At 62.0% G+C, this 55,389-nt stretch carries 59 protein-coding genes (2 of these 59 only partly in view); 26 read left to right on the top strand and 33 right to left on the bottom strand.

All coding sequences use genetic code 11. The features are described from left to right. The 3 genes from IEV82_RS04605 to IEV82_RS04595 all read right to left on the bottom strand — a co-directional run. Positions 1 to 334, bottom strand: partial view of an ABC transporter ATP-binding protein gene (locus IEV82_RS04605; RefSeq protein ID WP_188480753.1) — the beginning only. The gene continues 461 nt to the left of window position 1, outside the view; only the first 334 of its 795 coding nucleotides appear in the window; its start codon is at positions 332 to 334; its stop codon lies beyond the left edge, outside the window. Continuing rightward, entirely contained in the window at positions 334 to 1,788 is a 1,455-nt protein-coding gene (gene hydA, locus IEV82_RS04600) for a dihydropyrimidinase (protein ID WP_188480752.1), read from the bottom strand. The genes IEV82_RS04605 and hydA overlap by 1 nt, the downstream gene beginning before the upstream one ends. Positions 1,789 to 1,872: 84 nt before the next feature. Further along, positions 1,873 to 3,123, bottom strand: a complete 1,251-nt coding sequence (locus IEV82_RS04595; RefSeq protein WP_188480751.1) for a Zn-dependent hydrolase — start codon at positions 3,121 to 3,123, stop codon at positions 1,873 to 1,875. Between the two features lie 187 nt (positions 3,124 to 3,310). Between IEV82_RS04595 and IEV82_RS04590 the strand changes: the two genes are divergently transcribed. Both IEV82_RS04590 and IEV82_RS04585 read left to right on the top strand, forming a co-directional pair. Continuing rightward, on the top strand, positions 3,311 to 3,925 hold the full coding sequence (locus tag IEV82_RS04590; RefSeq protein ID WP_188480750.1) for a TetR family transcriptional regulator C-terminal domain-containing protein: 615 nt from the start codon (positions 3,311 to 3,313) through the stop codon (positions 3,923 to 3,925). Positions 3,926 to 3,968: 43 nt separating this feature from the next. Further along, entirely contained in the window at positions 3,969 to 4,211 is a 243-nt protein-coding gene (locus IEV82_RS04585; RefSeq protein ID WP_188480749.1) for a hypothetical protein, read from the top strand. Positions 4,212 to 4,403: 192 nt separating this feature from the next. Here the strand turns inward: IEV82_RS04585 and preA are convergent, their stop codons facing one another. Both preA and IEV82_RS04575 read right to left on the bottom strand, forming a co-directional pair. Continuing rightward, complete coding sequence (gene preA / locus IEV82_RS04580) at positions 4,404 to 5,711, bottom strand: NAD-dependent dihydropyrimidine dehydrogenase subunit PreA (RefSeq protein WP_188480748.1); 1,308 nt, start codon at positions 5,709 to 5,711, stop codon at positions 4,404 to 4,406. Between the two features lie 16 nt (positions 5,712 to 5,727). Beyond that, a complete protein-coding gene (locus IEV82_RS04575) occupies positions 5,728 to 7,053 on the bottom strand; it encodes an NAD(P)-dependent oxidoreductase (protein WP_188480747.1) in 1,326 nt (441 codons plus the stop codon). A 217-nt stretch (positions 7,054 to 7,270) separates the two neighbouring features. On the opposite strand from IEV82_RS04575, the gene IEV82_RS04570 reads away from it, so the two are divergent. Further along, positions 7,271 to 7,486: a DUF1127 domain-containing protein gene (locus IEV82_RS04570; protein WP_188480746.1), complete on the top strand. Its 216-nt coding sequence runs from the start codon at positions 7,271 to 7,273 to the stop codon at positions 7,484 to 7,486. Positions 7,487 to 7,651: 165 nt separating this feature from the next. On the opposite strand, the gene rpsD is transcribed toward IEV82_RS04570, so the two are convergent. Continuing rightward, positions 7,652 to 8,272, bottom strand: a complete 621-nt coding sequence (rpsD, locus tag IEV82_RS04565) for a 30S ribosomal protein S4 (protein ID WP_188480745.1) — start codon at positions 8,270 to 8,272, stop codon at positions 7,652 to 7,654. A 241-nt stretch (positions 8,273 to 8,513) separates the two neighbouring features. Here rpsD and IEV82_RS04560 point away from each other — a divergent pair, with 241 nt between their 5' ends. The 6 genes from IEV82_RS04560 to IEV82_RS04535 all read left to right on the top strand — a co-directional run bounded on the left by IEV82_RS04560 (position 8,514) and on the right by IEV82_RS04535 (position 14,157). Next, positions 8,514 to 9,341, top strand: coding sequence for an EAL domain-containing protein (locus IEV82_RS04560; protein ID WP_188480744.1), 828 nt, complete (start codon positions 8,514 to 8,516; stop codon positions 9,339 to 9,341). 189 nt (positions 9,342 to 9,530) lie between these two features. Then, positions 9,531 to 10,706, top strand: a complete 1,176-nt coding sequence (locus tag IEV82_RS04555) for an acetyl-CoA C-acetyltransferase (protein WP_188480743.1) — start codon at positions 9,531 to 9,533, stop codon at positions 10,704 to 10,706. Between the two features lie 160 nt (positions 10,707 to 10,866). After that, entirely contained in the window at positions 10,867 to 11,589 is a 723-nt protein-coding gene (gene phbB, locus IEV82_RS04550) for an acetoacetyl-CoA reductase (protein WP_188480742.1), read from the top strand. A 78-nt stretch (positions 11,590 to 11,667) separates the two neighbouring features. Continuing rightward, positions 11,668 to 12,531 (top strand): aromatic amino acid exporter YddG, encoded by an 864-nt coding sequence (yddG, locus tag IEV82_RS04545; protein WP_188480741.1) that lies wholly within the window; start codon positions 11,668 to 11,670, stop codon positions 12,529 to 12,531. Positions 12,532 to 12,635: 104 nt separating this feature from the next. Then, a complete protein-coding gene (locus tag IEV82_RS04540) occupies positions 12,636 to 13,568 on the top strand; it encodes a VOC family protein (protein WP_188480740.1) in 933 nt (310 codons plus the stop codon). Next, the gene (locus tag IEV82_RS04535; RefSeq protein WP_229747663.1) at positions 13,561 to 14,157 is read left to right on the top strand and encodes an alpha/beta hydrolase; all 597 of its coding nucleotides are present in this window, start codon (positions 13,561 to 13,563) and stop codon (positions 14,155 to 14,157) included. Before IEV82_RS04540 ends, IEV82_RS04535 begins: the two co-directional genes overlap by 8 nt. Positions 14,158 to 14,190: 33 nt before the next feature. Here IEV82_RS04535 and IEV82_RS04530 read toward each other — a convergent pair whose 3' ends face one another. The 3 genes from IEV82_RS04530 to IEV82_RS04520 form a co-directional block, all read right to left on the bottom strand. Continuing rightward, positions 14,191 to 14,352: a YdcH family protein gene (locus tag IEV82_RS04530; protein ID WP_188480738.1), complete on the bottom strand. Its 162-nt coding sequence runs from the start codon at positions 14,350 to 14,352 to the stop codon at positions 14,191 to 14,193. Positions 14,353 to 14,433: 81 nt separating this feature from the next. Further along, on the bottom strand, positions 14,434 to 15,249 hold the full coding sequence (locus IEV82_RS04525; RefSeq protein ID WP_373285172.1) for a tRNA1(Val) (adenine(37)-N6)-methyltransferase: 816 nt from the start codon (positions 15,247 to 15,249) through the stop codon (positions 14,434 to 14,436). Continuing rightward, complete coding sequence (locus IEV82_RS04520; RefSeq protein ID WP_188480737.1) at positions 15,230 to 15,445, bottom strand: putative signal transducing protein; 216 nt, start codon at positions 15,443 to 15,445, stop codon at positions 15,230 to 15,232. The genes IEV82_RS04525 and IEV82_RS04520 overlap by 20 nt, the downstream gene beginning before the upstream one ends. 56 nt (positions 15,446 to 15,501) lie before the next feature. Between IEV82_RS04520 and IEV82_RS04515 the strand changes: the two genes are divergently transcribed. Further along, a complete protein-coding gene (locus IEV82_RS04515; protein WP_373285169.1) occupies positions 15,502 to 16,500 on the top strand; it encodes a polyprenyl synthetase family protein in 999 nt (332 codons plus the stop codon). Here IEV82_RS04515 and IEV82_RS04510 read toward each other — a convergent pair. The 3 genes from IEV82_RS04510 to IEV82_RS04500 form a co-directional block, all read right to left on the bottom strand. Then, complete coding sequence (locus tag IEV82_RS04510; protein ID WP_188480735.1) at positions 16,493 to 17,296, bottom strand: 4-(cytidine 5'-diphospho)-2-C-methyl-D-erythritol kinase; 804 nt, start codon at positions 17,294 to 17,296, stop codon at positions 16,493 to 16,495. The genes IEV82_RS04515 and IEV82_RS04510 overlap by 8 nt on opposite strands. After that, complete coding sequence (locus IEV82_RS04505; protein ID WP_188480734.1) at positions 17,280 to 19,007, bottom strand: tetratricopeptide repeat protein; 1,728 nt, start codon at positions 19,005 to 19,007, stop codon at positions 17,280 to 17,282. The genes IEV82_RS04510 and IEV82_RS04505 overlap by 17 nt, the downstream gene beginning before the upstream one ends. 99 nt (positions 19,008 to 19,106) lie before the next feature. Then, complete coding sequence (locus tag IEV82_RS04500; protein WP_188480733.1) at positions 19,107 to 20,756, bottom strand: electron transfer flavoprotein-ubiquinone oxidoreductase; 1,650 nt, start codon at positions 20,754 to 20,756, stop codon at positions 19,107 to 19,109. 274 nt (positions 20,757 to 21,030) lie between these two features. Between IEV82_RS04500 and greA the strand changes: the two genes are divergently transcribed. Both greA and IEV82_RS04490 read left to right on the top strand, forming a co-directional pair. Continuing rightward, entirely contained in the window at positions 21,031 to 21,501 is a 471-nt protein-coding gene (gene greA / locus IEV82_RS04495; RefSeq protein ID WP_188480732.1) for a transcription elongation factor GreA, read from the top strand. Between the two features lie 16 nt (positions 21,502 to 21,517). After that, complete coding sequence (locus tag IEV82_RS04490) at positions 21,518 to 22,525, top strand: hypothetical protein (RefSeq protein ID WP_188480731.1); 1,008 nt, start codon at positions 21,518 to 21,520, stop codon at positions 22,523 to 22,525. An 80-nt stretch (positions 22,526 to 22,605) separates the two neighbouring features. On the opposite strand, the gene IEV82_RS04485 is transcribed toward IEV82_RS04490, so the two are convergent. From IEV82_RS04485 to IEV82_RS04470, 4 genes are read right to left on the bottom strand one after another with little or no spacing between them, the layout of a single operon-like run. Further along, entirely contained in the window at positions 22,606 to 24,720 is a 2,115-nt protein-coding gene (locus IEV82_RS04485; protein WP_188480730.1) for a molybdopterin-binding protein, read from the bottom strand. Continuing rightward, positions 24,717 to 25,208, bottom strand: coding sequence for a molybdopterin-guanine dinucleotide biosynthesis protein B (gene mobB, locus IEV82_RS04480; protein ID WP_188480729.1), 492 nt, complete (start codon positions 25,206 to 25,208; stop codon positions 24,717 to 24,719). Before mobB ends, IEV82_RS04485 begins: the two co-directional genes overlap by 4 nt. Continuing rightward, positions 25,205 to 25,837, bottom strand: coding sequence for a molybdenum cofactor guanylyltransferase MobA (gene mobA / locus IEV82_RS04475; protein WP_188480728.1), 633 nt, complete (start codon positions 25,835 to 25,837; stop codon positions 25,205 to 25,207). Before mobA ends, mobB begins: the two co-directional genes overlap by 4 nt. Continuing rightward, on the bottom strand, positions 25,834 to 26,712 hold the full coding sequence (locus IEV82_RS04470) for a formate dehydrogenase accessory sulfurtransferase FdhD (RefSeq protein WP_373285167.1): 879 nt from the start codon (positions 26,710 to 26,712) through the stop codon (positions 25,834 to 25,836). Before IEV82_RS04470 ends, mobA begins: the two co-directional genes overlap by 4 nt. Before the next feature lie 62 nt (positions 26,713 to 26,774). Between IEV82_RS04470 and IEV82_RS04465 the strand changes: the two genes are divergently transcribed. Continuing rightward, complete coding sequence (locus IEV82_RS04465; protein ID WP_188480726.1) at positions 26,775 to 27,482, top strand: AzlC family ABC transporter permease; 708 nt, start codon at positions 26,775 to 26,777, stop codon at positions 27,480 to 27,482. Next, positions 27,479 to 27,802 carry an AzlD domain-containing protein gene (locus IEV82_RS04460; RefSeq protein WP_188480725.1) on the top strand — a complete coding sequence of 108 codons (324 nt, stop codon included), beginning with the start codon at positions 27,479 to 27,481 and terminating at the stop codon, positions 27,800 to 27,802. Before IEV82_RS04465 ends, IEV82_RS04460 begins: the two co-directional genes overlap by 4 nt. Positions 27,803 to 27,808: 6 nt before the next feature. Here the strand turns inward: IEV82_RS04460 and IEV82_RS04455 are convergent, their stop codons facing one another. The 6 genes from IEV82_RS04455 to IEV82_RS04430 all read right to left on the bottom strand — a co-directional run bounded on the left by IEV82_RS04455 (position 27,809) and on the right by IEV82_RS04430 (position 32,751). Further along, positions 27,809 to 28,435: a hypothetical protein gene (locus IEV82_RS04455; RefSeq protein ID WP_229747661.1), complete on the bottom strand. Its 627-nt coding sequence runs from the start codon at positions 28,433 to 28,435 to the stop codon at positions 27,809 to 27,811. A 30-nt stretch (positions 28,436 to 28,465) separates the two neighbouring features. Beyond that, positions 28,466 to 28,600 carry an aa3-type cytochrome c oxidase subunit IV gene (locus IEV82_RS04450; protein ID WP_188480724.1) on the bottom strand — a complete coding sequence of 45 codons (135 nt, stop codon included), beginning with the start codon at positions 28,598 to 28,600 and terminating at the stop codon, positions 28,466 to 28,468. Positions 28,601 to 28,832: 232 nt separating this feature from the next. Then, positions 28,833 to 29,297 (bottom strand): Lrp/AsnC family transcriptional regulator, encoded by a 465-nt coding sequence (locus IEV82_RS04445; protein ID WP_229747660.1) that lies wholly within the window; start codon positions 29,295 to 29,297, stop codon positions 28,833 to 28,835. A 225-nt stretch (positions 29,298 to 29,522) separates the two neighbouring features. Then, positions 29,523 to 30,689, bottom strand: a complete 1,167-nt coding sequence (locus IEV82_RS04440) for a DNA recombination protein RmuC (RefSeq protein ID WP_188480722.1) — start codon at positions 30,687 to 30,689, stop codon at positions 29,523 to 29,525. After that, complete coding sequence (gene mutL, locus IEV82_RS04435) at positions 30,686 to 32,530, bottom strand: DNA mismatch repair endonuclease MutL (protein WP_188480721.1); 1,845 nt, start codon at positions 32,528 to 32,530, stop codon at positions 30,686 to 30,688. Before mutL ends, IEV82_RS04440 begins: the two co-directional genes overlap by 4 nt. A 59-nt stretch (positions 32,531 to 32,589) precedes the next feature. Next, positions 32,590 to 32,751: a hypothetical protein gene (locus tag IEV82_RS04430; RefSeq protein WP_188480819.1), complete on the bottom strand. Its 162-nt coding sequence runs from the start codon at positions 32,749 to 32,751 to the stop codon at positions 32,590 to 32,592. Positions 32,752 to 32,852: 101 nt separating this feature from the next. On the opposite strand from IEV82_RS04430, the gene IEV82_RS04425 reads away from it, so the two are divergent. Genes IEV82_RS04425 through IEV82_RS04410 form a run of 4 tightly spaced genes read left to right on the top strand, consistent with a single transcriptional unit; the run spans position 32,853 to position 36,021 of the window. Then, entirely contained in the window at positions 32,853 to 33,779 is a 927-nt protein-coding gene (locus tag IEV82_RS04425) for an AEC family transporter (protein WP_188480720.1), read from the top strand. 13 nt (positions 33,780 to 33,792) lie between these two features. Next, complete coding sequence (fghA, locus tag IEV82_RS04420) at positions 33,793 to 34,623, top strand: S-formylglutathione hydrolase (protein WP_188480719.1); 831 nt, start codon at positions 33,793 to 33,795, stop codon at positions 34,621 to 34,623. Next, entirely contained in the window at positions 34,620 to 35,081 is a 462-nt protein-coding gene (locus IEV82_RS04415; RefSeq protein WP_188480718.1) for a YaiI/YqxD family protein, read from the top strand. The genes fghA and IEV82_RS04415 overlap by 4 nt, the downstream gene beginning before the upstream one ends. 22 nt (positions 35,082 to 35,103) lie before the next feature. Next, entirely contained in the window at positions 35,104 to 36,021 is a 918-nt protein-coding gene (locus IEV82_RS04410; protein WP_188480717.1) for an ornithine cyclodeaminase family protein, read from the top strand. A 59-nt stretch (positions 36,022 to 36,080) separates the two neighbouring features. Here IEV82_RS04410 and IEV82_RS04405 read toward each other — a convergent pair whose 3' ends face one another. Genes IEV82_RS04405 through IEV82_RS04390 form a run of 4 tightly spaced genes read right to left on the bottom strand, consistent with a single transcriptional unit; the run spans position 36,081 to position 40,039 of the window. Then, positions 36,081 to 37,325, bottom strand: a complete 1,245-nt coding sequence (locus tag IEV82_RS04405) for an MFS transporter (protein ID WP_188480716.1) — start codon at positions 37,323 to 37,325, stop codon at positions 36,081 to 36,083. A gap of 25 nt (positions 37,326 to 37,350) precedes the next feature. Further along, positions 37,351 to 38,217, bottom strand: a complete 867-nt coding sequence (locus IEV82_RS04400) for a C40 family peptidase (RefSeq protein ID WP_229747659.1) — start codon at positions 38,215 to 38,217, stop codon at positions 37,351 to 37,353. Beyond that, positions 38,214 to 39,599 (bottom strand): leucyl aminopeptidase family protein, encoded by a 1,386-nt coding sequence (locus tag IEV82_RS04395; RefSeq protein ID WP_188480715.1) that lies wholly within the window; start codon positions 39,597 to 39,599, stop codon positions 38,214 to 38,216. Before IEV82_RS04395 ends, IEV82_RS04400 begins: the two co-directional genes overlap by 4 nt. A gap of 59 nt (positions 39,600 to 39,658) precedes the next feature. After that, positions 39,659 to 40,039, bottom strand: coding sequence for a hypothetical protein (locus tag IEV82_RS04390; protein ID WP_188480714.1), 381 nt, complete (start codon positions 40,037 to 40,039; stop codon positions 39,659 to 39,661). A gap of 149 nt (positions 40,040 to 40,188) precedes the next feature. Between IEV82_RS04390 and IEV82_RS04385 the strand changes: the two genes are divergently transcribed. After that, positions 40,189 to 40,839, top strand: coding sequence for a carbonic anhydrase (locus IEV82_RS04385; protein ID WP_188480713.1), 651 nt, complete (start codon positions 40,189 to 40,191; stop codon positions 40,837 to 40,839). Here IEV82_RS04385 and IEV82_RS04380 read toward each other — a convergent pair whose 3' ends face one another. The 4 genes from IEV82_RS04380 to IEV82_RS04365 form a co-directional block, all read right to left on the bottom strand. Then, the gene (locus tag IEV82_RS04380) at positions 40,840 to 41,166 is read right to left on the bottom strand and encodes a hypothetical protein (protein ID WP_188480712.1); all 327 of its coding nucleotides are present in this window, start codon (positions 41,164 to 41,166) and stop codon (positions 40,840 to 40,842) included. A 199-nt stretch (positions 41,167 to 41,365) separates the two neighbouring features. Then, positions 41,366 to 42,130 (bottom strand): alpha/beta fold hydrolase, encoded by a 765-nt coding sequence (locus tag IEV82_RS04375; RefSeq protein WP_188480711.1) that lies wholly within the window; start codon positions 42,128 to 42,130, stop codon positions 41,366 to 41,368. 206 nt (positions 42,131 to 42,336) lie between these two features. Further along, positions 42,337 to 43,359 (bottom strand): aspartate-semialdehyde dehydrogenase, encoded by a 1,023-nt coding sequence (locus IEV82_RS04370; RefSeq protein WP_188480710.1) that lies wholly within the window; start codon positions 43,357 to 43,359, stop codon positions 42,337 to 42,339. Positions 43,360 to 43,479: 120 nt separating this feature from the next. Beyond that, a complete protein-coding gene (locus tag IEV82_RS04365; RefSeq protein WP_188480709.1) occupies positions 43,480 to 44,322 on the bottom strand; it encodes an LOG family protein in 843 nt (280 codons plus the stop codon). A 72-nt stretch (positions 44,323 to 44,394) separates the two neighbouring features. Between IEV82_RS04365 and IEV82_RS04360 the strand changes: the two genes are divergently transcribed. Further along, positions 44,395 to 45,312 carry a threonine/serine dehydratase gene (locus IEV82_RS04360; protein ID WP_188480708.1) on the top strand — a complete coding sequence of 306 codons (918 nt, stop codon included), beginning with the start codon at positions 44,395 to 44,397 and terminating at the stop codon, positions 45,310 to 45,312. Between the two features lie 135 nt (positions 45,313 to 45,447). Continuing rightward, positions 45,448 to 46,275, top strand: a complete 828-nt coding sequence (gene dapD, locus IEV82_RS04355) for a 2,3,4,5-tetrahydropyridine-2,6-dicarboxylate N-succinyltransferase (RefSeq protein ID WP_188480707.1) — start codon at positions 45,448 to 45,450, stop codon at positions 46,273 to 46,275. Between the two features lie 26 nt (positions 46,276 to 46,301). On the opposite strand, the gene IEV82_RS04350 is transcribed toward dapD, so the two are convergent. After that, positions 46,302 to 46,697, bottom strand: coding sequence for a rhodanese-like domain-containing protein (locus IEV82_RS04350; RefSeq protein WP_188480706.1), 396 nt, complete (start codon positions 46,695 to 46,697; stop codon positions 46,302 to 46,304). Between the two features lie 113 nt (positions 46,698 to 46,810). Between IEV82_RS04350 and IEV82_RS04345 the strand changes: the two genes are divergently transcribed. Further along, complete coding sequence (locus tag IEV82_RS04345; RefSeq protein WP_188480705.1) at positions 46,811 to 47,161, top strand: DUF8846 family protein; 351 nt, start codon at positions 46,811 to 46,813, stop codon at positions 47,159 to 47,161. Here the strand turns inward: IEV82_RS04345 and IEV82_RS04340 are convergent. After that, positions 47,158 to 48,237, bottom strand: a complete 1,080-nt coding sequence (locus IEV82_RS04340; protein ID WP_188480704.1) for a Hint domain-containing protein — start codon at positions 48,235 to 48,237, stop codon at positions 47,158 to 47,160. The two genes, IEV82_RS04345 and IEV82_RS04340, sit on opposite strands and share 4 nt — an antisense overlap. Continuing rightward, positions 48,234 to 49,805 (bottom strand): Hint domain-containing protein, encoded by a 1,572-nt coding sequence (locus IEV82_RS04335; protein ID WP_188480814.1) that lies wholly within the window; start codon positions 49,803 to 49,805, stop codon positions 48,234 to 48,236. The genes IEV82_RS04340 and IEV82_RS04335 overlap by 4 nt, the downstream gene beginning before the upstream one ends. 271 nt (positions 49,806 to 50,076) lie before the next feature. Between IEV82_RS04335 and dapE the strand changes: the two genes are divergently transcribed. From dapE to IEV82_RS04315, 4 genes are all read left to right on the top strand, one after another. After that, a complete protein-coding gene (dapE, locus tag IEV82_RS04330; RefSeq protein WP_188480703.1) occupies positions 50,077 to 51,225 on the top strand; it encodes a succinyl-diaminopimelate desuccinylase in 1,149 nt (382 codons plus the stop codon). Beyond that, positions 51,222 to 51,650 carry a GNAT family N-acetyltransferase gene (locus IEV82_RS04325; RefSeq protein ID WP_188480702.1) on the top strand — a complete coding sequence of 143 codons (429 nt, stop codon included), beginning with the start codon at positions 51,222 to 51,224 and terminating at the stop codon, positions 51,648 to 51,650. The genes dapE and IEV82_RS04325 overlap by 4 nt, the downstream gene beginning before the upstream one ends. 48 nt (positions 51,651 to 51,698) lie before the next feature. After that, positions 51,699 to 53,987 carry a ribonuclease R gene (rnr, locus tag IEV82_RS04320; RefSeq protein ID WP_188480701.1) on the top strand — a complete coding sequence of 763 codons (2,289 nt, stop codon included), beginning with the start codon at positions 51,699 to 51,701 and terminating at the stop codon, positions 53,985 to 53,987. Between the two features lie 111 nt (positions 53,988 to 54,098). Then, positions 54,099 to 55,389, top strand: partial view of a lytic murein transglycosylase gene (locus tag IEV82_RS04315; RefSeq protein WP_188480700.1) — the 5' portion only. The gene runs 53 nt beyond the window's last position; the window shows 1,291 of its 1,344 coding nt (coding positions 1-1,291); the start codon lies at positions 54,099 to 54,101; its stop codon lies off the right edge, out of view.

Raw genomic sequence — 55,389 nt, 5'->3', positions numbered from 1 at the left:
TGATTTCAAGCGGCAGCGCGATGTTTTTCTCGATGCTGCGCCAAGGATACAGCCCCGCCGCCTGAAACACATACCCATAGGCCCGCGCCCGCCGCGCATCGTCGGCGCTCATGCCGTTGACCGTCAGCGTTCCGCCCGTCGGCATCTCCAGCGCCGCGATACAGCGCAGGAACGTGGTCTTGCCACAGCCCGATGGCCCGATGAAGCTGACGAACTCGCCCTTGGCGATGTTCAGATCGACGCCGGACAGGGCATGCACTGGCCCGTCATTGGTCTGAAAGGTCAGGTCCAGCGATGTGGCGGAAATGACCGGAGCCTCTGCCGTGTCTTGCATCAAACACCCGTCGCAGGGATACCGGTCCGCTCCACCGGGCGCGGCGCGGTCAGCTCTTTCCACGTCGACAGCGCCCGGTTCACCGTACCGTTGCCGGGGCGTTTCACGAACTTGCCATGGCCTTCCTGCGTCCGCACCTCGCCATCATGAATCGCCACATGCCCCCGGGTCAGCGTGAATCGCGGCAGGCCCTTGACGTGCTTGCCCTCGAACACGTTGTAGTCGATGGCCGATTGCTGCGTGCTGGCGGAAATGGTCTTTTCCTTCTCCGGATCCCACACCACCAGATCGGCATCCGCCCCCACCAGGACCGCGCCTTTCTTCGGATAGCAGTTCAGGATCTTGGCGATATTGGTCGAGGTGACGGCCACAAACTCGTTCAAGGTCAGCCGCCCGGTCGTCACACCATGTGTCCAGAGCATCGGCATCCGATCCTCGAGCCCGCCAGTCCCATTGGGAATCTTCGAGAAATCACCGACACCGAACCGCTTCTGCTCGGTCGTGAAGGCACAATGGTCCGTCGCCACAACAGAAAGAGATCCCGATTGCAGACCCGCCCAAAGGCTGTCCTGATGCTGCTTGTTGCGGAACGGAGGTGACATCACACGGCGCGCGGCATGGTCCCAATCCTGGTTGAAATACTCGCTTTCATCCAATGTCAGATGCTGGATCAACGGCTCGCCCCAGACGCGCTTGCCCTGCATCTTGGCCCGCCGGATCGCCTCGTGTGCCTCTTCGCAAGACGTATGCACGACGTACAATGGCACACCCGCCATGTCCGCGATCATGATGGCACGGTTGGTCGCTTCACCTTCCACCTGTGTCGGGCGCGAATAGGCGTGTCCCTCCGGCCCGGTGTTGCCCTCGGCCAGCAGCTTCGCGGTCAGTTCGGCAACCACATCGCCGTTCTCGGCATGAACCATCGCGATCCCGCCCAGTTCGGCCAGCCGGTTGAACGACGCGTAAAGCTCATCGTCATTGACCATGAGCGCGCCCTTGTAGGCCATGAAATGCTTGAACGTGTTGATGCCGCGATCCTTGATCACGCTCTCCATCTCGTTGAACACCTGCTCACCCCACCAGGTGACCGCCATGTGAAACGAGTAGTCGCAATTGGCGCGGGTCGACTTGTTGTCCCACATCTGCAACGCGTCATGCAGCCCCTGCCCCGGCGAGGGCAGGGCGAAATCCACCACCATCGTGGTCCCCCCCGACAGCGCCGCACGTGTGCCAGACTCAAAGTCATCAGACGAATAGGTGCCCATGAACGGCATTTCGAGATGGGTATGCGGGTCGATTCCGCCGGGCATGACGTAACACCCGGTCGCGTCCAGTTCGGTGTCGCCCTTCAGGTTCGGACCAATTGCGGTGATGACCCCGTTCTCGATCGCGACATCCGCCTCATAGGTCAGGTCCGCTGTGACAACCGTTCCGTTCTTGATCACTGTGGTCATGGTGTGCTCCGTGGTCCTGAGTTCTCTGGTTCAAAAATATCTCGGGGGAGTCGCGCTTTGCGCGACGGGGGCAGAGCCCCCAAATCAGCTGACGATTTCCGCCGTCTCGACAACCGCATGGAACAGAACATCCGTTCCTGCCGCCGCCCAGTCCTTGGAAATCTCCTCGGCCTCATTATGCGACAGCCCGCCAACGCAGGGGCACATCACCATCGCGGTCGGGGCCACGTCGTTGATCCAGCAGGCGTCATGCCCCGCGCCCGAGACGATATTCATATGGCTGTAACCCAGCCGTTCGGCCGCATCGCGGATCGCGGTCACGCAGGTCTCGTCAAACGCAGGCGGGTCGAACTGGCCAACGATATGCGCGTCGAAAGTGACGCCGATCTCTTCGCAAAGCTTGGGCGCACGGTCCATGAATTCGTCGACCATCGCATTCAGTTTGTCCAGAAGATGCGTCCGCAGATCGACGGTACAGACAACCTTGCCCGGAATGATGTTTCGGCTGTTGGGGTAGACGTCGATATGCCCGATGGCCCCCACCGCGTTGGGCTGGTTCTTCATCGCGATCTCGTGCACCAGTTCGGTGATCAAAGCGAGGCCCCGGCCCGCGTTCTTGCGCATATGCATCGGTGTCGATCCGGTATGGCTTTCCTTGCCGGTCACCGTACACTCGATCCAGCGCAGCCCCTGCCCGTGGGTAACCACACCGATATCCTTGCCCTCGGCTTCGAGGATCGGACCCTGTTCGATGTGCAGCTCGAAAAAGGCATGCATCTTGCGATCCCCGACCGGTTCACTGCCTTTCCAGCCAATTCTCTCCAGCTCGTCGCCAAAGCGTTTGCCCTTGGAATCCTCGCGGTCGTAAGCCCATTGCAGATCGTGCTTGCCCGCGAACACGCCGGAGGCCAACATCGCAGGCGCAAATCGCGTACCTTCTTCGTTGGTCCAGTTGGTCACGACAATCGGATGTTTTGTCTTGATCCCCAGATCATTCAACGACCGCAAAATTTCCAAACCGCCCAGCACGCCGAGAACGCCGTCGAATTTGCCGCCCGTCGGCTGTGTGTCGAGATGCGAGCCCACATAGACCGGCAGCGCGTCCGGGTCGGTGCCCTCGCGCCGCGCGAACATGTTGCCGATCTCGTCGACACCCATGGTGCAGCCCGCGTCCTCGCACCATTTCTGGAACAGCGCACGGCCTTCGGCATCTTCGTCGGTCAGGGTCTGACGATTGTTGCCGCCCGCGATGCCCGGTCCGATCTGCGCCATCTCCATGAGACTGTCCCAAAGGCGGTCGCCGTCGATCCTCAGGTTTTCTCCGGCTGCTGCCATGTCTTTCCCCTCGCCGCTGGTGCCTCCCGCGTGATGCCTGTGCGACACCCGCAAGTTTTTTACCATTTGGTAAAGTTACGATTGCAACGTGCCCCCAAGCTGTCAAGGTATGTTCTCGAATGAAGAGTTCCGTTGCGCCCCGTCAGCGCCGGTCGTGCCTGAAAATAAAGCATGAGAGACATCGCCAGTGACCAGTCCTGCCCGTAAGCTCAGCCGTATCCAGACCGAAAATCGCCAGCGAATCCGGGATGCCGCACTCGGGTTGTTTGCCACACACGGGTTCCGCGGCACCACGCTCGACCAGATCGCCGAAGCCTGCGGCATGCACAAGCCAAATCTGATCTACTACTTCGAAAGCAAGGAAGCGATCCATATCGACCTTCTGAACATGCTGATGGAGGAGTGGCTGAGCCCTCTGGACGCGATGAACCCCGACGGCGACCCGCTTGAGGAAATACTGGGCTATATCCGCCGAAAGATGGAAATGAGCCGTCTTTACCCACGCGAATCCCGTCTTTTCGCCAATGAGATTGTTCAGGGTGCCCCGCGTATGCTGCCACATCTGGAAAGCACGCTGAAACCGCTTTTCAACAGGCAGATCGGGATCATCACCCGCTGGATGGACGCGGGCAAACTGGCGCAGATGCACCCGGCGCATCTCATCTTTTCGATCTGGGCGGTCACCCAGCACTACGCCGATTTCGAGGCGCAGATCGCGGTCCTGTTGCCCGGCGACGACAAGCGCGCACGGGGCGCCGACGAATTCGTCGAGATGATGTTCCGGAAACTCCTGACGCCGTAGCGCTGTTTACGCGGACTTAACCATCTTCGTCAAAACTGTCGGCATGTTGATGTATCATCCCTTCGAGTCCCCAACTGCCTACAATCCGGGCTGGCGAGATCAGTTGTTCAGCGCGGATGCCGTGCGCCGTCAGGGCGTTGTCCGTCGCAAGAAAGGGGCGATCCACCGCGAGGTCGGGCTAACCCTTTTGCGGGCAGAGGTACAGGCGCGGGGTTTCCAGCTTTTTGATGTTGGCACGGACTACCTGATCGTGTGTCATTCCAGGCCAATCACCCGGATCGGTTGACCACGCCAAATGCGCTACGACTCTCCATATTCCTTAAATTGAGTCCACACGATGCTCTTGGCCTTTCGATGTCGAGTGGGCAGTTCCAATCAATCCCAGAATTTTATGGGCACAGCCGAGAATCTTCGTACGAAGATTCTCATGGCTCCCCATAAAATTTTGTTAAGCGCGTGCGGAAAAGTCGCCCCTTCCTTACTCCGCCGCCTGCGCCACCGCCGGGTTGTTCGGATGGGTCGTCCAATCCCCATGCTCCGCTGCAACAGGCCGACCTGTCCGCTCATCGACCACACCGGTATCCAGCTCTTCCATCGTGATGCAGGCCTCGACCGGGCACACGTTCACGCACAGGTTGCACGCCACACATTCGTCGTCCTTGACGGTAAACACACGATCCTCGGACATCGCGATCGCCTGGTGCGAGGTATCCTCGCAGGCTGCGAAACACCGTCCGCAGGAAATGCACAAATCCTGATTGATCCGCGCTTTTGTGACATAGTTCAGGTTCAGGTTCTGCCAGTCGCTGATATTTGGCACCGCCCGCCCAACCAGATCGGCGGTCGTCTCCATGCCCTTTTCGTCAAGATATTGCGACAGGCCCGAGATCATCTCCTGCACGATCTTGAACCCATAGGTCATGGCCGCCGTACAAACCTGCACATTGCCCGCGCCCAGCGCCATGAACTCTGCCGCATCTTTCCAAGTGGTCACACCACCGATGCCGGAAATCGGCAATCCCCGCATCTCGGGCGAACGCGCGATCTCGGCAACCATGTTGAGCGCGATCGGCTTGACCGCGGGCCCACAATAGCCGCCATGCGCCCCCTTGCCGTCGATAGTCGGCTCGGGAGCGAACAGATCCAGATTGACAGACGTGATCGAATTGATCGTGTTGATCAGGCTCACCGCATCGGCCCCACCGGCATGGGCTGCCATCGCAGGTTTGCGGATGTCGGTGATATTGGGCGTCAGCTTGACGATGCAGGGCATGCGCGTGTTCTGCTTCACCCAGCGTGTGACCATTTCGATATACTCGGGCACCTGCCCCACGGCCGATCCCATACCACGCTCGGACATGCCGTGCGGGCAGCCGAAATTGAGCTCGATGCCGTCCGCGCCTGTCTCTTCGACCAATGGCAGGATCGCCTTCCACGCCGCCTCCTCGCAGGGCACCATCAGGGACACCACCATCGCCCGGTCGGGGTAGTCGCGCTTGACCGCCTTGATCTCGCGCAGGTTCACCTCCAGCGGACGGTCGGTGATCAGCTCGATATTGTTCAGCCCCAAGAGCCGCCGATCCGCGCCCCAGATCGCGCCATAACGCGGACCATTGACGTTCACGATGGGCGGGCCGGCTTCACCAAGCGTTTTCCAGACAACACCGCCCCACCCGGCCTCAAAGGCGCGGCGGACGTTGTATTCCTTGTCCGTCGGCGGCGCAGAGGCAAGCCAGAACGGGTTTGGGCTCTTGATGCCCACGAAATCAGTCGTCAGATCAGCCATTCTCAATCCTCCCGGATCAGGCGCGCATCAGCGCGGCATGAATATCTTCGGCGGCATCGCGCCCCTCGGCCACTGCCGTCACTGTCAGGTCATCCCCGCCGGAAGCGCAATCCCCCCCGGCCCAGACACCCGCGACCGAGGTGCGTCCAGGACCGGTAACGGCAATCTTGCGTCCGTCCAGATCAGGTAGATCCTCGCCGCTCAGCGTCTGGCCGATGGCCTTGAACACCTGATCGGCAGCAAGCCGAAAGGTCTGGCCCGTCGGGTTCAGATCGTCATCTGTGAACTCGAACTCGATCTCACGCACGCTGCCATTGCCATGCACCGCGACAGGTGCGGCATTCGTGATGATCCGCACGCCTTTGGCTGAGGCCAGATCCTGTTCCCAGACCGAGGCATTCATCCGGTCACGTCCCCGCCGGTATACCATCGTGACGTTCAGCGCACCGAGCAGCTTCGACTGCACCGCCGCATCCACGGCTGTCATGCCGCCACCGATCACGACCACGTCGCGTCCCACGGGCAAGGTGCTCAGGTCGGTGGCCTGCCGCAGGTCGGCAATGAAGTCCACCGCGTCCAGAACACCATCCTTGTCGGCCCCCGGCGCGGTCAGGGCGTTCACACCTCCCAGACCCATCCCGAGGAACAGGGCGTCATACGCGCCTTGCAAGTCATCCATCGTCACATCGCGGCCCAGCGCCATGTCCGTGCGGATCTCGATCCCACCGATCTGCAACAACCACTCGACCTCGCGCGCGGCGAAATCCTCGGTGCTCTTGTAGGCGGCGATGCCATATTCGTTCAGGCCCCCCGGCTTGGGTCGCGCATCGAACACCACGACATCATGCCCGTACATCGCCAACCGGTGCGCACAGGCCAAGCCTGCCGGACCGGCCCCGACAACGGCAATGCGCTTGCCGGTCGGAGCCGCCCGGGAGAAAGGGTGCACCCCCTGCGCCATCAGCGTGTCAGTCGCATAGCGCTGCAGGCGCCCGATCCGCACCGGCTCACCTTCGGCAGCCTCGCGCACGCAGGCTTCCTCGCAGAGGGTTTCGGTCGGGCAGACGCGGGCGCACATGCCGCCCAGGATGTTCTGCGTCAGGATCGTCTTGGCCGCCGCTTCGGGTGTGCCGGTGGCGATCTGACGGATGAAAAGCGGAATGTCGATATCGGTGGGACAGGCGGTGATGCAGGGTGCGTCATGGCAGAAATAGCAACGATCCGTCGCCACCAACGCCTCGTGATCACCGAGTGGCGCGTGCAGGTCCGCGAAGCTCGCGTTCAGCGCGTCGGCATCCAATCGGCCCGAAACGATGCCTTCTTTCAACGTTCTGGCGTCCATCTTCATACTCCGAGGTCAGCTTGAACAGATGTCAAACGGTCTCACGGGTCCAAAATTTTATCAACTGGTAAAATTTTTGCAGGATGCTTTTTGTCCGATGCTGCACTGCGGCGTCATGCATTCAGAGCGTGGCGGGTATTCCAAACCAGAGCTACTCAGCGCGTTTTCAACGACTTAGATGATGATGTACAATTTTTGAGCAATGCAGAGGCATATCATGGCACTCACACAATCATACCACGACCATAAGCCCGGGATCCTGTCCAGTCTGTTCTCCGGCCTGGTTCGCAGCCTGGAGCAAGTCACGGAAGCAAATTCGCGGATCAGCGAAGTCGAGCGGTTTCAGGCGATGTCCGACGAGGCGCTTGCAGCCCGTGGCATCAAGCGCGAAGATATCGTGCGGCACGTCTTTCGGGATGTGTTCTGGTTGTGATCAGTCGTTTCACATACCTGATCGGGAAAAAAGGCTGCGCGGATCGCGCGGCCTTTTTCTTTTGACGGCATCCCAACACGAAAAAGCCGCCCCGATGGGACGGCTTTGAACCAGACGGATCGTACGGTCGCGGCGTACGGGTGACCCCACACGCCGAGGCCCGGATCAGTTCTGAGCGTAGTATTCGATAACCAGGTTCGGTTCCATCAGCACCGGGTAGGGCACATCGCTGAGCCCCGGAGTGCGCACGAAGGTCGCGGTCATCTTGGAGTGGTCGGCATCGATGTAATCGGGGACGTCGCGCTCGGACAGTTGCACCGCTTCGAGAACGACGGCGATCTGACGCGACTTTTCGCGGACCTCGATGATGTCGCCTTCCTTGACCCGGTAGGACGGGATGTTGACGCGCTGACCGTTGACCAGAACGTGGCCGTGGTTGACGAACTGGCGGGCGGCAAAGATCGTCGCCACGAACTTGGCGCGGTAGACGACCGCGTCCAGACGGCGCTCGAGCAGACCGATCAGCTGTTCGCCAGTGTCGCCGCGCAGACGCTCTGCCTCGGCATAGATGCGGCGGAACTGCTTTTCCGTCAGGTCGCCGTAATAACCCTTGAGCTTCTGCTTGGCGCGCAGCTGCAGACCGAAGTCGGACATCTTGCCCTTGCGGCGCTGACCGTGTTGACCAGGGCCGTATTCGCGACGGTTGACGGGGGATTTCGGACGTCCCCAGATGTTTTCACCCATCCGGCGGTCGAGTTTGTACTTGGCAGACGTGCGTTTTGTCACGGCTGATCTCCTTCTTGGAACAACGTCCTGACGGACGACTATGAAGGGCGTTGTCCTCTTGGGCTTGAGACCCATGACAGGCATCCCCTTGCGGGGGCCACCAACACCAACGAAGCCGCGCTTATACGGCGGTGTCCGACAGAGTCAACAAACGAAATGCGGCAAGGCGAGGCCCCAAGCGCCTTAAGCCTTGCTTAATGGCTTTGACGGACACTGCCCCCAGAGAGCAAGAGGGGATTCCATGCCGTACCGGGCCTTACGCAAGACACTTGGACCATCACCGCTGGATACGGCTGCGCAGAAACGCGATCAGGACATCCTGCGGATCGTCGAAGACGCCGTGAATCACCGGGAGGTCCGGCTGGCCTTTCAACCCGTGGTGCAGGCGCAACACCAAACACAGGTCGCCTTCTACGAAGGTCTGATCCGCGTCACCGATCCCACCGGGCGCATCATTCCCGCCGGGCAGTTCATCGAAAGCATCGAAGAACGGGAAAGCGGACGGATTCTGGACTGCCTTGCGCTGGAACACGGATTGCGGGTTCTGGCGCAGAATCCGGGAATCCGTCTTGCGATCAACCTGTCGGCGCGGTCCATCGGCTATCCGAAATGGCGCAAGGTGCTTGAACGCGGCACCTCGCGCGATCCGTCCGTCGCGCAACGGCTGATCCTCGAAATCACCGAAGCGTCGGCAATGCTGGTGCCGGAATTGGTGGTGCAGGCGATGCGCGACCTGCAACGGCAAGGCATCAGCTTTGCGCTGGATGATTTCGGCGCAGGCTATACGGCGCTCAGATATTTGCGGGAATTCCAGTTCGATATCCTCAAGATCGACGGGCAGTTCATTCGGGGCATCGCGACAGACCCCGACAACCAGGTCCTGACCCGCGCGATCCTCGCTATTGCGCAGCAATTCGACATGTTCACCGTGGCCGAATTTGTCGAATCCGCACCCGACGCGCATATGCTGGGTGATCTTGGGGTCGATTTCCTTCAGGGCTACTATTTCGGCGCGCCCAGCGTCGATCCACCTTGGCGGCCAATCACCCCGACACGCGTGGTCCATTGACCCAATGGCCCCGCCGCCATGCCGTAACGTCAATCCCGCCATGCGCAAAGACCCTGAGACACCCTGTCCGGTATGCGAATGTCTACCATTACGTTACGACACCGCCGGAATGGGTCTGGGGCCGCAAGCGCTTTTGCGCGATAATCCCTGCGGAATCACACTTGGACCATGACTTTGGTGGAGGGACATATGACCAACGTCGTTATCGCATCCGCCGCACGGACGGCCGTTGGCTCGTTCGGCGGCTCTTTCGCAAACACGCCCGCACATGATCTGGGCACAGCCGTTCTGAACGCGCTGGTCGAACGCGCGGGCATCGAAAAGGAAGCCGTTTCGGAAACGATCCTCGGACAGGTCCTGACCGCGGCTCAGGGCCAGAACCCGGCGCGCCAGGCGCATATCAATGCCGGTCTGCCGCAGGAAAGCGCGGCATGGGGCATCAACCAGGTCTGTGGCTCGGGCCTCCGCGCCGTCGCCCTTGGCGCACAGCACATCATGCTGGGCGATGCCGAGATCATCTGCGCCGGTGGTCAGGAAAACATGTCGATGTCGCCCCATGCCGCAAACCTGCGGCAGGGTCACAAGATGGGTGACATGCAATATATCGACACGATGATCCGTGACGGTTTGTGGGATGCGTTCAACGGCTACCACATGGGTCAGACCGCCGAGAACGTTGCGGAAAAGTGGCAGATCAGCCGCGAAATGCAGGACGCCTTTGCACTGGCCAGCCAGAACAAGGCCGAAGCGGCGCAAAAGGCGGGCAAGTTCGATGACGAAGTGATCGCCTTTACCATCAAGACCCGCAAGGGCGACATCGTGGTCGACAAGGACGAATACATCCGTCACGGCGCGACGCTTGAAAGCATGCAGAAACTGCGCCCCGCCTTCGCCAAGGACGGGTCAGTCACGGCCGCCAACGCCTCCGGTCTGAATGACGGGGCGGCGGGTGTTCTGCTGATGAGCGAAGAAAACGCATCCAAGCGCGGCATCACGCCGATGGCCCGCATCGCGTCCTACGCGACCGCTGGTCTGGACCCCGCGATCATGGGCGTCGGTCCGATCCACGCGTCACGCAAGGCGCTTGAGAAGGCGGGCTGGTCGGTCGGTGATCTCGACCTTGTCGAAGCCAACGAAGCCTTCGCCGCACAGGCCTGTGCCGTGAACAAGGACATGGGCTGGGATCCGGAGATCGTGAACGTGAACGGCGGCGCAATTGCCATCGGCCACCCGATCGGTGCTTCGGGCGCACGCGTTCTGAATACGCTGCTGTTCGAAATGCAGCGCCGCGATGCCAAGAAGGGCCTTGCCACGCTCTGCATCGGCGGCGGCATGGGTGTCGCGCTCTGCGTGGAGCGGGGCTGATTCCGATCGGATCGCAGGCATATCGGGGGCGCCTGAGTGCGCCCCTTTTCATATCCGGCCCAAAAAGATTTTCGCTCTTTTGTCACGCAACAATATTGCGCACGGAAAAGCAAAAATATAACAACCTTACTTGAACAGACCACCCGAGAGGAGAATCCCCATGGCACGTGTAGCACTCGTCACCGGCGGCAGCCGCGGCATCGGCGAAGCCATTTCCAAAGCGCTCAAGGCCGAAGGCTATGAAGTGGCCGCAACCTATGCCGGCAACGATGAGAAGGCGGCTGCCTTCACCGAAGCGACCGGCATCAAGACCTACAAGTGGAACGTGGCCGATTACGACGCGTCCAAGGCCGGGATCGAACAGGTCGAGGCCGATCTGGGCCCGATCGACGTGGTGGTCGCCAACGCGGGAATCACCCGCGACGCACCGTTCCACAAGATGACCCCCGAGGCCTGGAAAGAGGTGATCGACACCAACCTCACCGGCGTGTTCAACACCGTGCACCCTGTCTGGCCCGGCATGCGCGAGCGCAAGTTCGGCCGCGTGATCGTGATTTCGTCGATCAACGGTCAGAAAGGCCAGTTCGGCCAGGTGAACTATGCCGCGACCAAGGCGGGCGATCTTGGCATCGTCAAGTCACTGGCGCAGGAAGGCGCGCGCGCGGGCATCACCGCAAACGCGATCTGCCCCGGCTACATTGCGACGGAAATGGTCATGGCGATCCCCGAAGAGGTGCGCGGCAAGATCGTCGCCGGTATTCCGGCGGGCCGCTTGGGCGAACCCGAAGAGATCGCGCGCTGCGTGGTGTTTCTGGCGTCCGAGCAATCGGGCTTTATCAATGGCTCGACCATCTCGGCCAACGGGGCGCAGTTCTTCGTCTGAGCCGCAATTCCTTGCACATCGAAGGCCCGCCCGTTCGGCGGGTCTTTTCTTTTGCGGTGACCCGGATTAGCGGGGGATATGACCCGCAACACCGCCACCAGCATCGGATTTGTCGCCGTCCTGCTTTGGGCGCTGCTCGCGCTGTTCACGGCGGGGTCGGAGCCTGTCCCGCCATTCCTGCTCAACGCGATGACCTTTACCATCGCCAGCATCATCGGCGTGATCTGGGTGCTGGCGCGCGGGCGCGTTTCGGTGCTGCGCCCGGTGCCGTGGACGATCTACGCCTTCGGGACGGCGGGGCTGTTTGGCTATCACGCGCTTTACTATTCGGCGCTGCGGTTGGCCCCTCCGGCCGAGGCGGGGCTGATCGCTTATCTCTGGCCACTGCTCATCGTGCTGTTTTCCGGACTGTTGCCCGGCGAACGCCTGCGGACGGGCCATATCGTGGGCGCACTGGTGTCCTTTGGCGGTGCGGCTTTGATCGTGTCGCGCGGCGGATTGAGCCTCGAATCGGCAGCCACACCCGGCCTGATCCTTGCCGCGTTCTGCGCGCTGACCTGGAGCAGCTATTCGGTACTGTCGCGCCGAATGGACGACACACCGACCGAAGTGGTGACCGTGTATTGCATCGCAACGGCGATCCTGTCGGTGCCAGCGCATCTGGCGTTCGAAACCACGGTCTGGCCGGACAGCAACATCGCGTGGCTGTCGGTTCTTGCATTGGGGCTCGGGCCGGTCGGGCTTGCCTTTTACGTCTGGGACATCGGCGTGAAACGCGGCGATATCCAACTGCTGGGCGTGGCAAGCTATGCCGCGCCGCTCTTGTCGACGCTGGTTCTGATCGCGGCAGGCATTGCGCAGGTCTCGTGGCAATTACTCGTGGCGGCGGTGCTGATCAGTTTCGGCGCGGGGATCGCAGCGATGGCCTCTCGCGACAGTTAAGTGCGGATTTGCACAAAAACGGCGCGCTGACGGGGATTTATGTGCGCTGATTTGCAGCTAAATGAATTGTCGAAACGGACAATATGTATTTTGGGAGACCCGACATGATCAACCAGATCAACGGACTGCACCATGTAACCTCGATCGCCAGCGGTGCACAATCGAACAACGATTTCTTCACCAAGACGCTTGGGCTGCGCCGCATCAAGAAGACCGTCAATTTCGACGCTCCCGAAGTGTATCACCTTTATTATGGCGACGAGGCGGGCACGCCCGGCACTGTCATGACCTATTTCCCCTTTCCGAACGCGCGTCGGGGTCGGCCCGGCACGGGTGAGGTCGGGATCACCGGGTTTGCCGTGCCCAAGGGCAGCCTGCCCTACTGGCAGGACCGGCTTGCGACGTTCGACGTGAAGAATCTCAAGGCCGAGACCACATTCGGCGAAAACCGCCTGCGCTTTGACGGGCCGGATGGCGACGGCTTTGTCCTTGTGGAAACCGACGGTGATACCCGCGCGCCCTGGACCGAAAACGGCGTTCCCGCCGACGCCGCGATCAGGGGCTTTCACAGCGCCGACATGCGCCTGCGCGATGTTGCTGCCAGTGCGGAACTGCTGCGCTTCATGGGCTATGAAAAACTGGACCAGCAGGACAATGTCACCCGCTTTCAAGTACCCGGCGGCAATGAGGCGAACGTGATCGACATCACCGAGGTCAGTGGAACTGGCGCGGATCAAGGCGCGGGGTCGGTGCACCACATCGCCTTTTCCGTGGACAACCGCGAAAAACAGCTCGAGGTGCGCCGCGCGCTGATGGACACGGGGTATCAGGTCACGCCTGTGATCGACCGCGATTACTTCTACGCGATCTATTTCCGCACGCCGGGTGGCGTTCTGTTCGAAGTGGCGACCAACGAGCCCGGCTTTGACCGGGACGAGGACACGGCGCATCTTGGCGAAGCGCTCAAGCTGCCGTCGCAGCATGAACACCTCCGCAAGGTGCTTGAGGAAAAATACCTGGAGCCGATCGTTGACTGACTACATCCTGCGCGAAACCAAGGGCGTGCCGGGCGCGCCCTTGGTGTTTACATTTCACGGCACTGGCGGTGACGAACATCAGTTTCACGGACTGGCCGAACAGCTTTGGCCGGGCGCACATGTCGTGTCGCCGCGCGGGGACGTGTCGGAACATGGCATGGCACGCTATTTCCGGCGCACCGGCGAAGGCGTGTATGACATGGAAGATCTGGCCAAGCGTCGTGACGCAATGGCCGGTTTAATCCGGTCACGAATCACCGCCACCGGCGCGACGCGCGTGTTCGCCCTTGGCTATTCCAACGGCGCGAACATCGCGGCGGCGATAGCCTTTGACCAGCCGGACCTCTTCACCGATGTGATCGCAATGCATCCGTTGATTCCGTGGACACCAGCACCGCAACCGGGATTGGCGCAGACACGCTGGCTTATCACGGCCGGAGAACGCGATCCGATCTGCCCGGCGCCCTTGACGCAATCGCTGTTGGATTATCTGCGCGCGCAAAATGCCGAAGTGACCGAGCACTGGCATCCGGGCGGGCATGAATTGGTGCAATCCGAAGTGACTGCTGTTCAGGATTTCCGGACATGAAAAAGCCCGGGGGGAGACCCGGGCCAATGTTGATCAGGAGAGGCGTTCAATCTCTTCCTTGAGACGGAGTTTCTGCTTTTTCATCGAAGCAACGGTCAGGTCATCGATACCTGGCGCGCGTTGGGCCTGTTCGACCTCTTCAGACAGGGTTTTGTGCTTTCGCTTCAGTTCCTGTAGATGTGAAGTCAAGCTCATGAAGTCCTCCTGTGACTGCTTGGATCTTCAGTCGACCACAGTTTTACAATTCTGTCACGCTGCAGCCGCACGGTTGGTAAATTATCGCCGGGCAGGCCGGTTAACCTGAGGCATTCGCTCGGGAAACGGCAACGGCTTGGGCGTCCTGAGGACCTTTGACACCGTTTCGGTGTACGAATCACCATCCTTTTCGTGGGTTTCGCCGCAGTGCAGCACAAGTGGCGGATGAGCGATGAACGCCGCGCGCCGTTCCTTTCGCCCCCGCAACAGGACAAGGCGCGCCGGTCGCGCACTGCGCGGGTGGATCGGCCACAATTCCAGCGCGCCCAGACAAGCGAAAAATGCGCTCATCAATTCAGGTAACCGATCGGCGCGCTGAATGAAGGTGGCCACGCCTCCGGGCTTGAGCCGCCTGGACGCAACGCTGACCCATGTCTCCAACGGCAGTGCCCCGGAACGCGACACTGCGCGATCCTGCGACCGGGGGGCTACGGCTCGGAAGTCCTCGAAATATGGGGGATTCGCGATCACATGGTCAAAGCGCTGCGATTTGACGGCCTCGGGCAAGGCCGCAAGATCAGCGCAATGCACCACACCCGTCAGGCCGTTGTCATCAAGGTTGCGCTGCGCGAGATCGGCATAGGCGGGCTGTTTCTCGACCCCGGCGCAGGTGACGCCGCGCACCCGCGTTGCCAGACAGGCCAGCGCGGCCCCACCTCCACAACCCAGTTCGAGCACGGTTTGTCCGGGCTGTGCGGGGATCGAAGCGGCCAGCAGAACGGGATCGACCCCGGCGCGGTAGCCGTCTTTCGGTTGCCACAACCGCACTGCCCCGCCCAGGAAATCATTGCGGGTCAGGTCCTCTGCTGCAAACGGCTCAGCCCTCAAACTTGACACCGTATTCGCGCAGAACACGTCTTGCATCGTCAAGTTCATCGCTGCGCACCATCAGACGGCGCGGCAGAATTCCGATCGAGCCTTCGAGGACGCTCATGTTTACGTCCAATTCAAAGCTGTCTATACCCTCGTCCTCAAGCACGGCTCGGGCGAGCGGTATCAATGTGATGTCATTGGTGCGCAAAAGCTCTTCCATGACGATGATGTAGGAACACCCGGCCCGATTTGTCGAGCCTTCCTGAAGGAATGGTGATGATGTTGGATAAACCAAGTCAAAAACCGCATGACCGGCTGGCAGAAATCCTGTCGGAAGACATGGTAGAGGTGAACGCGCTGATCCACACGCGGATGGCGTCGAAACACGCACCGCGCATCCCCGAGGTGACCGCGCATCTGGTCGAAGCGGGAGGCAAGCGGTTGCGCCCGATGCTGACGCTGGCGGCAGCGCGGATGTGTGGCTACGAGGGTGACAACCACGTCAAGCTGGCCGCGACGGTCGAATTCATCCACACCGCGACGCTGCTGCATGACGATGTGGTCGATGAAAGCGAAAAGCGGCGCGGGCGGCCGACGGCGAACCTGCTCTGGGACAACAAGTCGAGCGTGCTGGTCGGCGATTATCTGTTCGCGCGGTCGTTCCAGTTGATGACCGAGACCAACAACATTCGCGTGCTGCGCATCCTGTCCGACGCGGCGGCGACGATTGCCGAGGGCGAAGTGTTGCAGATGACAGCCGCGCAGGATCTGCGCACGACCGAAGACATCTACCTGCAAGTGGTGCGCGGCAAGACAGCAGCTCTGTTTTCGGCGGCGACCGAGGTGGGCGGCGTGATTGCCGACATGGACGAGGCCAAGATCAAGGCGCTTTTCGACTATGGAGATGCTCTGGGGATCGCGTTCCAGATCGTTGATGACCTGCTGGATTACTGGGGTTCGGACGCCACGGGCAAGAACGTGGGCGACGATTTCCGCGAGCGCAAGCTGACCCTGCCGGTGATCAAGGCGGTGGCCAAGGGTGACGACGAGGAACGCGCGTTCTGGAAGCGCACGATCGAGAAGGGCCGTCAGGAAGACGGCGATCTCGAGCACGCGATCGGGCTTTTGAACAAGCACGGCACGCTCGAGGCGACACGGGCCGAGGCGAACGACTGGATCGCCAAGGCACGCGCCGCATTGGCCACCCTCCCCGAACATCCGATCCGCGGCATGCTGGACGATCTGGCCGATTACGTGGTGGCACGGGTCAACTAGGGTCTGCGCCACGTGTTCGGGTTGCAACGATCCACCAATCGGTGTGTGCGTTCGCTATGCGCGCCTCGGCAGCATGAGCGGCGTCGCGATCCGGATAAATCCCGAAACAGGTCGATCCTGACCCGGACATCCGCGTCAGCAGTGCATCGTCCAGCGCGCCAAGCGCCTCGGCGATCACCGGGGCATAGTGCATCGCAGCGCGCTGCAGATCGTTGCGCTGCGCGGCCAGCCAAGCCAGCCAGTCACCCTCCGACGGAAACGGCTCCATCGCGGGATTGACCTTGGTCGCCAGCGCCTTGAACACATCCACCGTCGGCACATGCGCCTTGGGGTTGACCAGCACCATCCAGAAGGACGGGCAGTCCGGCACATCGCTCAGGACATCGCCGATCCCCTGCATCCGCTGCGGACGGGAGTTCAGGCACACAGGCACATCAGCCCCGAGGCCCAAAGCCAGATCGGGGCGGGTGACCGCGCGCAAGGCAGCTGCGGCATCGGACGATCCACCGCCGATCCCCGCCCCATGGGGCAGGTTCTTGGTCAAGGTGATCCGCGCCGTGGTGCCAGACTGCTCGACCGCTTTCCAGACAAGGTTTCGCGCGTCCTCTGGAACACCCTTGGCGAAGGGGCCATCGACCGTCAGGGACATGCTGTCTGCCGCAGTGATCGACAGAGAATCCCCCACATCCGCAAAAACCACGAGCGAATCCAGCAGGTGATAGCCGTCTGCCTGCTGGCCGATGACATGCAGGGCCAGGTTGATCTTGGCCGGTGCGAATTCAGTCGCTGCTGTCATTTGCCACTTGCAACGGCGGTGCGCCTTCCTCGGCCAGCACCTGATCCAGACCAACCTCCAGCTTGGCGCGGATGCGGTCGGCATTCACATCTTCGGCGGTCGTGCCATAGACCGCAAAGGACAGCGCCCGACGCCATTGGAACCGCGCCTCGGTCTTGCGGCCGACTGCCCAATAGACGTCACCCAGATGGTCATTCACGATGGGATCGACCGGCATGAGTTCGGCGGCGCGTTCCATGTGACCCACCGCCTCGTCATAGCGGCCAAGCCGGTACAGAACCCAGCCAAGGCTGTCGATGATGTAGCCACTGTCGGGGCGGGCCGCGGCGGCGCGTTCGATCATGTCGAGCGCCTCGTCCAGCTTCATCTGCTTTTCGACCAGCGAGTAGCCTAGGTAGTTCAACACCTGCGGCTGCTCCGGGTTCAGCTCCAAAGCCGCGCGGAAATCAGCCTCCGCCTCGTCCCAGCGGTCAAGCCGTTCATAGCTGATGGCGCGCGCATAATGCAGGAACCACTGGCGCTGCGTCTCTACCTCGAACAGGCCGAGCGCCTGCGTGTAAGCGTCGATCGCCTCTTGGTAGCGTTCCAGCTGGCGCATCGTGTCGCCCAGCGTCGAATGCACGATGGGCTGGTCGCCATGGGTCGTGGCCAGACGTTGCAGCACCTCGACGGCGGCATCCACCTTGTCGCTGTCGCGCAACGCGGCGGCACGGCCAAGTTCGGCGGCGTGGAAGGCCGGATCGTCCTGCGGCACTTGGGCATAGGCTTTGACCGCCAGATCGGACTGGCCCATCTCGTCCAGAAGGCTGGCCGTCAGCAGAATCGCGTCGATGTGACCGGGGCGCAAATGTTCCGCGATGCGGGTGTAGAGCAGCGTGAACTCGTCGTTGGCCTCGCTCGCCAGCGCTGCGGCAAGTGTGTAGAACACCTCGGCCAGACCATCGCGCGGGCCGCGGATATGGGTAAAGGGGATCGCCTCGCCCGCCGTGAGCGCATCGCGCATCTGGGTCAGGCCGGGATCGAGATCGCTGCCGAAAGCGGTCTCGATCAGGGTCAGCGCATCGGCATTACGGTTCAGCTGGCTCAGGACCACGGCATGGGCCATCACGCCCCGTCGGGTCAGTTGCATCCCGCCTGTTCCCGCATCTTCGAGAATTCCGGCAGCGCCTTCGAAATCGCCCACCGACGCCAGCGCGAGTGCCTTGTGATAGAGCGCAAAGTTGCGCAGACCCTGCTCCGTGGCCAGTTCATCGAACTGCACAAGCGCCGCCGACATGTCACCCACGCCAAGTTGCGACCATGCGGTCAGCAGGCCGTCGACCAGCGGGCCAACGCCACGGTCATCGTCGATCCGGGCAATCAGGTCATCGTATTCCTCGGCTGCCGCCAGCTGTGCGACAATCGCCATATGCGCAACCTGACTGCGATGCCCGTCATTCACCAGCTTGGTCGCAAGGGCAGCAGCGCGGTCCACGTCGCCCAGCGAAATCTCGGCAAGAGCCGCGCGTTCGAGGATCGACGGGTTCTGCGGATCACGCATGACCGCCTGCCCGTAATAGGTCGCTGCAGCCTGAATGTCGCCGTCAAAGCTGGCTTGCCGCCCGGCAAGGTAATTGCCCGACAGGCTGCTCGCGATCGCACCGCCCGGTGACAGGAGGCAAAGCGCCAGCGCTGCCGATCCCAAAAGCCGCTTCATGCTCGACTGCGCCATTTTCTTCTCCTTGAAAAGGTGAATTTCGCAAAGCGTAGCGCGCCGCTTGACCGCACGCAACCAACGCAAAAGGCCGGGCACTGGCCCGGCCTTGACGCTTTACATATTGGGGTAGTTCGGACCGTCCCCGCCCTGCGGCACCGTCCAGTTGATATTCTGGCTCGGGTCCTTGATATCGCAGGTTTTGCAATGAACGCAGTTCTGGAAATTGATCACGAACTGGTCATCGCCGTTTTCATCCTTGATGAATTCATAGACACCCGCCGGGCAATACCGCGCCGATGGCCCGCCATATTTCGGCAGGTTGATCGCCACGGGAATCGACGGATCCTTCAACTTGAGATGCGGCGGCTGGCTTTCCTCGTGGTTGGTCGCGGAAAATGACACGTTGGTCAGACGGTCAAATGACAGCTTGCCATCAGGCCTGGGGTAGTCGATCGGCTTGAAGTTCTTCGCTTCGCCGGTTGCGGCCGCATCCGTCTTGCCATGTCCGATGGTGCCGAAGAGCGAGAATCCGATGCTGTTGGTCCACATGTCGAACCCGCCCAGCGTCAGCGACGCGGTCAGACCGTATTTCGACCAGAGCGGTTTGACGTTGCGCACCTTCTTGAGGTCAGCCCCGATTGCGCCCTCGCGCACATCGGTTTCATACGCAGACAGCTCGTCCGATGCGCGCCCGTCCTGAATGGCGGCATAGGCGGCTTCGGCCGCAGCCTTGCCCGACAGCATCGCGTTGTGGTTGCCCTTGATGCGCGGCACGTTGACCATGCCGACCGAACAGCCCAGCAGCGCCACTCCGGGTGCGACCATCTTGGGCATCGACTGGTATCCGCCTTCGGAAATCGCCCGCGCGCCATAGGCCACGCGCTTGCCGCCCTTGAGCAGCTCGGCCACCATCGGATGGTGCTTGAAGCGCTGGAATTCCATGTAGGGATACAGGTGCGGGTTCTCGTAGTTCAGGTGCACAACGAAGCCGACATAGACCTGGTTGTTGTCGAGGTGGTAAATGAACGACCCACCGCCCGCGTTGCTGCCAAGCGGCCAGCCCATCGTGTGGGTGACAGACCCGGCCTTGTGCTTCTCGGGGTCGATCTCCCAGATTTCCTTCATGCCAAGGCCGAATTTCTGCGGCTCCTTGCCTTTCGAGAGGTCAAATTTCTCGATGACTTCCTTGGCGAGATTTCCGCGCACGCCTTCACTCAGGAACACGTATTTTCCTAAAAGTTCCATCCCCGGCTCATAACCCGGGCCGGGCGTGCCATCGGATTGGCGGCCGAATTCGCCCGCGACCACGCCTTTGACCTCGCCGTTGTCGCCATAGACGATCTCGGAGCAGGACATGCCCGGAAAAACCTCGACGCCCAGTTCCTCGGCCTGTTCGGCCATCCAGCGGCAGACATTGCCCATCGACACGATATAATTGCCGTGGTTGTTCATCAGCGGCGGCATCGGCCAGTTGGGAATGCGGATCTTGCCCGCCTCGCCCAGCAGGTAGAACCGGTCCTCGGTCACCGGCACGTTGAGGGGCGCACCCTTTTGCTTCCAGTCGGGGATCAGCGCATCGAGACCGGAGGGATCAAGCACCGCGCCCGACAGGATATGCGCGCCGACTTCGGAGCCCTTTTCAAGAACCACGACGTTCAGGTCTGCGTCCAACTGTTTCAACCGGATCGCGGCGGACAGGCCTGCAGGGCCTGCGCCGACGATGACAACGTCGTATTCCATCGCTTCGCGCGTGTGTTCGCTCATGTCGGGCTCTTTCCTGAAAGTCACCTGTCGAAAATCTGCAGGGTGACGTAACCCGCCGCCCTGCCCCGGTCAATTGCGACACCGCGTTACACCCCGAGTGACACCGGAATTGCCGCCTTTTCATGCGCCAGCCCCTGCCGAGAAGATGCAAGGCCTCTTGCGTTTCTCCAACGGGTCGGGGCACTGTTGCACCAACGCTAGTGACATGTTTAGACCGCGCCAAAGTGAACAGGCGCCAGAGTTTTCACTCTGCCGACCAAGAGGGAACCGTCCCATGGAAAAGCTACCGATGACCCGCGCGGGACACGCCGCGCTGGAAGCCGAATTGAAAACGCTCAAATCCTCCGAGCGTCCCGCCGTGATCCAGGCAATCGCCGAGGCGCGCGAACTGGGCGACCTGAAGGAAAACGCGGAATATCACTCCGCGCGAGAAAAGCAGGGCTTTATCGAGGGTCGGATCAAGGAACTCGAAGGTGTCCTGAGCCTTGTCGAGGTGATCGACCCCACCAGGCTGTCCGGCCCGATCAAGTTCGGTGCCACGGTCACGCTGGTGGACGAAGACACTGACGAGGAAAAGACCTGGCAGATCGTGGGCGAACATGAGGCCAATATTGAAAAAGGCTTGCTTAACATAAAGTCACCCATCGCCCGCGCCCTGATCGGCAAGGACGAGGGCGACAGCGTCGAAGTACGCACGCCGGGCGGTGACAAATCCTATGAAGTGCTGAAAATCGCATACATCTGATGGGTCGGACCCCGCCATGACACAGCAAAAAGACGCCCGCCCGATCCCCAGCGCGATCCAGTCCCGGCCCGGCGACGCCTCGCGCGGGCTGAGCGGGATCGAACTGACCGCCGCAGGGCTCAGCGTGATCTGGCTGGTCATTTCGGCCGCGTTTTTCCTGTTTTCCGGCAATGATGGAGCGGATGGCCTGCGCTTCCTGCTGACGATGATGGTGATTTTCTTTCCCGTCGGCATGATCTGGGTCGCCGCCGTCGGCGCTCGGTCGTCCCGCATCATGCGCGAGGAAAGCGCCCGCCTGCAGACCGCCATCGACGCGATCCGTCACGCCTACATTGCCCAGAGCCAGGCGGGCGGACGCGATCAGCCGCCGCACCCGTCAATCGTCAAGAAGCTCGAGGAAATCGCCGACCTGCAGAAAAAGGCCGAGACCACGCTGGCGATGTTCACCTCGACCCGTGCCGCACAGATTGCCGTGCAGGCCGGTGCGCCGGATCTCGAAACCGGGGATCAACCCACGCTGGCCCTTGGCACTCCGGCCGAGGCGCTGCATCCGCCCCTGTCCAATCCCGATTTCATCCGCGCTCTGCATTTTCCTGAAACCGCCGACGATCAGGAAGGCTTCGCCGCCCTGCGCCGCGCGCTGAAGGATCGCCCTTCGGCGCAATTGGTGCAGGCAGCTCAGGACGTGCTGACCCTGCTGAGCCAGGACGGCATCTACATGGATGACCTGCGACCCGACATGGCACGGCCAGAGATGTGGCGGCGTTTTGCCAAGGGCGAACGCGGTCGCACCATTGCGGCGCTCGGCGGGGTGCGGGACCGCTCGTCGCTGGCGCTGACTGCGGGACGGATGAAGCAGGACCCGATCTTTCGCGATGCGGCGCACCATTTCCTGCGCCTGTTCGACAAGGGCTTTGCCCGGTTCGAAAACACGGCGACTGACGCCGAGATTTCCGATCTGGCCAGCACGCGCACGGCGCGGGCGTTCATGCTGCTCGGTCGCGTGACGGGAACGTTCGATTAAGAAGATTTGTTAACGATTTCCCAGTATTTACTGGGAAGGACCTTAGATTTTTCGTACGAAAAATCTCAACGCGGCATCTATCAGAAAGACGAAAACGGGATGTAGCGCACCGGGTCGCCCGGTTGGACATGCGCAGCACCGTCGGGCAATTCGACCAGACCTTCGGCCCAGCTCAGCCCGCTGATCCGGCCAGACCCTTCGGATTTGAACACCTCCGCCTGACCATTGCGGATGCGGGCGCGCAGATATTCGCGCCGCCCCGGTTTCTTGCGTTTCTCGAACGCGGCGGGCAGCGTAAATCCCTGCGGCTCGAACCACCCCGCACCCGACAGAGCGCCCATCGCGGGTCGTGCAAAGATCAGCGTGCAGACCAGCGCCGCCACCGGGTTGCCCGGCAGGCCAAAGACCGGCACGCCCTGCCACAGTGCCAGGGCCAATGGGCGTCCCGGTTTCAGCGCGATCCGCCATTCCTGCATCGCGCCGGTCTCGCGCAAAAGTGCCGAAATATGATCTTCGTCGCCCGCAGACGCGCCGCCCGAGGTCAGAATCACATCGGCCCGCGCCGCCGCGTCGTCGAGTGCACCGCGCACGGCATCCCGGTCATCTCGCGCACGGCCCATATCGACAATTTCGAAGCCAAAACCTGCGCAGAGGCTCAGCAACATGGGGCGGTTTGCGTCGTAAATCTGCCCTTCCGCGGCATCGCTTCCGGGCTCCACGATCTCGTCCCCGGTGGACAGGACCGCCACGCGAAGTCGCTTGCGCACCTCCAGCGTGCCGTGCCCGACCGCAGCCGCCAGCGCCAAATCCGCAGGTGTCAGAACCCTTCCGGCGCCGATCGCGACATCACCGACAGTCACATCCTCACCGGCCTTGCGCGTGTTCGCTCCGCGCTTCAGCGGACCGTGAAAGGCGACCTGCCCGTCGCCGACACGAACGTCTTCATCCAGAACCACGGTGTCCACGCCATTGGGCAGGTCGGCCCCGGTCAGAACGCGGATCGCGTGACCTTCGGGCACCGAGCCGGCAAAGGGCGCACCCGCAGCCGCACGGCCATCCACCAGCGGCAAGACCTGCGGCCCATCGCCTATCGCGGAACCGGCAAAACCGTAACCATCCACCGCCGTGTTCGGATGCGGCGGGTTCGATCGTGTCGCCACGATATCCACAGCCAGAACCCGCCCCGCCCCCTGCATCAGCGGTACGCGTTCAATACCGACCACAGGGGTCATCCGGTCGCGCAGCAAAGCGAGTGCGTCATCAACGGGCGTCCAGTCCACTCCGGCAGGCAAAGCGAAACAATCGTTGCGCAGGGGTGGCGGCTCCAGCGCGACCGGGCCCCGCGCCGCCGCGATCAGTTCGTCAGTGTGTCCCGCACCCAGTATCCACGCCTCGTCACGGGCCTCCGGCCCGATATCCTTCAGCATCATCTGCAGCGCATCCGGCGACAGCCCGGCCAAGGCTCGCGCCAAAAGCCGCACCTGCGCGGCATCTCTGATCTCGGTGCCCTGTACCTCCTTTACTGCCTGTTCAATCAACCCCGGCCAAATCTCAACAAGGACGGTCTGCGCGTCAGACCAGTCCTGAAAGGGCCAGACCGCCACACCCGCGCGCCGCCGCAACCGGGCGAGCATGGGAAGCCCCATCAAGGCCTGGCTTCCCACAGTCGGGTTAAAGAAGAGTTGAAAACAGGAAGACGACGCCTTCGCCGCCAGATCACAGGCGCGCCGTTCCGCGCAAATGTCATAACTTATCCCCGCCTTGCGATACGGCACATCGGGCCAGCCGGTCTCGCTTGGTTTGCCCCAGAACGGTCCCTGCCCGTCGAACAGGCAGTTGATCTCGGACGCCACATCAAAGCGGTTGTTCTCGCCCGCCTCGCTGTCGGTGATCCGCGCCTCGAGCCAGTCCCAGAAGGCCAGCGGATCATCCGAGCCCGTGACATGCCGGACAAAGCCGCGCGGATACCCAAAGGGAAAATCGAACCCGATCAGGACGCGCAGTCCCGCCTCCGCCTCTGCCTCGATGAACCCGTTCAACCAAACTTCGGCCTCGATCCGCGACCGGCAATACACTGGCGCAAGGTCTTCGCCGTTGCGTGTCACCCCGATCCAGATCGCGTCTTTTGTCGGGCGCGCGGGCGCTCGTTTGCCCGCCGACCAGTCGACAATCGCAATTGTGTCGAAGCCTCTCAAAGCCCCACCTCTGACAGGATGAAATCGGCAATCGCGGTGGTGTCGTTCAAATCGAAAACGGGCCGGTCGAGATCAATCTCGGTATCGCTGGCCACGGCACGGATGGTCGGATCACCGGGCGCAATCAAATCATTTCCAGTTTCGGCGCGAAACGCCTCGATCTTGGGATGGCGGTCGCGCTTGTAGCCTTCCACCAGCACCAGATCGACCGGCATCAACTTGGTCAGCAGCGTGTCCAGCGTCGGTTCCTCTTCGTTGCGCAATTCGTGCATCAGCGCGAACCGGTTGCGCGAAGCCAGAAGCACCTCGGTCGCACCCGCAACGCGGTGGCGGTGGCTGTCCTTGCCCGGGTGATCCACGTCGAAGGTATGATGCGCGTGCTTGACGGTCGACACGGTGATCCCGCGCTCCGTGATCTCGGTCACCAGCCGCTCCATCAGCCCGGTCTTTCCGGCGTTCTTCCAGCCTGTGACGCCGTAAATCCTCATGCAAGTGCCTCTGCTGTTTTCAGGTCGTCGGGGGTGTTCACGTTGAAGAACGGGTCTCCGTTGTGCGTGTCGAACACCGCCTCGCGCCCGTGGTGTTTTTCGGTCCAGATCACCACTTTCTTGATCCCGTCCTGCACGGCGGCGCGCAGATCATTGCGCAGAGCAACAGGCCAGAGGCCGAATGTGGGATGACGGATCAGTCCGGAGCGGCTCATGGACTTTGTCTGTTCCTCGCCCTTTGGCGTCGCGGCAAGCACCAGCGGATGGGTCATGCCTTGGGCCTTGTGTTGAAGCACCTCCACCAGATCGGCGGGAAAGAACGGCGTGTCGGCGGCGACGGTCACAATGGCCTCTGCCCCCTGATCCGCCGCCCAATCCAGACCCGCCAAAACTCCCGCCAAGGGACCGGGGAATCCCGCGATGCTGTCCGGCAGCACCGGCAACCCAAACGCGCCGAACCGCTCCGGATCGCCGTTCGCATTCAAGGCCATGCCCCCCACCTGCGGGTGCAAACGGTCGATCACCCGCTGCAACAGCGTCTTGCCACCGACCTGCAGCAACGCCTTGTCGCCACCTCCCATGCGCGTCGCCAACCCGCCGGCGAGGATCACACCCAGAGGCAAACTCATTCCGCGCTCTTCCGACTGCTTTTTCGGCTTTCCTCGGGCACGTCGTCCGGGTCCATGTCGCGCACGAGGCGGTCCTCTCCGGCAAGGCACACAAATCGCTTGCCACGCATCCGCCCGATGCAGGTCAGTCCGACCTGCCGCGCGATTTCGACCCCCCAGGCGGTAAAGCCGGATCGCGAGGCCAGAACCGGAATGCCCATCAGCGCGGTCTTGATCACCATTTCCGAGGTCAGCCGCCCGGTGGTGTAGAGGATCTTGTCCTTCGGCCCGACGCCTTCGCGGAACATCCAGCCCGCGATCTTGTCTACCGCATTGTGGCGCCCCACGTCCTCCATGTAGACCAGCGGACGATCCTCCTGACACAGCACCGTGCCGTGAATGGCCCCCGCCTCAAGGTACAACGACGGCGTCGTGTTGATCTTGTGCGCCAGCGCATAAAGCCACGAGGTCCGCAGCTCTGTCGCGGGCAGCACCACCTTGTCCAACCCTTCCATCATGTCACCAAAAACAGTGCCCACGGCGCAACCGCTGGTGCGGGTCTTTTTCTTGACCTTCTCTTCATAGCTTGTCTGCCGTTCGGTGCGCACCACGACAACCTCAAGGTCGTCGTCATACTCCACCCGCGTGACCACGTCATCGGCCAGAAGCATGCCCTGATTGCGCAGAAAACCAACGGCAAGATATTCGGGATAATCACCGATCGTCATCGCGGTGACGATTTCCTGCGCGTTCAGATAAATCGTCAAGGGGCGTTCCTCGACCACGCTGATCTCGGTCTTCGCCCCGGTGTGATCGGTGCCGACCACCCGCCGCGTCAGCCGAGGCGCGCTGGGATCGGGCGCGATGAGGTAGTCCCTGAACACGTCATCCGGCATTGATTGCATCTCCCCTCGTCCAAGGCTACGTCCGGTCCGAACACAGCAGACGAGGCACAGTGATGGCGGCAGGCACCGCAATGTCAAGCTACTGGCGGGGCGTCCGGGACGGCTTGCCCTTCCTGGCCGTTGTCGGTCCCTTTGCCATGCTTTTCGGCGTCTTGGCAACCGAGGCCGGGCTGGCCGTGCATGAAACCATGGGGTTTTCCATCGTCGTGATCGCAGGCGCCGCGCAGTTCACCGCGCTGCAATTGCTGAACGAAAACGCGCCTACATTGGTCGTCATCGCATCTGCGCTGGCGGTGAACCTGCGGATGGCGATGTATTCGGCGTCGATCACCCCGCATCTGGGGCCGCTACCGCTTTGGAAACGCGGGATCGCGGCGTATTTCCTCGTCGATCAGACCTATGCCCAATCGGTGCTCGACTACGAACGCAACCCGGATCAGACGACATCCGAGAAATTCGCCTATTTCCTCGGGGTGATGTCGCCGATCTGCCCGCCCTGGTATCTCTTCACCTTCATCGGCGCTGTGCTGGGCGAACGCATCCCCCCCAGCCTCGGCCTCGATTTCGCGCTGCCCATCGCGTTTCTGGCGATGATCGGACCGATGCTGCGCACGCCCGCGCACCGGATCGCCGCACTGGTGTCGGTGATCCTCGCGCTGGCCTTTGCATGGCTGCCCTTCAACATGGGCCTTCTGGTGGCGGGGCTGGGCGGCATGATTGCGGGCGCTCAAGCGGAAACCCGGCTGGGGATCAAGCCATGACCGACACGACAGAGCTCTGGACGGTCATCATCGCGCTGGGTCTGGGCAGTTTCGGGCTTCGCTTCGCGTTCCTTGGCCTCGTGGGCGATCGCGCGATGCCCGAATGGCTGCTTCGGCACCTGCGGTACACGGCGGTTGCAGTGATCCCTGCGCTGGTCGCGCCGCTGGTCCTTTGGCCCACCGTAACCGGGGGCGAGCCGGACGCGACGCGGCTTGCTGCTGCCGCAGCGACCTTTGCCGTCGGGTATCTGACGAAAAACGTCTTTGCCGCGATGGGCGTGGGCGCGACCGTTCTGGTCTCGCTCAGCCTGCTGCTCTGACGCGGATCACTGGGTCGCTAGCGCCCGTTCGAACTGCGCGACAGCAAGCGCCTTGTCGTCGTCGTCATCCTCGAAGATGCGCGTGGTCTGAACCCCCGGCAGTTTCTCGAAATCCTCCATCAGCCTTCTGGGAAACCAGGTCGATCCGATGGAGTCGAACCCCGGAAGCTGGCGCAGGATGCGCGTCGTGCTCAAAGTACATTGCGCCGACGCGACAGGGCCGTTCGCGATGGCAAGTTGCAGCGCACGCTCCGCGACCTCGGGCGACACCTCGATGCGCTGGACCACAACGTGAAATGTCTCCCGCGCATGCGCGCTGGCATAGAAATCGGCGACATTGGGCGTGATGCCATAGAGCACATCGTCCCGCTCCGGCACCGCGCTCAGCCGCACCGTGCCTGCTGGATCAAAGATCACCCGCTGCGATCCATTGATCATCAGGCTGGTATGCGCCCCCGCCCCGGTGCGGTTGTTGATCATCGTGTACAGCGTGAGCGCCGTCGGACCGGCATGGCGATACGACGCGCTGCTGATCACTTCGGGGGACGCATCCGGGCGCATGTCAGCGCCCGCGCCACACCCCACCAAGGCCAACATCGCCAGTCCGGCGAAAATGCGCGACAACAAGGTCATGTCAGCCTCTGGTCAAGTTCTGTTGAAATCTCAGGAATTGAAGATCGCGAGGAAAATCAGAACCCCGATCGAGAAGACCGCAACCCTGACAGACCAGCGGATGAACCCGTCAAAGGTCTTTTCCTGTTCGGTCGTTTGCATTGTACCGTGCTTGTGTTCAGCCATTTGAGACATCCCTTGCATATGTTTTTGAGTCGCTACCTGATTTGCCCGACACTGTCACCCATGCCAAGCGCGCAGTGTGTCGCGGCTCAGCTGTCCTGTTCCAATTCTGCCGCAAGTTGAAACCCCATGCGGCGCGGTGCGACGTCATTGCACAGCAGCGGCATTCCCCTCGACCGCTTCGGCATTGGTCTGACTGTCCTGGCTCATGGTCGCTCCCCCTCGGGTCGGCCTTTCAGATGGGCAAAGCCGTGGTTTCCTTGATCTCCTCCATAACGAAACTGGCCGAGATATCCGAGAGCGGAATCCGCGCGATCACGCGCTTGTAAAACGCGTCATAGGCTGGAACATCGGCCACCCGCACCCGCAGAAGGTAATCCAGGTCACCGGTCATCCGGTAGGCGCCGACCACTTCGGGCATAGTGCGCACCGCCTTGTGAAAACTCTCCAACCAATCCGCATCATGGCGCCCGGCGCGGATCATCACCATCACTTCGAGCGGACAGCCCAGCTTGACCGGATCAGCCAGCGCCACCCGCCCGGTGATGATGCCGGACTGTTCCATCATCTTGATCCGCCGCCAGCAGGCGTTGCGCGACAGCGCCACCTGATCGGCGATGACCTCCACGCTCAGGCTTGCATCCCGTTGCAGGATACGCAGGATTGCCTTGTCGAATTGATCAAGCTTGTCTTGGTCCACGAGAGAATTTCCCATAAATTCGTCATTAATTTAGGAAATCTTCCTTCGAGATACCAGCAACATACGACCCAACAAAGCCAAACGTTAACAAAAAGTTAAAGGGTCCGAACCGGACATATTGTTTCGCGCGCGAAACAGTTCGAGCCGGTTTCGCCTTTGGCGAACAAACCATACGGGGGATGGTTTGAGGCGAGAACGGGCCGAGCCCAAGGTGCGTATTCTGACCTATTCTCCCGGCGGCTTGGCCAGTCGCACCACCGGTGTCGGATCGACCTTGGCGAGTTCCTCGAAATCGAAATTGTCCAGCCGCCGCGCCCGGCGTCCTGCCTTGTCCGCGCTGATCTTGATGTCCGCGATGTCCTTGGCCGCCTGTCCGAAATGCCGGTCGAGGCTTTCCACCCGGCTGCCCAGCCGGTCCACATCGGCGTAAAGCAATCCCAGTTCCTTGCGGATCGCCCCGGCCTGTTCCTGCATCCGCGCATCCTTGAGGATCGCGCGCATCGTGTTCAGGGTCGCCATGCAGGTGGTCGGTGACACGATCCAGACCCGCGCCGCAAACCCGTCGCGCACCACTTCGGGGAAGTTCGCATGCAGTTCGGCATAGACCGCCTCGGAGGGCAGGAACATCAGCGCGCCATCGGCGGTCTCGCCTTCGATGATGTATTTCTCGGAAATGTCCTTGATGTGCTTTCGCAGCGAAAGCCGAAGCTGCTGTGCTGCGCGAGTCAGTTGCTCTTGCGTGTCGGCCCGGCGAAGCTGCTCGTAGGCTTCGAGCGGGAACTTGCTGTCGATGGCAATCGGCCCCGGCGGGTTCGGCAGGTGGATCAGGCAATCCGCGCGCTTGCCGTTCGAAAGTGTGGCTTGCAGCGTATAGCTGTCCTTGGGCAGCGCCTTGCCGACGATATCCGTCAACTGGATTTCCCCGAATGCGCCGCGCGTCTGCTTGTTCGACAGGATGTCCTGCAAGGACAGCACATCGCCCGACAGCTTGGTGATGTTCTCCTGCGCCTTGTCGATGCTCTGGAGTCTTTGCTGCAAGTCACCAAGCGATTGCGCCGTGCGCCGGGCCGAGCCGTGCAGGTTCTCGTTCATCTGGCTTTGCACCTGCGCCAGCCGCCGCTCCATCAGTTGCAGCATCGCGGTCTGGCTTTGCGCCTGTGCTTCGCTGACATGGTGCAGACCACCCGACAACCGTTCCTGCCCGTCGCTGAGGCTTTGAACCCGCTGCCCCACCTGCGCCAGTTGGTACACCAAGGGTTCGCTGAGTTTCGCAGCGCGACGGGCGGACATGAGCGACATGAAAAGCAGAAGGAACACCAGCCCGCCCAAGGCCAAAGCCAGAAGGATGACCGGATCGCTCAGGTCAAGAATGAGATCACCGATCTGGATCATGTGCGGCCAAACAGTCTTTCGATGTCGCTGAGTTTCAGTTCGACATAGGTGGGCCGGCCGTGGTTGCACTGGCCGGAATAGGGCGTCGCTTCCATTTCGCGCAGCAGCGCGTTCATTTCCTCGGCGCGCATCTGTCGACCGGAGCGAATCGACCCGTGACAGGCAACACGAGACAGGATCGCCTCGATCCGGTCCTGAACGGCGCGGGCTTCGCCCTGGTCGTTCAACTCGTCGAGGATATCGCGCAGAAGGGCGTCAGCGTTGACTTCACCCAGAATTGCCGGGGTCTCGCGGACCACAACGGCACCGTTTCCGAAGGGCTCGATGGTCAGGCCCATGCGGGTCAGGTCATCCGCGATGTCCAAAAGGCGGGCGCTGTCGCTTTCGCTCATCTCGACCACGTCCGGGATCAGCAGCGCCTGTGCGGGTACGCTGTTCTGCGCCATCTGGGTCTTGAGTTTCTCGTAGACCAGACGTTCATGTGCGGCGTGTTGATCGACGATCACGATGCCGTCTTGTGTCTGCGCGATGATGTAGTTCTCGTGCACCTGCCCCCGCGCCGCGCCAAGCGGAAGATGGGGGCGGGGGATCTCATCGGCCTCTTGCGAGCTCTCTTCGACCTCGACCACGCGACCCGAATAGCTTTGCGCCATATCCGCGAAACCGGGCGACTGCATCGCATAGGCTGTCTGTTTCGCGGCGAAACTCGGGCGGTCCATCTGGTAGATGCGGGGTTGGCCCTGGGGCGCCTCGGGACGCATGGCACCCAGCGTGGCACCCGCCACGGTGGTCGACGCGCGGTGCCCTGCCTCGGCCAGCGCATGGCGCAGGGCGGATACGACCAACCCGCGCACGAGTCCCGGTTCGCGGAAGCGAACCTCGGATTTTGCCGGATGCACGTTCACGTCCACCTTGTGCGGGTCGCAATCGATGAACAGCGCCACCGCCGGGTGACGGTCGCGGCTGAGGAAATCGGCATAAGCCCCGCGCAGCGCGCCAATCAGGAGCTTGTCGCGCACCGGGCGGCCGTTGACGAAGAGGAACTGCGCCACCGCCGCACCGCGCGAATAGGTCGGCAAGCCGGCAAGCCCGGTGAGGTGAATGCCCTCGCGTTCGGCATCTATGGGCACGGCATTGTCGATGAACTCCGCGCCCATCACCTGCCCCAAGCGACCGCGAAGGGCGTCGAAGAGATCGCCGGTCACCGCGTCGGCACGGAAGGTCACGCGGCCTTCGCCACCCCCCGACACGTCGCGCAGAGCAAAGCTGACCGAGGGTTCGGCCATGGCAAGACGCTTGAGCACATCCGAGATCGCCTGCATCTCTGCCCGGTCGGATCGGAGGAATTTCAGCCGTGCTGGTGTGGCGTAGAACAGGTTGCGCAGAGTGACGACGGTGCCGCGCGACAGGGCCGCCGGTTTCACCGGGTCGGATTTGCCGCCAGTGACCGACAGTTCGGCGGCGTCGTACCCTTCGGCCCGGCTGGTCAGGGTCAGGCGACCGACCGCCCCTAGCGAGGCCAGCGCTTCGCCACGAAACCCGAAGCTGTGGATGTTGAGCAAATCCGACCCGTCGATCTTGGACGTGGCGTGACGGGCAATCGCCAGCGGCAGCTCTTCGGGCGGGATGCCGCACCCGTCATCGGTGACGCGGATCAGGGTCTTGCCGCCATCGGCGATGGCCACCTCGATGCGAGTCGCGCCCGCGTCGATGGCGTTTTCCACCAGCTCCTTGACCGCGGAGGCCGGGCGTTCGACCACCTCGCCCGCGGCTATGCGGTTGATGGCGCCTTCCTCAAGTTGTTGAATTGAGGCGCGGATATTGGTGGCATGGGAGTTCATGCCACGAGATGTAGCATGGAGGATACGATTCTTCTACGGGGTTTCGGATTCCAAAAAGGTCAGAAAAACTTGAGCAAGATACCCATCGCACTGACGTAGGCCGCCATCAGAACCCAGAAGCGATACTTCATATTCTGATTGATTTCGGATGTTTCCGCGACAAGTTTCGCGATTTCCGCACGCATCTTGTCGTCGGCGATGGATTGTTCTTGCAGTGTCATCGAAGCGTCCCAAACAGATTCATGCTCCTACTCTAAATATAGGTGGTTAACAGAACCCTGTCGAGATTGACCCCGCCCACCCGCATGATAACAAAACACATATGCTGGCTATCTTCCTTCAGACCCTGCCTTTTTTCGCCTTGATCGCCGTCGGGTTCGGCGCGGGCAAGACTGGCTTCTTTACCGAGGAAGCAACCGCCTACCTGACCAAGTTCGTTTTCTACTTCGCGCTGTCGGCCATGTTGTTCCGGTTTTCGGCCAACCTGTCGATTGCCGAGATCTTCGATTGGCGGATCGCGGCAGGGTATCTGTGGGGTACAGCCTTTGTCTACGGCATCGGCATGGCGGTGGGGTTCCTGCGCGGCATGAACACCGAAACCGCCGCCTTTGAAGGACAGGTCGCAGCTATCGGGAACACCGGCTTTCTGGGTGTACCGATGCTGGCGCTCTTGATGGGGCAGGATGCGGTCGGGCCAATCATCCTTGTTCTGACCATCGACCTTGTGGTGTTTTCGTCGCTGATCGTGATCCTGGTTGTCGGGTCGCGCGAAGGCCGGATGTCGTTGCGCATTTTCAGAACGGTCGGGGTGGGCTTGCTCAAGAACCCGATGATCGTCGCGATCGTGGCGGGGTTCATGGTGTCGTCCACGGGTGTGCCGATCCCTGAGCCAGTCAATCAATTCCTGTCCATTCTGGGGGCCGCCGCCACACCCGGTGCCTTGTTCGCGATTGGTGCGTCCTTGGCCAGCAAATCTGCCGAGCGTTTGAACATCGCGGGCTGGCTTAGCTTTTGCAAGCTGGTGATTCATCCGGCGGCGGTGGCGCTGGGGGTTTTCATCCTGTTTCCGGCCGATCCCTACAAGGCGGGGGTCGTGGTAGCGGCTGCGTCCTTGCCAGTTGCGGGCAACGTGTTCATCCTTGCCCAGCATTACAACGTGGCCCCGCAACGGGTGTCCGCCGCCATCCTGATCTCGACGACGCTGAGCATCGTGACAGTGTCCTACGTGATCAGCCAAGTCTTGATCTAGGAAAGGAAGCGCCATGCAAACCGTATCGGAGAACGCCTGTTTCGGGGGTGTGCAAGGTGTCTATTCCCATGCGTCCGAGGCCTGTGGGTGTGACATGACCTTTGGCCTCTACCTGCCGCCCGCGGCCAAGGACGGCCCGGTGCCGGTGCTGTGGTATCTGTCCGGGCTGACCTGCACCCACGAGAACGCGATGACCAAGGCCGCTGCGCAGGGGTTTGCGGCAGAGGCGGGCATGGCGGTGGTATTCCCCGACACGTCACCGCGCGGCGCGGATGTGGCGGATGACGACGCCTATGATCTGGGCAAGGGAGCCGGGTTCTACGTGAACGCGACACAGGAGCCGTGGGCACCGCATTTCCGGATGTGGGACTATGTTTCGACGGAATTGCCCGCACTCTTGGGCACCGAATTTGCGGTCGATCTGGGTCGTCAGGCGATCACGGGTCATTCGATGGGTGGACATGGCGCGCTGACCCTTGCGATGGCGCATCCGGGGCGGTTTGCCTCTGTTTCGGCCTTTGCGCCGATTGCCAACCCGATGCAAAGCGATTGGGGCCGCAAACAGCTGTCCGCCTATCTGGGCGATGATGAGAGCACTTGGGCCAAGCATGACGCGACGGTGCAGATGGAGGCTGTGGGCTTTGACGGTCCGCTGCTGGTGGATCAAGGGGGATCGGACCAGTTTCTGTATCTGCTCAAGCCCGAAGCGCTGGCGCAGGCAATGGCAGCGCGGCGGCAGGACGGGGTGTTCCGGATGCAGAAGGGCTACGACCATTCGTATTTCTTTGTCGCGACCTTCATCCCCGATCACATCGCGTTCCATGCCAACGCGCTGGGGCTGTGACCCGGCTGTTCGTCGATGCCGATGCCTGCCCGGTGAAGGGTGAGGCCGAGCGCGTGGCGACACGGCACAAGGCGCAGATGTACCTCGTGTCGAATGGCGGGTTGCGGATGTCTGAAAATCCGTTTGTGGAGGTGGTCGTCGTGTCGGACGGGCCGGACGTGGCCGATATGTGGATCGCGGATCGGGCCGGGCCGGGGGATGTGGTGATCACCGGGGATATTCCGCTGGCCGCGCGCTGCGTCGAGAACGGCGCGCGCGTGCTCAAGCACAATGGCGAGCGTCTGGATGCGCGCAATATCGGACAGGTGCTTGCGACGCGCGACCTGATGACCGATCTGCGCGCGGCGGACCCGTTTCGGCAGGGCGGCGGCAAGGCGTTCTCCAAGGTCGACCGGTCGCGGTTTCTGGATGCGCTGGAGCGCGAAATGCGGGCGGCAGCGAGTGACACGCCACGCTGAGAGACCACGAGGGGAGAGAGCCATGACCACACCCGAGATCATTCCCTTTGCGGAAGGCGAAGCGCAACTTGACTGGGTCGGCCTGACCGATGCGATTGCGGCAGGGCATGATTTGCCGAAGGCCAAGATTGCGGACAGTTTCCTCTATCGCGGGGAAGATACGCTCTTGAACCGGGCGGCCTGGATCGACGGGCTGGGGCTGGCCGTGAAATCGGCGACGATCTTTCCGGGCAATGCCGGACTTGGAAAACCGGCGGTGAATGGCGGTGTGTCGGTCTATTCGGATATGGACGGGACGCTCGCGGCGATCATCGACTTTCACCTTGTGACCAAGTGGAAGACCGCCGGGGACAGTCTGCTCGCGGCACGTCGGCTGGCGCGACCGGACAGCGCGGTGATCCTGATCGTCGGTGCGGGGACCGTGGCGCGGTCCTTGATTGAGGCGTATTCGGCGGCGTTTCCGGGAGCGCGTTTTCTGATCTGGAACCGGACCGGCGCCAAGGCGCGCGCGTTGGCGGATGCGTTTGGTCACGTCACGGCGGTGGATGATCTGGCAGAGGCTGTGGGACAGGCGGATATCCTCAGTTGCGCCACCATGTCGACCACGCCGGTTCTGCAGGGCGCGTGGCTGCGGCCCGGAACCCATGTGGACCTGATCGGCGCGTACCGGCCCGACATGCGCGAGGCCGATGATGCGGCGCTGACGCGGGCGCGGGTGTTTGTCGACTCGCTGGACACCACGGTGGGGCATATCGGCGAGATCCGGGATCCGATTGCGCGAGGGGTGATCTCGGAGGCGGATATCGTGGCGGATTATTATGATCTGGGTGCGTTTGCGCGGCAGTCCGAGGACGAGATCACGCTATTCAAGAATGGCGGCGGGGCGCATCTGGACCTGATGGTCAGCCGCTACATTCTGGATCGGTGGCAGACCCGTTAGACCGGGTTCTCGATGCGTTGACGCATCGCCTGTTTGCGTTGACGCAAACAGGCTCCTGATCAGGCAGCAAGCGGGATCGGTTGACGTTTTTCACGGATCGGCAAATGCACGATTGCGCTGAACGCGCCGACACCGACGCCAATCCACCAGACCAGCGTGTAATCGCCGTGGATGTCGTACATCCGGCCCCCCAGCCATACTCCCAGGAAGCTGCCCAGCTGGTGGCTGAAGAACACGATGCCGTAGAGCGTGCCCATGTAGCGCAGCCCGTAGATATGCGCGATCAGCCCCGAAGTGAGCGGCACGGTGGCCAGCCAGAGCGACCCCATCGCGGCGGAAAACAGGATCACCGATGTGGGGGTAATCGGGAACATGATGAAGAGCGCCGCGATGATGGTGCGGCCCGTGTAGATGCCCGCCAGCAGGTATTTCTTGGACCAGCGGTTGCCGGCCCAACCCGCCGTCAGCGTGCCGACGACGTTCATCAACCCGATGAGCGAGATCGACACCGCGCCCAGCGCAGACGTTGTCGTGATGCCGAGGGAATGCAGGATGCCCCCCGGCTGGATCGGTCCGCACAGTTCGGTCACGAAGGCCGGGAAATGCGCGGTCACGAAAGCCAATTGGTAGCCGCAGCTGAAAAAACCCAGGAAGATCAGCGCATAGGATGGATCGCGGAAGGCGCGGACGAGGATGGTGCCCATGCTTTCCTCAAGCTCGGCACGGCTGGCCAGAGGTGTCGGCGACCGCATGAACGGCAGCACCAGCGTCACCGCGAGGATGACAGCCGCGAACCAGATGAACACCATCTGCCAGCTCATGAGCGTCAGCATCCATTCCGCGACCGGCGCGCCAAAGATCTGCCCCGCGCTGCCTGCGGCGGTGGCGATGGCGAGACTCATGGAGCGGTTGGCGTCCGAACTGGCACGGCCCACCACGGCGAGGATCACGCCGAAGCCGGTGCCCGCCACGCCGAAGCCCACGAGGATTTCGTAGAACTGATGCGCGCTGGGTGTGACTGCGAAGGACGACAGCACCAGACCTGCGGCATAGGTCAGCGCGCCAAGGATGATCGCCTTGCGGTCGCCGATCTTTTCGGCCAGCGCACCGAAGAGCGGTTGGCCAATGCCCCAGGCAAGGTTCTGGATCGCGATGGCCAGAGAGAATTCGGCCCGCAGCCAGCCGAATTCCTCGGCGATGGGGATCTGGAACACCCCGAAGCTGGCACGGATCGCGAAGGACACCATGATGATGAAACACCCGCCGACAAGGACGGGTGTGAAGATGGAGGCGCGGGCTTGCATAGGAGTGCTCCGGAAGGTGCCGCGATTAGACGTCTTTTCGACCCAGCGTCAAGCGGGCATGGCGCAGGACAGGATCACCCTGATCGGCAATCCTCTGGATCGCAGCATGGAGCGGTTCATAAGCCACCGACATGGAATGTGCATTCGCGTGCAAAAGCGTGTCCGGATCGGAGACCCAGCCGACATGGCCCTTCCAGAACAGAAGGTCGCCGCGTTGAGGCGGTGTATCGGGGTGGAGCGTTTCTCCAAGCTGCGCCCTCTGCTGATCGCTGTCACCCGGACAAGGAATGCCGCAGGCGTGACAGGCAATCTGCACCAGACCGGAGCAGTCGATCCCAAAGGCGGAATTGCCACCCCAGACATAGGGTGTGCCAAGCAGGCGTTCGGCAACCGTGACCTGATCGGGGTCTTTCGTGTCGATCGGGGTCAGGTGGGCAAGAGGAACGTAAAGATCGTGCGGGGCGCCGTTGATGGTTGCCCATTTGTCGGTGGTCGCCGTGAGGACGACCTCTGATCCAAGGGACAGCGGCACAAGGTCGGCCTTGGTCGCCTTGAAATCGGGGGAGGCCAGCGCCACGGTTTGCCGGGCGCAGACGCGATGCGTTGCGGGATCGTCAACCGGGGTCAGCATGCGCGCCTCGACATAACCGGTGTAGCCGTCGTGGACCGCGTAGCCAAAGGCCCAGCCCTGTTCGCAGGCAAGGACATTGAAGCCCTGCCCCCAGAGGAGTTCGCGGTCACGCTCTCCGAAAGGTGCCGCGCGAAGCGCCGCAACCGGGGGACACGTCACCCAGTGCAGTTGGCCATCAGTGAACCGCTCTGCCGCAACGCTGCCCATCAGTGAACTGTGCGCAACCGTGCCGTTGGACCAATGTGTCCGCCGATCCGTCACAGGTCGAGCATGTCCGGCAGGGCGGCAAAGAGCGCGCGTGCGCCTTGAAGCGCGCCGCCCTTGGGCCGACCGGGTGCAGCAACGGGTTGCCAGCCGTAGATGTCGAAATGCATGTAACGATCCTGTTCACTGACAAACCGGCGCAGGAACAGCGCAGCCGTGATAGACCCGGCAAAACCGCCGCTGGGCGCGTTGTCCAGATCGGCGATACCGGGTTCGATCATCGCCTCGTAGGGTTCGTGGAAAGGCAGCCGCCAGACCGGATCGGCCATGCGTCGCGCCGCAAGATCGAGCGAGGTTGCAGCGACATCGTCGTCGGTGAAATAGGGCGCAAGATCGGGACCCACTGCGACACGGGCAGCACCCGTCAGGGTGGCCATCGATACGATCAGGTCAGGTTCGCCTTCGGATGCGAGGGTCAGCGCATCGGCCAGCACCAGCCGGCCTTCGGCATCGGTGTTGTTGATCTCGACCGTGAGACCCTTGCGCGAGGTGAGGATGTCCTGCGGGCGAAAGCTGTTGGCGCTGACCGAGTTTTCAACCGCCGGGATCAGCACGCGCAGGCGCACCTGAAGGCCCGACGCCATGATCATGTGCGCAAGCCCCAGGACGTTGGCCGCTCCGCCCATGTCCTTTTTCATCAGGCCCATGGAGCTGCCCGGTTTGAGGTTGAGCCCGCCCGTGTCGAAACAGACCCCCTTGCCTACAAGCGTGATTTTCGGGCCACTGGTGCCCCAGTGCATGTCGATCAGCCGAGGCGCGCGGTCCGATGCGCGACCCACGGTGTGGATCATCGGCAGATTGTTCTTGAGCAGAGCCTCGCCGGTGATGGCGGTGATCTTGGCCTTGTGCGTCTCGGCCAGTCCGCGCGCTGCGGCTTCCAGCTCCGCCGGTCCCATGTCGGAGGCCGGAGTGTTGATCAGGTCGCGGGTCAGGAACTCGGCTTCGGCCAAGATCGACACGCGCTGTGCATCGACACCACCCGGCGTGACCAGCGTCGCGTGATCCACGCTGTTCTCGCGATACCGAGTGAAGCTGTAGCAGGCCAGCAGCCAGCCCAGCGCCTCTTGCTCGAGGTGATGCGGGTCGATGCCGCTGTCGATCCGGTACGTGCCGGGGGCGAGTTTCGGCAGGGCTGCCGCCACTGCAAAGCGGTCGCGCTTGCGCGCTGCTTGGGTGCCATAACCGATCAGCGCCGCCTCGGGATGACCCTCGGCATCGTGGATCATCAAGGCGGTCCCGATGGCGCCCTTGAACCCGCTGACGTCGACCCAAGTGCGGATGCGGTCGCTTTGCTGCCCCGCCCAGAGCGCGACATCCTCGCTGCCGAGAACGTGGATCGGCAAGGCCTTGGTGCCCGCGGGCGCGAGTGCAACGGTCATGGAATTCCCCTTTCAAGATGGGGAGAACGTACGCCCTTGCACACGCTCTGCAAGCGGAATCAGAGCGAAAGATCGGCCCCCATATCGGCAAAAGACATCGCCGTTTCGCCCCAGCGGAGGAACCGGCACAGGGTTGCGGCAAGCGCCACCGGATCACCCTGATCAATGCAGATCAGAACGTCGCGCCCGATATGAGCAAGACCCGGCAAGCCGATCTGTGACGCGATGGGGAGGACCGCGCGCACCGATTTTCGCAGGCCCTGATGGTTGCCCGTGCCGTAATCATCGCGGATCTGCGTGAACCGCACTGCGATATCCTCGAGCGCGCGGCAGAGGATGTTTTCGGCGACCGATTGCCCAAGATCGCGACTGAGGCTGTTCAGCGTGTCCTCGTCGAAATATGCCGTATCGCGTGGATGCAAAATCGAAATTGTCTGCATCTTTTTGATTCCTTTCTCACCCCGACCCGGCACCCTGTATCACAGAGCGGTCTTTCCGATTGGTAAGCCCTCCATGGTTTTTTCCCTCGAATTCCGATCAATTTCGACGTATCCCGCTTTGAACGACGACCCAGAAGGCGGAGGATTTCATGGACGCCGCGAAGCCGCTGCCCGCATATCTCATTCAACGGTACCAAGGCTGGAAGGCCACGACCTATTCCGACAACCGCGCGTGGTACAAGCGATTGGCGACCGAAGGCCAGCGCCCCCGTGCGATGGTGGTGTCTTGCTGTGACAGCCGGGTGCATGTCACATCGATCTTCGGCGCGGATCAGGGCGAGTTCTTCATCCACCGCAATGTCGCCAACCTGGTGCCGCCCTACGAACCCGATGGTGATCACCATGGCACATCGGCGGCGGTGGAATACGCGGTGACCGCGCTGAAGGTGGCGCATCTGATCGTGCTGGGGCATTCGCAATGCGGCGGCGTTCAGGGCTGTCTGGACATGTGTTCCGGCAATGCGCCGCATCTCGAGGAGCAATCGAGCTTTGTCGGGCGCTGGATGGATATCCTGCGCCCCGGATATGAGCGGGTCAAGGCGATGAACACACCCGAAGGGCAGGTGCGCGCGCTGGAGAAGGAATCGGTGATCGTGTCGCTCGAGAACCTGATGACGTTTCCGTTCATCCGCGAGGCGGTCGAACAGGATGTGCTGACGCTTCACGGCCTGTGGACCGATATCGGCGAAGGCGGGCTGGAATTTTTCGACCCGAAAACCCGGGCGTTCCAACCGGTCTGATCAGTGCTGCAGCGTTGCGCTGACGCCTGTGCAATCGGTGCGCAGCTTGGGGCGGCCAAGACGTTTCGCGAGCCGCGCCAACGGAGATCCAATCATCGACCCGGTGCAGACAGGCTTGCCTGTGTCGTCGGCCAAAACGAGATGTCCGCTTCGGAACGTGATCGCGTAGCCTTTGGATGCAAGACGCGTGCAGAGGTCACCCCAGCTGGTCGCCCGTTCGAAATGCGGCAGCAGGACGGTGCGCAGCAGCATGGCTGTTTCACTGTCGAGGGGGGACGGCATGCCGGGCGCAGCCTCGGCGGGGAAAGGGACAGACTGGACTGCCATGGGTGATACCTTTACTGTTTTTCAACCAGACTCCAAAAGGGTGTGAGCCAATTGCGGCAAGAATGGGGCAGTCGAAAGACCTGCCCTTATCTGTGAAGAACGCGCAACAGATCGCAAGGTTCAGTGACTGTTTTTCAGGCACGCGAAACAATCGCGCCGCTGTCGGGCGCGACGCGCACAGCACAGAGCGCTTTCGGGATCAGTGGATGGCCGCGAATTTCTGTTGGGCCGGACCGACCGGCGGCGCGTTGAAATGCAGTACCGGGATGCCATTCAGGTCTGCGACATTACGCCGGAACCGACGCGACTGACCGGCTATCAGGTTCTTGACCAAAGGCGCAAGGACACCGCGTTCGTGCAAGGACGCGGCGACACGGTGATCGGTCTCGGGCATGATGTAATGCGAGATACCGGGCGCCTTGGGAAAACGCAGCGCATGCGCAAGCTCGCGATGTTCATCGCCGTGAAAAATGTAATACTTGGTGGCGTCCGGACGCAGGGCTTCCACCCTGGGGAAAGGATACCTTTTGATCTGTTTGCGGAAGTAGAACCAGCGATCCTCTTCAGGGACTTCATCGGCCAGAACGGAATATTGCGGCGTGAAGGCAATCACCCGTTCGAAATCAAAGAACCGCGACAGGTGAAGCGCCATCGTGCCCCCCATCGAATTGCCAAGCGCAATCACGCGCTCGGCCCCGACATGCTCTGCCGTCGCCTTGATGCACCTCAGGATCTGGTCTGCCATGCCATCGCCATTCAGCCAGCTTCGGGATTTGTCGCTCACGAACAACACGTGGTTCTGGCCACCCGATGACGCGATACCGGGAAACTCCGGGGGCGGTTCGACGTTTCTTTGCGTGCCGACACCCGAGAGGCTGACAACCAGATCACGGCTCTCGCCTTCAAGATACCTGATCCTCAGCGGACCATTCTCGAGCAGCAAGGGTATTGGTTTTTCGGACATGGTACCGACCCGGTTGTTTTGACACGCAGCCAGAGAGGCATACGGGACGAACCGAGCTGATTTTAGGCAGCAATAAGAAGAATAAAGACAATTCCATGTAGTCCGGGAGGCCTTGTACGCCTGCGACGCGGGCTGCTTCCACTGGCGAAAGGCCACAAAAAAGGCGCCGCTGGCTGGCGGCGCCTTTTGAAAGCTCTGTCAGGCGATCAGCCTTTTTTCAGGACTTCCCGCCCCAGCACTTCGGCGATCTGCACCGCGTTCAGCGCAGCGCCCTTGCGCAGGTTGTCGGACACGCACCACAGGTTGATGCCATTGTCGATGGTCGAGTCCTGACGGATGCGGCTGATGAAGGTGGCGTAGTCACCGACGCATTCCTTGGGTGTGACGTAGCCACCGTCCTCGCGCTTGTCGATCACCATGATGCCCGGCGCTTCGCGCAGGATATCGCGGGCCTCGTCCTCGTCGAGGAAATCCTCGAACTCGATGTTGATCGCTTCGGAATGGCCGACGAAGACCGGCACGCGGACGCAGGTGGCGGTGACCTTGATCGACGGATCGATGATCTTCTTGGTCTCTGCGACCATCTTCCACTCTTCCTTGGTCGAGCCGTCTTCCATGAAGACGTCGATATGGGGAATGACGTTGAAGGCGATTTCCTTGGTGAACTTCTTCGGCGGCACGTCAGAGGTCGGGTTGTAGATCGACTTGGTCTGATCCCAGAGCTCGTCCATCCCGTCCTTGCCCGCACCGGACACCGACTGGTAGGTCGACACGACGACGCGCTTGATCCGCGCGCGGTCATGCAGCGGCTTGAGCGCGACAACCATCTGCGCGGTCGAGCAGTTGGGGTTGGCGATGATGTTCTTCTTGGAATAGCCGTGGATTGCCTGCGCGTTCACCTCGGGCACGATCAGCGGCACATCAGGGTCGTAGCGGTAGAGCGATGAGTTGTCGATCACCACGCAGCCCGCCTTGGCGGCGACCGGCGCATATTTCTTGGTGGCGTCCGACCCGATGGCGAACAGCGCGAAATCCCAGCCGGTGAAATCGAACGTGTCGAGATCCTTCGTCTTCAGCGTCTTGTCGCCAAAGCTGACCTCCGTGCCCAGCGACCGGCGCGATGCAAGCACGGCGATCTCGTCAACGGGGAACTGGCGCTCTGCCAGGATGTTCAGCATTTCGCGGCCCACGTTTCCGGTGGCACCTGCAACAACGACTCTGTAGCCCATTTGGCTCTCCTTTCGATTGCCAGCCCCGGCATCGGGTTGGGGGCTGGACTGAGCGTGGCTCATATCGCAAGTCCCGTACGGACGAAAGGGCTTCCCGCGCGTGACCGTTGGCCAGCGAGATCAGCGCCCCGGAATATCAGTTCGCGGCGGTGCGGGATCCCAGTTGTCGATGATATCCGCCGCCTCTTCGGCGGTCTCGACAAAGCGGAACAGATCAAGGTCCTGCGGGCTGATTGTGCCTGCATCGGCGAGGGCATCCCAGTTGATGATCTTTTCCCAGAACGCCCGCCCGAACAGCAGGAACGGCACGCGCTGCATGCGCCCGGTCTGGATCAGGGTCAGCGATTCGAACATTTCATCCAGCGTTCCGAAGCCACCGGGAAAGACGCAGATGGCGCGGGCGCGCATCAGGAAATGCATCTTGCGAATGGCGAAATAGTGGAAGTTGAAACATAGTTCGGGCGTGACGTATTCGTTCGGTGCCTGTTCATGCGGCAGGACGATGTTGAGTCCGATGGATTTGCCGCCCTCTTCCGCCGCACCGCGATTCCCCGCCTCCATGACACCCGGACCGCCGCCGGTGACGACGACGAACTCGCGGCCCTCACTTTCGATGGATTTGCGGGTCATCAACCGGGCAAAGCTGCGCGCCTCGTCGTAGAAATGCGACAGCTCCGCCAGCGTCTTGGTGCGCGCGGTGTCCTTGTTCGCGGGGCTGGGAATGCGGGCACCGCCGAACAGCACGATCGTGCTGTCGATCTGGTGTTCGTCCAGCATCATTTGCGGCTTGAGCAGTTCCAGCTGGAGACGCACCGGGCGCAGTTCTTCGCGGCACAGGAAATCGTCATCGGCAAAGGCCAGCCGATAGGACGTAGAGCGCGTCTGCGCGGTGTCCGGAACGTGGCTTGCCGTGCTCCGATCAAGGCCAGCATCGCGGAACGGGCTGTTTCGGTGGTCTGTCATGAGGATCGGTTCCTTGTTCGCCAGCGTCCAGACCTATAGCGTCAGGGGCAAAGTGACCAGATAGGCAACAGCATGCAGTGGCAGGATGACATCATCGCGGCGCAAGAGCGCATCATCGGGCATATCGTTCAAACCCCGGTGTTGCACAGCCGCGCCTTCGGGCGCGACATCGTGCTCAAGCTGGAGCAGATGCAACACACCGGAAGCTTCAAGACCCGCGGCGCGTTCAACACTCTGCTGGCCGCCGATGTGCCTGCTGCGGGGGTCGTTGCGGCGTCGGGCGGCAATCACGGGGCGGCGGTGGCGCATGCTGCACGGCAGCTTGGGCATCGGGCGAAGATCTTCGTTCCAGAGATTGCCGGACCGGCCAAGATCGGCCTGATCAAACGGACAGGGGCGGAGCTGACCGTGGTGCCGGGGGAATACGCCAACGCGTTGGAACTGGCCGAGCGCGAGGCTTCGGAAAGCGGCGCGATGCAGATCCACGCCTATGACGCGCCTTTGACCGTGACGGGTCAGGGCACGGTAATGCTGGAATGGGAACGTCAGGGGCTGGAGGCGGACACGGTGCTGATCGCGGTTGGTGGCGGGGGCCTGATCGCCGGGGCGCTGGCGTGGCTCGGCGAGCGGCGCAAGGTGGTTGCGGTCGAACCGATGACGTCCTGCGCGCTCCACTCCGCTCTCGAGGCGGACGCGCCAGTGGATGTGGCTGTGTCGGGCGTGGCGGCGAATGCGTTGGGTGCGCGGCGCATCGGTCGCATCTGTTTCGATCTGGCCAAAGGTGCCGGGATCGAAAGCGTGCTTGTCTCGGACGGTGCCATCATCCAGGCGCAACAGGCCTTGTGGCAGGCGCATCGGCAGTTGGTGGAACCTGCGGGCGCGACGGCGCTGGCCGCGCTCATGTGCGGTGCCTATGAGCCTGAGGCGGGGGAACGCGTGGCCATTCTGGTCTGCGGCGGAAATATCGCACCCGATCCGCAGATTGCGTGATGGCGGTACACTGAGCTGTCTTCGGTCACGCCCGAATGTTTTCGCCACTGGCAATTGACCACATGCGTTGCGCGATGGTGCATCGCAGCTTATAGCCAAGGCGATTTCCGGGATTACGACGTGAGGAGCGCATCCATGTCCAACGCACAGCTTGAAACCGCCATCGAAGCCGCGTGGGACGCGCGCGACACCATTACACCGTCCACCGGCGGGGAAACCCGCGAGGCGATCGAGGCCACGCTGAACGCGCTGGACAGCGGGTCGCTGCGGGTTGCCGAAAAGCAGGATGACGGCAGCTGGCACGTCAACCAGTGGGCCAAGAAAGCCGTGCTTCTGGGCTTCCGGATCAAGGACATGGAACAGCAGGCCGGGGGTCCGCAGGGCGCTGGCTGGTGGGACAAGGTGGACAGCAAGTTCAAGGGCTGGGGCGACAATCAATGGCGCGCGGCAGGGTTTCGCGCCGTTCCGAACTGCATCGTGCGCAAATCGGCCTATATCGCGCCGGGCGTTGTGCTGATGCCGTCCTTCGTCAACCTGGGCGCCTATGTCGATGAAGGCACGATGGTCGACACCTGGGCCACGGTCGGGTCCTGCGCGCAGATCGGCAAGAACGTGCATCTGTCCGGCGGCGTCGGTATCGGCGGCGTGCTGGAGCCGATGCAGGCCGGGCCGACCATCATCGAGGACAATTGCTTCATCGGGGCGCGGTCGGAAGTGGTCGAGGGCTGCATCATCCGCGAAGGCTCGGTTCTGGGCATGGGCGTGTTCATCGGCCAGTCGACCAAGATCGTGGACCGGGAAACCGGCACCGTGATGTATGGCGAAGTGCCGCCCTATTCGGTCGTGGTTGCAGGGTCGATGCCGTCGAAGAACGGCATCAACCTCTATTGTGCGGTGATCGTGAAGCGGGTGGACGAGCGGACCCGCTCCAAGACCGGCATCAACGAGTTGCTGCGGGATTGATTTGACGGGTGGGCTAAAAACCCACCCTACGCCTTCTTGGCGGGCTTCTCACCAACCGGGCCGCCCGCCTGCTTCCAGCCTCCGAACCCGTCGGTGATGTGGCTGACATGCTCCAGCCCCATCTCCTGCGCCACCTGTGCGGACAGGGCCGACCGCCAGCCCGAGGCGCAGTAGAACACGAACCGGTTGCCGGTCTGGAATTGCGGCTTGGCATAGGGGCTTTGCGGGTCGATCCAGAATTCCAGCATGCCGCGTGGGCAATGGAAGGCACCGGGGATCATGCCCTCGCGTTCCAGTTCACGTGGATCGCGCAGATCCACGAATGTCACGCCATCCTGACCATGCAGATGGAGCATTTCAATTGCGGGTGCGTGATCGACCACGTCATTCGCGGCAGCCACCATGTCCTTGACGGATTTCATATCGTTCCTCCCTGTTCGGGGCGCAGTATGCCCAGAGCGACGGTGGCAACAACCCTCGACCTGCGGCAAGTTTCATGGCAGATGCGGGGCGCACCCATGAAACAGGCCAAACCATGACCGAAACTCCCAAGAAGCCAAAGAAACCGCATTCGGTCTACACCCTCGTTGTCGAGGTTGGCCGCAAGTCCGGTGATGGCCTGCCCAAGGGGGCCACGGGGGCCGCGCTCATGTGCTACGCTTCGGGCGTTGATGAGGCCGAAGCGGTGCGCGAAACCGTTGCGATCCTGAAACAGGCGGATATGGCTCCGCTGGATGTCACGGGATATGGCACGCTGGACGAGCGCAAGGAACTGGGTCACGAGATCGAGGCAGACGAGATCGAGCTGATGCAGAAGGCGCTGGATGAGAACTCCGTCGTCGTGGCGCAGGTCACGCCATATTTTGGCGATGAGGATCGCGGCTAGGCTGCGCGGGCCTCGGCCAATGTGATCGCCTCGAAGGCGCGCAACACCTGATAACCCGCACGGTGATGTTCGGGCAGGAGCGCGCGGGGCAGATCGCTGAGCACCGAGGCATTCAGCAGTTCCGTGTCGCGCCTCATCCGTCCGATATAGAGCGTTTCCAGCGCGGCGTCGGGGATGCGCACCGCATCATGATGCGGCAGCAGCAACTGATGATAGGTCACAAAGCGCGGGGCCGGTTCGTAATGTCCGGCATAGCCGTTCACCAACGCCGAGGCCGGGATCAGCACCTCTTCGCGCCCGAACAGGTATTCGACCTCGGGTCCGCTGACCAGTAGCCGCTGATGGCGCGACACCACCACATCCTGCGTCAGGCCAAAATAGGGCGCGCGCAGACGCACCGGCCGAAAAGACCCGAGGCTGGGCACGTCGCGCGCGACGGCGTGCAGGACCGGATGTAGCTTGCCATTGGCCGATCGCACCACGTCACCCTGTTTCAGGGACATTGCCAACTGCAAGCCCTGCGCAGTCTCGATCTGGACAGACGGTGACAGCGTGGGCATCGGGCCAACCGGTTCGATCTCGGTCGAAAGGGCCACGAAGATCACGTCGGGGTCGATATCGGTCAGCCCCTTGGGAGATGCGAGCGCCACGAGATCTGACAGAAGCGGTGCGCTTTTCATCTGGAAATGCCGGATCAGGACATGTTCGGTTTCGGGCCGCGCCACGACCAGCCGGCCCAGCGTCTTGTGCACATCCCAACTTATGGTCACCTGCAAGGTGTCGGTTCGCGCCTCGCGTCCGCGTTCCACGACCTCATGAACCACATCGTCGCCTTGCGCGATCACCAACACCACGCTGCCATGCGGCGTCGACATCAGCGAGAAACTAAAGACAGCCGTGCCCTTTCGCGTATAGCTGACAAGCGTTTGCGGGTGCCCATCCGGCGAGAGGCGCGTCTCCAGCACGACGGAGCCGCGCGGCACGCAAGCGCGTGGGCGGCGGTCCAGTATCTCCTCGACCTCCTCGCGCACCCATGGCGTGCGGGTCTCGCAATCCAGCAGGGCGAACCAGCTCACGCAGCCGCTCCGAACAGCATTTGCGCTTCGTGCTTCTTGAGGATCTGGCGGGCCGCGGCCCCGTAACCCTGCCCGGTGCGAGGGTCGAGACCGGGAAAGAGACTGACGATCTCTTTGATGATGTCGTCTTCGAACGCGTCAAGTGTCTGGGGGCCGGGCAGGAAGCTTTCGGTGGCCAGACCGTTCGACAGGATGATCTCGTGCTGGTCAAACAGCAGGTGCACATAGGTGACGCTGCCACCTTCGACGGTCTGCACGCTGTTGCCGTTGACGAGGTGTTTGGCGGCAACCAGAACTTCAGGCGTGCCGAACACCAGATCAGCCAGCGGATCCCGCACAAGGATGCGGTGCTGCGGGGACAGCATCAGCGTCCTGTGGTCGCCAAAGGTGTTCGCCCTGACGCGCACCGGCGCAAACGCCCCGACCGCGGCAACGGTGCGCTGCCCGGACCATCGCAGCGGTTGCAGCCCCCGGTCGAGCGTCCAGACCAGATCGCCGGGACCGAGATCCTCCACAGATCTTTTGCCAGTGGCCGTTTCGATCAACGTGCCCGCCACGAAACACGGGACCGTGGCAATGGTGACAAAGCCCGTGTCGATTTCACCGTTCGTGCTTTCGATGCCATATGTGAAATTGACCGTCTCGAAATCGGAATCCGACGTGACCGACAAGGTTCCATCGGCATTCAAAGTCACGACCTGCCCTGTGCTCAGCGTGACACTGTCACCGACACTGACGGCGACGCCGTTGATATGGGTGATGACCATCACCCCGCCTGTCAGGTTGATGTCATTGTCCAGAACATCAAGAACCTTGGTCCGGTTCGTGTACATGTTGATGATGTCGGATCGGGCGACAAGCTCTGTCTGGACAGAGTCTCCTGCGATCAGCAGGTTCGAATCGTAACTGGAGTCAGCGACATCCGCGATGCCGATGCGGATGGAATTGAGCTCTCCAGCGTTGACCAGCATGGTCATGGTCAGGGTCACGGTGAACCCGTCCATCTCGGTGTTGTAATCGTCGCCGATGTTGTCCTTGAACAGGTTGACGTTCGCGGTGGTATTGAGGTTCGCCGGATCGACGTCGCCATCACCTGCAACGATCTGCACCTGTTGACCATTGATCCAGACGCCGACGAAATCCTGGTAGATCGAGTTCGTGAATTCTGGGTATTCCTCGGACGAGAACACGAAGCGCATCGTCATCACGTCATTGTCTGGAATGAAATCAATGTCGAGATAGCTGGCGTCGAATGTGCTCGTTCCCGCGGCGGCATTGAAATCGGGGTTGTTGTTCTGGCCGCCCGAGGCTGTGGTCGTTGCGGTGCTGCGGTTCGGATCTCCGCTGCTCTGGGTGAAGGCCCGGACCTGCCCGGTCGACAGGATGACGCCGGTGTCCCCCGGTGTCACATCCGGCGCCAGCGCATCGCCGTTGGAATAGATCGCCGAAGACCGGCTGTCCCCGGAATAGCTGGCGTTCACGACGCCAACACCAGAACCGAAAATCGCGTTCGCCATCGCAATCGCGCTGGCACCCGTGTTGTAACTAAGCTCCGCGCCTGTCGCCATCTTTGCCTCGATGAAGCCCATGGCGACCACCAGAAGCGACTTTTCACCCGACCGGTGTTTTCACCGTGTCGAACCCGCTCACTGATTTCTGCTCCGCCTCGAGCCGTTTTCATTTTTGTTAATCGAAAGTTAACATTTTATCTTTGGATGTCATCCCTCGGATGTTCCGGTCAGCCCCATGGGTCATCCCGATTGCGTTCTTTTCGCCACATTTGCCTCTGCCTGCGGTTGGCGTTAGCCATGGCGCAAGACCGACCAGAGGACCAAAGCCATGCCAAAGACCGATCCCGTTGACCTGACCGCGGCGCTTGTCCGATGCGCCTCCGTGACCCCCGAAGAAGGCGGTGCGCTGACGCTGTTGCACGGCGTTCTGGAAGAGGCGGGTTTTACCTGCACCCGCGTTGATCGCGGGGATGTGTCGAACCTCTTTGCCCGCTGGGGCGCCAAGGGGCACGACCGGACCTTCGGGTTCAACGGGCATACGGACGTGGTGCCTCTGGGCAATCCCGACGCGTGGTCGATGCCGCCCTTCGGAGCCGAGATCAAGGACGGCATGCTCTATGGGCGCGGGTCCACCGACATGAAATCGGCGGTGGCGGCCTTTGTTGCCGCGGCAGTGGATTTCGTGCAGGACACGCCCCCCGATGGCGCGGTGATCCTGACCATCACCGGCGACGAGGAAGGCGATGCGATCGATGGCACGATGGCGCTTCTGGACTGGATGGAGACTCACGGCGAACAGATGCGCGTCTGTCTTGTCGGCGAACCCACCTGCCCCAACACCATGGGCGAGATGATCAAGATCGGGCGGCGCGGGTCGATGAACGCGTGGTTCACGGTGAAAGGCCAGCAGGGCCATTCCGCCTATCCGCACCGCGCGCTGAACCCCATGCCCGCGATGGCGCGGCTGATGGACCGACTGGCGTCACACGAGCTTGATCAGGGCACAGACCATTTCGACGCGTCCACGCTGGCCGTCGTGACCATCGACACCGGCAATGCCGCGACCAACGTGATCCCCGCCGAAACCCGCGCCTGCATCAACATCCGGTTCAACGACATCCACACCGGCGAGGGCCTGTCCTACTGGCTGCGTGAAGAGGCGGCCAAGGTCGACACCGAGTTCGGCACCAGGACAGACATCAAGATCACGATCTCGGGTGAGTCATTCCTGACACCGCCCGGGCCGCTGTCCGACCTTGTCGCCAAGGCGGTCGAGGCAGAGACCGGTGTTGTGCCGGAATTGTCCACCTCGGGTGGCACGTCCGATGCGCGCTTCGTGAAGAACCACTGTCCGGTCGTGGAATTCGGTCTTGTGGGCAAGACGATGCACGCGGTCGATGAACGGGTCGAAGTGGACCAGATCGTGCAACTCAAGACGATCTACACCCGCATCCTGCAGGAGTATTTCGCGCAATGACCGTGACGATTGCCCGGGTCACGGACCCGACCGACTGCTATGCCGTGCGACACACCGTGTTCGTCGGCGAACAGAATGTACCTGTGGACCTCGAGCGCGACGCTTTGGACGCCACCGCGATCCATCTGTTGGCCACAGTTGCGGGGCAGCCGGTGGGCGCGGCGCGGATCGTGCTCACAAGGGACACCGGCAAGATTGGGCGCGTCTGTGTTTTGCGTGATCGGCGCCACAACGGGATTGGGTCAACCCTGATGTGCGAGACGCTGGAAATCCTGCACGACATGCCCGGCATCACCCGCGCTGCCCTTGGCGCGCAGATCGACGCGTTGGGGTTCTACGAAAAGCTCGGGTTCACCGCCTATGGCGACGTGTTCGACGACGCCGGGATCGACCACCGCATGATGGAGCGGCGCGTCACCCGCTGACGTGACTTTCGCCATGACGCGCGTCAAGACCCGTGCTACCTGATGCACATGAGCACATTGCCGACCAAGGCGGACATCCTGGACTGGATCGCCGCCAACCCGACCCTCACCGCGAAACGCGACATCGCCAAGGCCTTTGGCATCAAGGGTGCCGCGCGGATCGATCTGAAGCGCCTGCTGAAAGAGCTGGAGGCAGAAGGTCATCTTGAAAAACGCAAGAAAACCTATCGCGACCCCGACCGCCTGCCGCCGGTCAGCGTCTTGCAGGTCAAGGCCCCGACAGCTGATGGTGACCTGTTCGCCCGTGCTCTGGAATGGCATGGCGAAGGGGTCGAGCCGATCATCCTCTTGATCCCGCGTGCCTCTGACCCGGCCTTGGGCGAAGGTGACCGCATCCTCGCCCGACTTCAGGTGGTCCACGAAGAGGACCACAATTACGAGGCGCGCCTGATCCGCCGCATCGGATCGAACCCGCGCAAGGTGGTTGGCATCTTTGCCAAATCCTCCGAAGGCGGACGGATCAAGCCGATCGACAAGGGATCGGACAAGGAATGGATCGTCGCTGCCGACGCCACGGGTGGCGCCAAGGACGGAGAGCTGGTCGAGGCGGAACAGGCCGGACCGGCCGGGCGCATGGGCCTGCCGCGCGCGCGCATCGTCGAACGACTGGGCGACCCATCAGCGCCACGCGCCGTTTCGCTGATCGCGATCCACCAGCACGGCATTCCCGACAGCTTTCCCGACGACGTGATCGCGGAGGCGGACGCGATGAAACCTGCGGGGCTTTCTGGGCGCGAGGACCTGCGCGAGATGCCGCTCATCACCATCGACCCCAGCGATGCGCGCGACCACGATGATGCCTGCTATGCGCATCCCGACGAAGACCCCAAGAACGCAGGCGGTCACGTGATCTGGGTCGCGATTGCGGATGTGGCGTATTACGTGACGCCGGGTTCGGCACTGGACCACGAAGCCCGCAAACGCGGCAATTCCAGCTATTTCCCCGACCGGGTGGTGCCGATGCTGCCCGACCGGCTGTCGGGCGATCTGTGCTCATTGCACGAAGGGGTGCCGCGCGCCTGTATTGCGGTGCGCATGGTGATCGACGCCCATGGCGAAAAGATCGGACACCATTTCGTGCGCGGGTTGATGCGCTCGCCCGCATCGCTGAGCTACCAGGACGTCCAGGCGGGTATGGACGGTGCGCCGAACGATCAGGTCGCGCCACTGATGGACGACGTGATCCGCCCGCTTTACGCCGCCTACACTGCGCTGGTCGAGGCGCGCAACCGGCGACAGCCTCTCAACCTCGACCTGCCGGAACGCAAGATCATCCTGGCCGAAGATGGTACCGTTCACTCTGTGAACTTTGCCGACCGGCTGGATGCGCACAAGCTGATCGAGGAGTTCATGGTGCTGGCCAATGTCGCCGCAGCCGAGACCCTGATCGCCAAGCGCATGCCGCTGTTGTTCCGGGTGCACGAGGAACCGCCCCCCGAAAAGATGGAGAGCCTACGCGAAACCGCCGAAGCCGCCGGGTTGACACTGGCCAAGGGTCAGGTGTTGCAGACCGCGCAGCTGAACCGGTTGTTGAACGATGCCGCCGGGACGGAAGAGTCGGAGCTCATCAACATCGCCACGCTCCGGTCGATGACGCAGGCCTATTACAATCCCGAAAACTTCGGACATTTCGGCCTCGCGCTGAAGAACTACGCGCATTTCACATCACCCATCCGGCGCTATTCCGACCTGATCGTGCATCGCGCGCTAATCACAGCACATGGCTGGGGCAAGGACGGGCTGTCGCCGCAGGATATCGACAAGTTGGAAGCGACCGCGCAGCATATCAGCGACACGGAACGCCGGTCGATGATGGCCGAGCGCGACACCACCGACCGCTATCTGGCCGCCTTCCTGTCGGACCGCGTCGGCGCGGAATTCGCCGGGCGCATCAGCGGCATCGCGCGGTTCGGCGTGTTCGTGAAACTGGACGAGACCGGGGCGGACGGCCTCATTCCGATCCGGTCGCTGGGCAACGAGTATTTCCATTTCGATGCGGATGCGGGCACGCTGATGGGGTCCGACACCGGAGTGATGATCGGTCTGGGGCAACGTGTAACGGTCAAACTGATTGAGGCTGCCCCGGTGACAGGCGGTATCGGACTGGAGCTGCTGACGCTGGAGAACGAAGAACTGCCCAGTGGAACCGGCAAGGGCCGCATGGGGCGTGGCACGCGCCCGACCGGCAAGGGTGGACCAAAGCGCAAAGTGGCCAAGGCGAAAAAGAAGGACGCCAAGACCAAACGCAAGGTCACACGGCAGCGGCGGAACGGGTAGCACACGGCAGGAGATTGCCTGATCGCTTTTGATCGCTTCGCAAGACACCGCTTTCGCGCTAGTCTGCTGACAAGTTCGGGCAAACGGACACAGGCAGCAGGAAGCAGAGACATGCGTATTCGGGTGATCGCCTCGGTTCTGGCAATGATGAGCGGTCCGGCACTTGCCGAGACACCAGACGGCACGACCCGGCCTGTCAGCCGGTCCTTGCCGGAACCGGTGGTCAGCCGCAACGCGGTATCGCTGGTGTCGGTCGTGGCCCCGCAGATGTCCTTGCGCCCTGCCCTGCGGCCCGCCGTGTCCTCGATATCCGAAACCCGTGTTGCGGCAGCCACGCAATCGGGCTTCGCTGACTGGATCAACGACTTCCGCACCCGCGCGGTGCAACAAGGCATTTCCGGCGACGTGTTCGACCGTGCTTTTGTCGGCGCGACATACGATGCAGACGTGATCCGCCGCGACCGCAACCAGTCGGAGTTCACCAAGACGATCTGGGATTATCTCGACAGTGCCGCGTCTGATGCGCGGATCACCAACGGCAAGGCAGCGCTGGCCAGACATGATGCCCTTCTGGACCGGATCGAAGCGCGCTATGGCGTTGACAAGGATGTGGTGGTCGCGATCTGGGGGCTGGAAAGCGCCTATGGCACGTTCCGGGGCACCAACCCGGTGATCGGATCACTGGCGACGCTGGCCTATGACGCACGGCGCAGCGCGTTCTTTGAGGGTCAGTTGATCGAAGCACTGAAGATTCTGCAAAGCGGCGATGTCACCCTCGCCAATTTCACCGGAAGCTGGGCTGGCGCGATGGGGCATACTCAGTTCATCCCGACCTCGTATCAATCGCTGGCGGTCGATTTCGACGGCGATGGCAAACGCGACATCTGGTCTGAAGATCCCGCGGATGCCTTGGCCTCGACCGCCAACTACCTCGCAAGGAACGGGTGGATCAAGGGGATGCCCTGGGGTGTCGAAGTCACGATCCCCGAAGGCTTTGACTACACGCTGGCCGACCGCGACACCAAGCGCATGCCCTCCGACTGGGCGCGGATCGGTGTTCTGGGGCTGGATGGTGCGCCCGTGCAGGATCACGGTTCGGCCTCGGTTTTGTTGCCTGCAGGCGCGCGCGGGGCCGCGTTCCTCATCTTCAAGAATTTCGACGTGATCGAGAGCTACAACACTGCCGATGCCTATGTGATCGGGGTCGGCCATCTGAGCGACCGGATCACCGGCGCAGGGCCAATCCGGTCGGGCTGGCCGCGCGAGGACCGTGCGCTGAGCTTTGAAGAACGCAAGGAAATGCAGCGCCTGCTGACCGCCAAGGGCTTTGACACGCAAAAGATCGACGGTCGGATCGGGCCTCTCACGATCAACGCGGTCAGGGCGTTCCAGACGTCGATCG

The organism is Marivita lacus (assembly GCF_014637725.1).
Taxonomy (GTDB): domain Bacteria; phylum Pseudomonadota; class Alphaproteobacteria; order Rhodobacterales; family Rhodobacteraceae; genus Marivita; species Marivita lacus.
Note: the sequence above shows the minus strand (reverse complement) of the source record. Positions and strands in the feature narration are given on the sequence as shown.

Coding starts and splice junctions, on each gene's coding strand:
- IEV82_RS04375 (WP_188480711.1), bottom strand. CDS start 42,130: ATGTCCGAAAAACCAATACCCTTGCTGCTCGAGAATGGTCCGCTGAGG.
- IEV82_RS04450 (WP_188480724.1), bottom strand. CDS start 28,600: ATGGCTGAACACAAGCACGGTACAATGCAAACGACCGAACAGGAAAAG.
- IEV82_RS04530 (WP_188480738.1), bottom strand. CDS start 14,352: ATGAGCTTGACTTCACATCTACAGGAACTGAAGCGAAAGCACAAAACC.
- IEV82_RS04425 (WP_188480720.1), top strand. CDS start 32,853: ATGCTGGCTATCTTCCTTCAGACCCTGCCTTTTTTCGCCTTGATCGCC.
- IEV82_RS04520 (WP_188480737.1), bottom strand. CDS start 15,445: ATGGAAGAGCTTTTGCGCACCAATGACATCACATTGATACCGCTCGCC.
- fghA (WP_188480719.1), top strand. CDS start 33,793: ATGCAAACCGTATCGGAGAACGCCTGTTTCGGGGGTGTGCAAGGTGTC.
- IEV82_RS04350 (WP_188480706.1), bottom strand. CDS start 46,697: ATGAAATCCGTCAAGGACATGGTGGCTGCCGCGAATGACGTGGTCGAT.
- IEV82_RS04455 (WP_229747661.1), bottom strand. CDS start 28,435: ATGACCTTGTTGTCGCGCATTTTCGCCGGACTGGCGATGTTGGCCTTG.
- IEV82_RS04470 (WP_373285167.1), bottom strand. CDS start 26,712: ATGCCGGATGACGTGTTCAGGGACTACCTCATCGCGCCCGATCCCAGC.
- IEV82_RS04510 (WP_188480735.1), bottom strand. CDS start 17,296: ATGACAGCAGCGACTGAATTCGCACCGGCCAAGATCAACCTGGCCCTG.
- IEV82_RS04345 (WP_188480705.1), top strand. CDS start 46,811: ATGACCGAAACTCCCAAGAAGCCAAAGAAACCGCATTCGGTCTACACC.
- IEV82_RS04465 (WP_188480726.1), top strand. CDS start 26,775: ATGGCGGCAGGCACCGCAATGTCAAGCTACTGGCGGGGCGTCCGGGAC.
- IEV82_RS04575 (WP_188480747.1), bottom strand. CDS start 7,053: ATGGACGCCAGAACGTTGAAAGAAGGCATCGTTTCGGGCCGATTGGAT.
- IEV82_RS04555 (WP_188480743.1), top strand. CDS start 9,531: ATGACCAACGTCGTTATCGCATCCGCCGCACGGACGGCCGTTGGCTCG.
- phbB (WP_188480742.1), top strand. CDS start 10,867: ATGGCACGTGTAGCACTCGTCACCGGCGGCAGCCGCGGCATCGGCGAA.
- IEV82_RS04595 (WP_188480751.1), bottom strand. CDS start 3,123: ATGGCAGCAGCCGGAGAAAACCTGAGGATCGACGGCGACCGCCTTTGG.
- IEV82_RS04325 (WP_188480702.1), top strand. CDS start 51,222: ATGACCGTGACGATTGCCCGGGTCACGGACCCGACCGACTGCTATGCC.
- greA (WP_188480732.1), top strand. CDS start 21,031: ATGGAAAAGCTACCGATGACCCGCGCGGGACACGCCGCGCTGGAAGCC.
- rnr (WP_188480701.1), top strand. CDS start 51,699: ATGAGCACATTGCCGACCAAGGCGGACATCCTGGACTGGATCGCCGCC.
- IEV82_RS04440 (WP_188480722.1), bottom strand. CDS start 30,689: ATGATCCAGATCGGTGATCTCATTCTTGACCTGAGCGATCCGGTCATC.
- IEV82_RS04585 (WP_188480749.1), top strand. CDS start 3,969: ATGTTGATGTATCATCCCTTCGAGTCCCCAACTGCCTACAATCCGGGC.
- hydA (WP_188480752.1), bottom strand. CDS start 1,788: ATGACCACAGTGATCAAGAACGGAACGGTTGTCACAGCGGACCTGACC.
- mobA (WP_188480728.1), bottom strand. CDS start 25,837: ATGAGTTTGCCTCTGGGTGTGATCCTCGCCGGCGGGTTGGCGACGCGC.
- IEV82_RS04405 (WP_188480716.1), bottom strand. CDS start 37,325: ATGCAAGCCCGCGCCTCCATCTTCACACCCGTCCTTGTCGGCGGGTGT.
- mutL (WP_188480721.1), bottom strand. CDS start 32,530: ATGAACTCCCATGCCACCAATATCCGCGCCTCAATTCAACAACTTGAG.
- IEV82_RS04335 (WP_188480814.1), bottom strand. CDS start 49,805: ATGGCGACAGGCGCGGAGCTTAGTTACAACACGGGTGCCAGCGCGATT.
- IEV82_RS04505 (WP_188480734.1), bottom strand. CDS start 19,007: ATGGCGCAGTCGAGCATGAAGCGGCTTTTGGGATCGGCAGCGCTGGCG.
- dapE (WP_188480703.1), top strand. CDS start 50,077: ATGCCAAAGACCGATCCCGTTGACCTGACCGCGGCGCTTGTCCGATGC.
- dapD (WP_188480707.1), top strand. CDS start 45,448: ATGTCCAACGCACAGCTTGAAACCGCCATCGAAGCCGCGTGGGACGCG.
- IEV82_RS04370 (WP_188480710.1), bottom strand. CDS start 43,359: ATGGGCTACAGAGTCGTTGTTGCAGGTGCCACCGGAAACGTGGGCCGC.
- yddG (WP_188480741.1), top strand. CDS start 11,668: ATGACCCGCAACACCGCCACCAGCATCGGATTTGTCGCCGTCCTGCTT.
- IEV82_RS04490 (WP_188480731.1), top strand. CDS start 21,518: ATGACACAGCAAAAAGACGCCCGCCCGATCCCCAGCGCGATCCAGTCC.
- IEV82_RS04540 (WP_188480740.1), top strand. CDS start 12,636: ATGATCAACCAGATCAACGGACTGCACCATGTAACCTCGATCGCCAGC.
- IEV82_RS04460 (WP_188480725.1), top strand. CDS start 27,479: ATGACCGACACGACAGAGCTCTGGACGGTCATCATCGCGCTGGGTCTG.
- IEV82_RS04560 (WP_188480744.1), top strand. CDS start 8,514: ATGCCGTACCGGGCCTTACGCAAGACACTTGGACCATCACCGCTGGAT.
- IEV82_RS04395 (WP_188480715.1), bottom strand. CDS start 39,599: ATGACCGTTGCACTCGCGCCCGCGGGCACCAAGGCCTTGCCGATCCAC.
- IEV82_RS04570 (WP_188480746.1), top strand. CDS start 7,271: ATGGCACTCACACAATCATACCACGACCATAAGCCCGGGATCCTGTCC.
- IEV82_RS04385 (WP_188480713.1), top strand. CDS start 40,189: ATGGACGCCGCGAAGCCGCTGCCCGCATATCTCATTCAACGGTACCAA.
- IEV82_RS04430 (WP_188480819.1), bottom strand. CDS start 32,751: ATGACACTGCAAGAACAATCCATCGCCGACGACAAGATGCGTGCGGAA.
- IEV82_RS04380 (WP_188480712.1), bottom strand. CDS start 41,166: ATGGCAGTCCAGTCTGTCCCTTTCCCCGCCGAGGCTGCGCCCGGCATG.
- IEV82_RS04365 (WP_188480709.1), bottom strand. CDS start 44,322: ATGACAGACCACCGAAACAGCCCGTTCCGCGATGCTGGCCTTGATCGG.
- preA (WP_188480748.1), bottom strand. CDS start 5,711: ATGGCTGATCTGACGACTGATTTCGTGGGCATCAAGAGCCCAAACCCG.
- IEV82_RS04410 (WP_188480717.1), top strand. CDS start 35,104: ATGACCACACCCGAGATCATTCCCTTTGCGGAAGGCGAAGCGCAACTT.
- IEV82_RS04515 (WP_373285169.1), top strand. CDS start 15,502: ATGATGTTGGATAAACCAAGTCAAAAACCGCATGACCGGCTGGCAGAA.
- IEV82_RS04390 (WP_188480714.1), bottom strand. CDS start 40,039: ATGCAGACAATTTCGATTTTGCATCCACGCGATACGGCATATTTCGAC.
- IEV82_RS04500 (WP_188480733.1), bottom strand. CDS start 20,756: ATGAGCGAACACACGCGCGAAGCGATGGAATACGACGTTGTCATCGTC.
- IEV82_RS04360 (WP_188480708.1), top strand. CDS start 44,395: ATGCAGTGGCAGGATGACATCATCGCGGCGCAAGAGCGCATCATCGGG.
- mobB (WP_188480729.1), bottom strand. CDS start 25,208: ATGAGGATTTACGGCGTCACAGGCTGGAAGAACGCCGGAAAGACCGGG.